Origin of the sequence: Flavisphingomonas formosensis (genome assembly GCF_009755815.1) — a bacterium.
Taxonomy (GTDB): domain Bacteria; phylum Pseudomonadota; class Alphaproteobacteria; order Sphingomonadales; family Sphingomonadaceae; genus Flavisphingomonas; species Flavisphingomonas formosensis.
Genome location: NZ_WRPK01000008.1, coordinates 57,058 through 114,384 on the forward strand (window position 1 = coordinate 57,058; position 57,327 = coordinate 114,384).

Here is a 57,327-nt window from a genome sequence, read left to right on the forward strand (position 1 = left end):
TGCCAGACACGCGCATCGAGACCGGCTTCTCCTTCGGGAACGCCGCGCGCACCGCATCGAATATCTCCAGCGGGAAGCGCATCCGATTTTCCAGCGAGCCGCCATAATCGTCGTCGCGCCGGTTGGAGAGCGGCGAGAGGAACTGATGCATCAGATAGCCGTGCGCGCCGTGGAGTTGCACCAGATCGAGGCCGAGATTGTCGGCGCGCAGGGCCGATGCGACGAAGGCATCCCGCACCCGCTCCAGCCCCGCCCGATCGAGTGCCATCGGGGCATTCTGCCCCTCGGCGAAGGCGATCGCGGATGGCGCCACGGTCTGCCAGCCATGGGCATGATCCGGCGCGATCTGCGCCCCGCCGTTCCACGGCAGATCGGTCGACGCCTTGCGGCCGGCATGGGCGAGCTGGATGCCGATCGGCATCTCGGACCAGCGGCGTATGCCCTCCAGCGTCCGGCGCATCGCCGCCTCGGTGGCATCGTTCCACAGGCCGACGTCGGCATAGCTGATCCGCCCTTCGGGCAGCACCGCCGTGGCCTCGATGGTCAGGAGCGACGCGCCCGAGAGGGCAAGCTGGCCGAGATGGATCAGGTGCCAGTCGGTCATCTGCCCTTCCTCGGCGGAATATTGACACATCGGCGCGATCACGATGCGGTTGGCAAGATCGAGGTTCCCGACGCGGATCGGCCGGAAAAGAGCAGGTTGCGTCACGAATGTCTCCCTGAAGCACAGCGGGCGAGGCGGACGGATGAAGTGCCACACATGGCGATCTGTGCCCGATCGGCAAGGGCCGATCGCGAACGCGGGTTGCATTTCGGATCAGGACGGTTGACGCGGCCGGAGTCGCTCCGGACAATCCGCGAAAATATGGGAGAGTGATGATGGACGACGCAGCCAAGAAGACGGCGCTCAGGATGATCCCCTACGGCCTTTACGTGCTCACCGCGCGCGAGGCCGACGGCACCGTGCATGCCGCTACGATCAACTGGGTCACGCAGACGTCCTTTTCGCCGCCGCTCGTCGCCATGGGCATCAAGGCCGATTCGGGTGTCTATGCCGCGTTGAAGGCCACGAAGAAGGCCGTCTTAAACATCCTCGGCAAGGGGCAGCAAGGGGCCGCCTTTGCCTTCTTCAAGCCGGCCACGCTCGAAGATGGCAAGCTTTCCGGCGAACCCGTGCATGATGGCGAGAACGGTGTCCCTGTGATAGCCAGCGCGCCCGCCGCTGTGGAATGCAGCCTGATCGAGATCGTCGAGCGCGGCGATCATCACGTCGCGATACTGGAAGTCACCGACGCCACCCTTTCCGCACCAATTGAGGGACGTCCGGATGCGGCCGTGCTGGAGATGAAGGACCTCGGCGAGAAAGTTTTCTACGGCGGCTGAGCACCGGCGGGCGGCCGCTATATGAGCCGACGCGATGGACCGTCCTTCAATGTGCCGTTTTGCCCGTTATCAGGCGGCGGCGGAAGAAGGCAGCCGGTCCGGCAGCAGGTCGGCTTCGCCAGCCAGCTGCAGCAATTCCGCCAGGTTACGTACCCCCAGCTTCCGCATGGCGCTGGCGCGATGCATCTCGACCGTGCGGATGCTGAGGCCAAGCGTACGCGCGACGAGCTTGTTGGAAAGCCCGCCGGCAATATGCTCGACGGTCTCCCGCTCACGCACGGACAGGCTGCCCACCCGTTCCTGCGCCTCACGCTTTCGGGCGACCAGCGGCAGGCTCCGGCCGAGCTGTTCGCACCCGGACCGGATCACGTCCAGCAACAGCCGGTCGGCGATCGGCTTTTCGAGGAAATCAAAGGCACCTGCTTTCAGCGCTGCGACGGCCATGCGGATCGTGCCCTCCGCGCTCATCAGGATCACGGGCATTTCCGGCCGCAATGCGGAGACCCGGCGCTGCACTTCGAGCCCGCCGAGCCCGGGCAGATCCACCTCCATCACTATGCAGCCGACAGGCAATTCGGCGAGATCGTCCAACAGGTCCTCGCCGCAGCTGAAGGGGTATGAATGCAGTCCCGCCTCGGTTATCAGCGCGCCCAGGGATCGGCGAACAGCCACATCCTCGTCGACGATATAGATCGTCCGCGCAGAATCCATCGGCCTTATCTCCCTCGATCCATCAAGCAGTGTCCATCGATACTCTACACGACGAGCCTCGTCGTGATTCTCCTGTCCTGTAACGCGACGGCCGCCCCCGCAAGACCCCGGCGCACGGAGCCGGACAAGATGTGTTGAACAGGCCGACCAGCCGTTTATGGTGATGGGCGATGGCGGATGGTGGGGAGTATCAGCCAAGTGCCTGCGTCCTGTTGGTTGTACGTCAGCCGCAGTCAAATTGAGGTGGCTGCCATTCCATCGGAAATCGAGCAGATCGTTTCGACATCGCGTGGACGCAATGCCACGCTGGACGTCACCGGGGCGCTCATCTTCGCCCGCGGCCGGTTCAGCCAGTATCTCGAAGGGCCGGAAACATCCGTTGCGGCGCTCCGCGCCAGCATCGAGCGCGACGACCGCCATACCGACATCGTGACCTTGCCAACGAAGCCGACCGCCGTGCGACTGTTCGAAGGCTGGTCGCTCGCCTATGCCGGCGAAGCCAGCTACATGTCGCGCGCGATGGAACGTACTCTCGTCGATGCGATCGAGGGCCCGGAACGCGATGTGCGCACGCTGATCAACATCATGGTCGGCATGACCGACGGGAGGACCCCCAAGGGGTAGGCCCCGACGGCTGGCTGGAAAAGCGCGAGACCGGCAACCCTGGAACGACTGCTCCTACAGGTAGACCCAGGGCCGCGCGGCCCTGTCGCGGGCGCGGAACGCAGCGATCTGGTCAGCGCGTTTGAAGGTCAGCTCGATCGCATCGAGCCCCTCGAACAGCATCTCCTTCGCCTCGCGCTCGATCGCGAAGGCCCAGTTGCGCCCGTCAGCGAGCGAAACGATCTGCGTGGCGAGATCGACGGTCACGACCTCCAGCCGCTCCGCCGCCTCGGCGAGCGCGGCCACCGCTTCGGCCGGCAGCTCGACCGGCACGATCCCGTTGCGCACGCAATTGCCGCGGAAGATCGGGTTGAAGCTCGGCGCGACGATCGCGCGGAAACCATATTCGGCGAGCGCCCAGGCGGCATGCTCGCGGCTCGATCCACAGCCGAAATTGGTGCCGCCGATCAGGATGGTCGCGTCGCGATACTCGGGCCGGTTCATCACGAAGGCGGGATCAGGCTCGCGCCCGCCGACCTCCGTGTAGCGCCAACCGGCGAACAACCCATCCGCCAGCCCCTTCTTGGAGACGGATTTCATCTCGCGCGAGGGGATGATGGCGTCGGTATCGATATTGTCCCGCACCAGCGGCAGGGCGTGCGCGGTGAGGCTGTGGAATGGCTGGCTGGTCATGCGATGGGGCTCAGCTTGCGCGGATCGGCGATCGCACCGGCGATGGCGGAGGCGGCCACGGTTTCGGGCGAGGCGAGATGCGAGCGCGTCTCGGGGCCCTGCCGGCTCTCGAAATTGCGGTTGGTGGAGGTGATCACCCGCTGGCGAAGCCCGAAGCTCTCGCCGCCGGCAAAGAAGCACATCGAGCAACCGGCCTCGCGCCATTCGAAGCCCGCGTCGCGGAAGATGCGGTCCAGCCCCTCGGCCTCGGCCTCCGCCTTGACGCGGGTAGATCCCGGCACGCAGATCGCCTTCACATGGCCCGCCACCTTGCGCCCCTCGAGGATCGCGGCGGCACGGCGCAGGTCCGACAGGCGGGAATTGGTGCAGGAACCGATGAACGCCGCGTCGATCGGCAGATCCTCCAGCGCCTGGCCTGCCGTCAGGCCCATATAGGCGAGCGCGCGTTCATGCGTCGCCTGCGTGTCGCGGCCACCTGCCGGATCATAGGCCGGCACGGTCTCGCCCAGCGGCACGGCATGCTGCGGACTGTTGCCCCAGGTCACCATCGGCGCGACGTCCGCGGCATCGACGATATGGTCGACGTCGAACACCGCATCCGCGTCCGAGTGCAGCGCCGCCCAGGAGGCGACGGCAGCGTCCCAATCGGCGCCCTTGGGTGCGAAGGCGCGGCCATTCAGATAGGCAAACACCGTCTCGTCGGGCGCGATGATCGCGGAAAAGGCGGAGAGCTCTGTCGCCATGTTGCACAAGGTCAGCCGCCCCTCGACATCGAGTGCGCGCACCGCCTCGCCGGCATATTCGAGCATATGGCCCACCGCCCCGGCCGCGCCGAAGCGGCCGAGCAGATGGAGGGCGAGGTCCTTCGCCGTCACGCCGGTGCCGAGCCGGCCGTTCACCGTGATCCGCATCGTCTTCGGCTTGCGCACGCGCAGCGTGGACGTGGCGAGCGCATGCTCGGCCTCGGTCGAGCCGATGCCCCAGGCCAGCGCCCCCAACGCGCCCTGAGTGCAGGTATGGCTGTCCGGGCAGACCAGCGTGACGCCGGGCAGCACGATCGCCTGCTCGGGCGAGATGACATGGACGATGCCCTGCCCCGGATCGCCGATGTCGAACAGGGTCAGCCCGGCCTCCAGCGCCGCCTTTCGCGTCGCGGTGATGAACTGGGTGCCGGTCGGCATGATCGTCCTGTCGCCGCGGCCGGGCAGCGTATCGACGATATGGTCCATGGTGACGAAGGTCTGCCGCGGCGCCATCACGCTGCGGCCGGCGTCGCGCAGGCTTTCGAGGGCGACGCTGCCGGTCCGCTCGTGCAGCATGATCCGGTCGATCAGCAGCAGGCCGGTGCCGCCGCCGAGATCGTCGATCGCATGCAGATCCCACAGCTTCTCGAACAGCGTGCGTCCCATTGTCAGGCGACGCCCCCGCTGGCACGCAGCGCGCTGATCTCTTCCGGCGCGTAACCGAGGCCCGCGAGCAGCGCGTCACTGTCGGCTCCGATCGCCGGAATGTCGCGTGTGAGGCCCAGCCGTTCGCCGTCGAACTCGATCGGCAGGCCCGGAAGGCGTGTGGCGCGCCCGTCCGGCAGGGTGAGGTCGACCAGGCCGCCGGCATTCAGATGCGGATCGTCGAACAACTCGTCCGGGCGGGTGATCGGCGCAAAGGGCAGGCCGATCGTCTCCAGCTTCTCGACCAGCGCGTCGCGGGTCATGCCGGCGAACAGCGCCCGGACCTGCGGCAGGATCGCGTCGCGCGCCAGCACGCGCTGGTTGTTCGCGCGATAATCCGGATTGTCGCCGAGCGCATCGAGGCCGAAGGCACGGCAGAAGGCGAGCCATTGGGAATCGCTCACCACGCCGACGAACAACTGCTCCTCGGGCTCGCTCGTCTCGAACACGTCGTAGATCGCCCAGGCCGAGATGCGCACCGGCATCGGCCGCGCGGCGGCGCCGGTCACGGCTTGCTGCGCCATATGCTGGCCGACGAGGAAGGCCGTGGTTTCATAGAGCGAGCAGCGCACCTCGCTGCCCTTGCCGGTGCGGTGCCGCTGCTCGACCGCGGCAAGGATGCCGATCACGCCGAACATGCCGCCGGTAATGTCGATCACCGACGCGCCGGCGCGCAGCGGCCGGCCGGGCGGGCCGGTCATATAGGCGAGGCCGCCCATCATCTGCGTGACCTCGTCGAGCGCGGTGCGCTTCTCATACGGCCCGGCGAGAAAGCCTTTGGCGGAACAGTAGATCAGCCGCGGATTGTCCTTCGACAGCTCTTCATAGGACAGGCCGAGCTTCGCCAGCGTGCCCGGACGGAAATTCTCGATCACGATGTCCGCCTCGGCGATCAGCCGGCGCGCGACGCCGAGCCCGTCCGGCTGCTTGAGATCCAGGCAGATGCTCTGCTTGTTGCGGTTGAACATCGGGAAATAGCCCGCGCCCGAGCCGAGCAAGGTTCGCGTATGATCGCCGCCTACCGGCTCGACCTTGATCACCTCCGCGCCGAGATCGCCCAATATGACTCCAACCGCCGGCCCCATGACCATGTGCGTGAATTCAACGACTTTCAGGCCCGCAAGCGGAAGGGCATCCTGGTTCATCACTATCCCGGCTAAAAATTGTCATGCCTTGAATGGCTTCACCGATTTGATATAGACCTATGACAAATAACGCAACCAGAGTCGAAAGGGTCGGAAGAGATCGTGGACGCCATGGACGGCATCGACATCCTCATCAGCGAGGTCGGCCCGCGTGACGGGCTGCAGAGCATTGACGCCATCATGCCGCTGGAGGCGAAGAAGGCGTGGATCAGCGCGGAGGCGGCAGCCGGCGTGCGCGAGATCGAGGTGGGAAGCTTCGTTCCCGCCAAGCTGCTGCCCCAGCTCGCCGATACACGCGAGGTGGTCGCGCATGCCTTGACGATTCCGGGGCTCACCGTCGCCGTGCTGGTGCCCAATGCCCGCGGTGCCGAGGCGGCGCTGGAGGCGGGTGCGCACAAGCTGACCCTACCGCTCTCGGTATCGGAGACGCATTCGCTGCGCAACCTGCGCCGTACGCATGAACAGGTGCTGGAGGAAGCACGCGCCATCGCGGCCATGATCGCCGCACAGCCGCCCGAGAAACGCCCGCATTTCGAAGGCAGCCTTTCCACCGCCTTCGGCTGCACGCTGGAAGGCGCGATCCCCGACGCGCAGATCGCACGCCTGGCCGAAAGGCTGATGGCTGCGGGCTGCGACGAGGTGGGCCTCTCCGACACCACCGGCTATGCCGATCCGGCAGCGGTGAAGCACCTCATCAACCTCGTCCGCGATACGGTGGGCGAAAAGACGCTGACCGGCATCCACTTGCACAACACGCGCGGCCTCGGCCTCGCCAACGCGCTGGCCGCGATCGAATGCGGGCTCACCACGCTGGACAGCTCGCTCGGCGGTCTCGGCGGTTGCCCCTTCGCGCCCGGCGCCTCGGGCAACATCGTGACCGAGGATCTCGTCTTCATGCTGGAGGCGATGGGGCTGCGCACCGGCATCGACATCGACAGGCTGGTCGCAACACGGGAGATCCTGGCCGCGGCGGTGCCGAACGAGCCGCTCTATGGTTTCATACCAGATGCGGGTCTCCCGCTCGGTTTCAACGCGGCCGCACGTCGGCCTGTCAAGGAGGTAGCATGACGATCATCGGAACGAAGATGGTGCGCGAGGACAAGACCGCGCGTCAGCTCTTCGAGGAGGTCATGGCCAATCCTGCGCGCAAGAAGTTCGGCTTCGGCGAGAAGCTCGCCATCATGAACGTCGATTTCCAGCAGGCCTATACGCGGATCGACATGTTCAAGACGGCATATGAGACCGATCCGAAGCAGATCGACTATGTGAACACCATCTCGCGCCTTGCCCGTGCGAAGGGCATGCCAGTAATCTGGTCGCGCGTCGGCTATAAGGACGATGCGGGCGATGCCGGCGTCTGGGGCACGCGCACCGATACCGAGGATTCGCTCCAGAACATCAAATATGGCAGCGAGCGCCACGCCTATGATCCGCGCTGCGAGATCGATCCCAACGATCTTCAGTACACCAAGCGCATGCCGTCGGCCTTCTTCGAGACGCCGCTCAATTCCTATCTGCGCTGGCACAAGGTCGATACGGTGATCGTCACCGGCGGCAGCACCTCGGGCTGCGTGCGCGCGACGGCGGTGGACGCCCTCGCCTATGGCTTCCGCTCGATCGTCCCGATCGAGACCTGCGCGGACAAGCATGAGAGCTATCATTTCGCCAATCTGACCGATCTTCAGCTCAAATATGCCGATGTCGAGCCGGTGCAGACGGTCATCGACTGGCTGGAGGCACGCTGATGCGCGAAGGCGAAGGCGATCCTGGCCTCTACGATTTCCGTCCCTATCGGGACCGTGCGAAGATCGCCTGGCCCGAGGGCAAAACGGTTGCCGTCTGGGTGTCGCCCAACATCGAATTTTACGAGCTCGATCCGCCCGCCAACCCGCAGCGCAAGAGCTGGACGAAGCCGCACCCCGATGTCGTCGGCTATGCGCATCGCGATTATGGCAATCGCGTCGGTCATCAGCGGCTCGTCGACGTCATGGAGACGCATGGCTTCAAGGGTTCGGTCTCGCTCTCCATCGCGATGTGCCAGCATCATCCCGAGATCGTCGAACAGGTGAACGCGCTGGGATGGGAATTCTTCAGCCATGGCGCCTACAACACCCGCTATTCCTACGGGATGGACGAAGCGCAGGAACGTGCGCTGATCGAGGATTCGATCCGCACCGTGCGCGAGGCGACAGGCCAGTCGATCAAGGGCTGGCTCGCCCCCGCCCTCACCCATACGCCGCGCACGCTCGATCTGATCGCCGAATATGGGCTGACCTATACTTGCGATCTCTATCATGACGATCAGCCGGGGCCGGTGCATGTGCAGTCCGGCCGGCTCATCTCCATGCCCTACAGCCTGGAGGTGAACGATCATTATGGCTTCTCGGTCTATAATATGAGCCCGCGCGAATATGCCGAGACGCTGATCCGCCAATATGAGCGGCTGGCCGCCGAGGGCGAGACCTCGGGCACGGTGATGTGCATTCCGCTCCACGCCTATCTGGTCGGCCAGCCGCACCGCATCGGCCCCTTCGCCGAGGTGCTGCGCCACATCGCCGCCGACGGCCGCGCCTGGATCACCCGCTCGGGCGACATCGCGGACCATTTCCTTGCCCATGACTATGACGCAGCGACGGCCGACGCCGCCCGCTACGCGACGGAGGCGCGCTGATGGCGCTCGATCCCTGCTATCTCGAATATCCCAAGCGCCGCCACGGCATGGACCATGATTTCTATCCCTGGTCCAACCTGTTCGAGCGCAAGCCCATCGCTTGGCCGGACGGCAAGAGCGTGGCAGTGTGGATCCTGGTCAACCTCGAATGGTTCCCGATCGTGCCGGAAGACAAGCCGTTCCGCGCGCCGGGCCATATGGTCACCCCCTATCCCGACTATCGCCATTATACGGCACGGGACTATGGCACGCGGATCGGCTTCTACCGACTGCTCGACGCCTTCGCGAAGGTCGGTGCCAAGGTCTCGGTCGCCGCGAACGCCGCGATCGCCGAGCGTTATCCGTCGGTGATCGCCGACATCGTCGCGGCAGGTCATGAGATCGTCGCCCATTCCACCGACATGAACGGCACGATCGCAACCGGCATCGGCGAGGAGGCGGAGCGCGCTCTGATCCTGCGCTCGCTCGACACGCTGGAGCGCGTCGCCGGCACGCGCCCGCGCGGCTGGCACTCGATCGCCCGCTCGCAATCCTTCGACACGCCGCGCCTGCTGGTCGAGGCGGGCGTCGACTATATGTGCGACTGGGTGAATGACGAGCTGCCCTATCGCTTCACGACCAGCGCGGGCAGCCTGATCAACCTTCCGCTCAACCATGAGCTGTCGGACCGCCAGATCCTGGTCAACCAGCAGCATTCGGTCGACAGCTATGTCGAGCAGATGACCGACGCCTACACGCTGCTGGAGGCCGAAAGCACCCGCTTCGGCGGTCGCATGCTGCCGCTCAACGTCACGCCCTATATCATGGGCCTGCCCTACCGCATCGACGCCTTCGAACGCCTCCTCGCCGACCTCGCCGCCCGCCCGGGCACCTGGTTCGCGCGCGGCGACTCGATCGTGGATGCGGCTGGAGTGTGATCCTTCATCCTACCGCTACGGGCTACGGTATTCACGCAGCCCAGATATGGGTTCCTTCCTCGTCATGCTGAAACGAGTCAGCATGGCGAGGAAAATCGTCAGCCACCCTCCACGTGAATCGAACAGCCTTACGAGGGAGGGTAATGTTAACACCGCTCCCGGCAGTCGATCCGCGTCGAGCGCCGCCGCTCACACCCCCAGCTTGCGCAACGCGATCGGCCGCCGCGGGATCGTCACCGTCTTCTGCCGCGTGTAGAAGGCTTCGCAGGCCGCACCGCCATCGGCACCGACGCCCGAATCCTTATAGCCTCCGAACGGCGCGCGCAGCTCGCGCATCATCGGCGTGTTGCACCAGACGATGCCCGCTTCGATCCGCTCCTGCGCCTCCATGATCCGCGCGATATTCTGCGACCAGACATAGGAGACCAGACCGAAGCGGCTGGCATTGGCGATGCGATACGCCTCTTCGTCCGTATCGAACACCATCAGCGCCGCGAACGGGCCGAAAATCTCCTCCTGGCACACGCGCCGGTCGTTCGAATCCGCGCGCACGATGGTAGGTTCGACATAGCAGCCGCGATCGAATTGCGGTGCGCGCCGGCCGCCGGTCAGCAAGGTCTCGCCCTCGGCGCCGGCGCCGGGCACGAAGCTCAGCACATGCTGCATGTGGCGCTGCGAGACGAGCGGCCCGATCTCGGTCGCAGCGTCCAGCGGATCGCCGATGCGGATCTTCCTGGCGCGCTCGACGAACGCTTCGATGAAACGATCGGCGATGCCGCGCTGCACGAGGATGCGCGAGCCGGCGAGGCATTGCTGGCCGTTATTGGTGAAGATGCCGAGCAGGGCGCCGTCCACCGCCTGCTCGAAATCGGCGTCGTCGAAGATGATGTTGGCCGATTTGCCGCCCAGCTCGACCGTCGCCGGTTTCAGCAGCTCGCCGGCGGTGCGCATGATCACCCGTCCGGTCGGCGTGCCGCCGGTAAAGGTGACGACATCCACGCCCGGATTGCGGATCAGCCGGTCGCCGGTGCTGGCGCCGCGGCCGTTGACCAGGTTGACGACGCCTTCGGGCAGCCCTGCCTCGCCCAGGATCGAGACGAGCTTGCTGATGCCGAGCGGCGCCTGTTCGGAAGGCTTCAGCACGCAGCTGTTGCCGAAGGCGATCGACGAGGCGATCTTCATCGATCCCAGCGCCAGCGGCGAGTTCCACGGGCTGATCAGCGCGGCGACGCCGACGGGCTCGCGTCGCACGAAGGTGAGATAATCCGGGTTCTGCTCGTAGAGGGCGCCGACGCTCTGGCCGATATAGTCGGCGAAGAAGCGGAAATTGTCGGCGGCGCGCAGGATCGAGCGGTTGCGGATCTGCGCGCGCGGAATGCCGGTATTGGCGCATTCGATGTCGGCCAGCATGTCCGCGGCCGCATCGATCAGGTCCGCGCAGCGGCGCAGCACCGCCTGCCGCTTCTCCACCGCCATGGCGCGCCACGCGCCCTCGTCGAAGCTACGCCGGGCGGCCGCGACGGCGCGGTCGACGGTGGCGTCGTCGGCCTCGGGCAGCTCGACGATCAGCGTGTCGTCGGCAGGATTGACGACGGGGATCGGCGCCTCGCCTGCGCTGATCGTTTCCCCGTCGATCAGGGCGGTGATGATGTCGGTCATGGCTGTCTCTTTCGGCTGTCGGATTCACACATTGGGTGACGGCTCATTTCCTTCGTCATCCCGGACTTGATCCGGGATCCATTCGCCGCAGCGCCGGGCATCGATGCGCAACGCTGCGGCCAATGGATCCTGACTTCCGTCAGGATGACGAAGAAGAAAAATACGGCGATGTGCGAATGTCTGAGCTCCTTGGAAGGGATGCGGTTGCGGCGCGGCAGCGGTCGCGCCAGGCTTTGGCTGCTTCGGAAGCAGAATCGAGCAGGTCGCCGAGGCCGAGGCGATCGTAGATCGTCGCGGCGAGGCAGAGGTTGGAAGACAGGATGGTGAGCCCCTCCGGGGCGTCGGCGATCAACGGCAGCGAAGGCATGCCGGTGCCGGTCAGCAGCACCGCATCCACCTTGGCAGGATCGATCCGCGCGATTGCCGGGGCCGCATCGGCGCTGCCCAGCGCGTAGATGCCCCGCGTGTCCGCATCGGGCGCGAGGCTTCCCGCGCTGTCGACGCTGACCAGTTCGTAGCCGAGCGCCTGCCAATAGCGCACCGCTGCCTGGGCCAGCCCTGCCGGATAGGGCGAGACGAGCGCGATGCGCTGCGCGCCGATCCGCATCAGGGTACAGGCGATGGCATCGGCCGCGGTGACGATCGGATAGCCAAAGCGATCCTCGCAATAGGCCAGTACCGCGCGCTCGTCGGCAGGATCGACGACATAGGACGAGGCGGTGCAGCCGAAGCCGAATATGTCGGGCCGAAACGTGTCGAACGCGGCGAGATGGTCAACCAGACGCAGCAGATAGTCACGCAGCCGATCGGCGGGTACCCCGGCCTGGCTGGTCAGCCGGGTCACGGTGACGCTCGCGGTGGGGGGCGTCAGGATAGCGAACTCGGTCTCGACGGTAGGATTGGCCTGCGGCGTGCCGATGCCGATCCGCCCGCCGCGCCCATAGTCGTACGAACCGCCCATCAATCGATCACCGCAGCCCGGCGGAGCCCTGCGATCATCGAGCTGCGCAGCAGATGCTCGCGCGCGGCGACGGGATCACCCGCCGTCTTCTGCAGTGCCGTCAGCATCTCGCGCCTTTTGTCGCCATCCCGCTCCTGCATGCGCGCGCGGTTGCGGTCGGCCTGCGCCAGCACCTCCTGCTCCGCGATCGGCTTGCGGCGGCGGGTATAGCGGTCGAGCAGATCGATCGGCGCGCCTTTCCAGATCTCGGACAGCGTCGCCACCAGTTCAAACGCGTCGTGCACGCCGCCGTTCATGCCCATGCCGCCCGAGGGCGAGTTCACATGCGCCGCGTCGCCCGCCAGCACGATGCGGCCCTTCCGATAATCGTCGGCGATGCGCATGTGGATACGATAGGGCCGTGTCTCCAGCACCTCGTGCCCGGCGTCGCTCGGCGCGATCTCCTGCAGCTTGCGCGCGATGCTCTCGGGGCGCAGCCCATCCTCCACGGTCTCGTCATGATCGGGATAGAGGCTGCAGCGCCAGAGATTGGGCAGCCGCAGCAGGCTGAACGTGCCGCCCTCCTTCCAGACATAATTGACGTTGGAGAGACCCGGCAGATGTTCGTGAAAGGGAAAGAGCGTCGTCGCGAGGATCGTCGTCTCGGGGTAGGTCTTGCCTTCGAAGGCGATGCCCGCATCCTGCCGCACCACGCTGCGCGATCCGTCCGCGCCGATCAGATAGCGTCCGGTGAAGCTCTGCGGATCGGCGTCCGCCGGCGCGTCGACCGGTCGCGCGACGACGGTGACGCCCTCCTCGTCCTGCGACACCGCATCCACCCGGATGCCGAGCAGCACGCGCCCACGCCCTTCCGCCTGCAGCCGTTCCAGGAGCAGGGCGCACAGCTTCGACTGTTCGCACTGCAATCGGAAGGGGTGGCGTGTGTCGGCAGCGATCGCCGTAAGATCGAATTCCGCCTTCTCGCCTGTCTCGTGCAACCGGATCTGCCAGGTCGGGCTGCGCAGCCCCTGCGCCACCAGCGGTTCGGCCAGCCCCAGCGTGTCGAGCAGGTCGAGCGTCGGGGGATGAAAGGTCGAGGCGCGCAGATCGGAGGCGAGCACCGGCTCCGCAGCGATCAAGGTGAAGGGAATGCCGCGCGTGCCGAGCAGATAGGCTGCGGTCAGCCCCACCGGCCCTGCGCCCACCACGATCACCCCGTCGTCCATCGCCCATTCCGCCCGCTGGTTTATTTGTATTACTTCTAATAGTAATATGTCCCGCGCAAGCGATTTTTCGGGCCGCCTGCAGGCTGTGTAATTTTTCGCGGCAACGCGCGGATCGCATTGAAGGCTGCCTTACGGAGTGATACGCTCCGATTCGGAACAGTGTTCTATATTTTAGAACGCTGTGCGCCGCGACAGGCTGGAGGCCCCAGATGGCACAAATGGACTTGGCAAATTCGACGATCGCCGACATCGAGACGGTGACCCAGCCGACGCATGACGAAATCGCGCGCCAGCGCTTTTGCAGCGTGCTGCGCCGTCACGCCATCCAGGATTTCGCCACTGCCGTGGAGGCGGACTATCGCGAGCGCGTCGCCCCCAAGGCGGGCGCCCCCGCCACCAGATGGCGCGAGATCGACAAGGCGATGGAGCGGGAGAACAGCTACCGCTTCTACAGCACGCTGCGCTACAATGCGCAGGAAATGTGCTTCCTTTCGGTCCAGCCGGAAGTCGAGCGCGCCCTGCCCGATCTGATTGCCGTCGCCCGCGACGCTGCCGAGCGCAATCCTGCCGGCGGCTCGCTGCGCCTCGATCCGGCGCTCGCCGTGCCGGCCTATGTCACCAATCTCGACGTCCATCTGACGCCGGGCTGCTTCCACAGCGAATTCACAGAGGACGACGTGGCGCAGGGTGCGGTCGTCAGCCTAGGTTCGCGCGTCTTCACTGCCCAGCAGAGCCATCGCAGCTGGGGCGGCGTGGCGCGCGTGATCAGCCGCTGGATCAAGGCTGCCTATCCCGATTTCACGCCCACGCGCATGCTCGACATCGGCACCACTTCGGGCAAGAACCTCATCCCCTATGTCGAGGCCTTTCCGGGCGTCGAGGCGCATGGCATCGACGTCGGCGCGCCGCTGCTGCGCTACGGCCATGCGGTGGCCGAGCATGCCGGTGTCCCCGTCCACTACAGCCAGCAGAATGCCGAGCACACCGATTTCCCAGACGGCCATTTCGACCTGATCGTCTCGAGCTTCTTCTTCCATGAGATCCCAGTCTGGGCGACGAAGAAGGTGCTCGCCGAATGCCAGCGCCTGCTCAAGCCGGGCGGTCTGATGGTGCATCAGGAGTTGCCCGCGCATGACCTGGTCGACGCGTGGGAAAATTATTTCTGGAATTGGGACACGCGCAACAACAACGAGCCGGCCTACACCGCCTTCCGCGATCAGGATCCGATCGCGCTGATGGCCGATGCCGGCTTCGATCCGGCTGCAAGCTTCGCGCATATCCTACCCGATATCGGCGCCTATCCGGATCGCACCGCCGCTTTCGCCTGGGACGAGCCGGGCCGGCCGCGCCACGGCAAGGGCGGCTGGTATGTATTCGGCAGCCGCAAGCCGGCCTGACGACGATCGCGGGGCAGCGCATCACAGACAATCGGGGCCGCCGGCCGGGACCAACCCGGCCGACTGAAGGACGACACGCGTGATATTGGAAAAGAATAGCGCCGCCTACCGCTGGTATGTCGTGCTGCTGCTGCTCTTGATATTCATCCTATCCTATTTCGACCGCTACATTCTCAGCCTGCTGGTCGAGCCGATCAAGAAGGCACTGGAGCTCAACGACTTCCAGATCGGCCTGCTGCTCGGCCCAGCCTTCTCGACCTTCCACGTACTCGTCGCGATCCCGCTCGGCTGGTATGCGGACCGCACCAACCGCAAATATCTGCTGCTCGCAGGCATCGTCATCTGGTGCACCATGACGGCGAGCAGCGGCCTGGTCGCCACCTTTCTGCCGCTCTTCCTGATGCGCCTCGGCCTGGGGCTCGGCGAGGCGGTGGTGAGCCCCTGCTCGGTCTCGATGATCAGCGACTATTTCAGCCGCAAAGAGCGATCGCGCGCGATCAGCGTCTATATGGCGGGCCCCTATCTCGGCGCCGGCCTCGCCTTCCTCGCCGGCGGCTTCATCGTCAGCCATCTCGAAACGCTCGGCCATGTGTCTTGGCCGATCTTCGGCACGCTCGCGCCCTGGCAGGCGGCCTTCGTGCTGGTCGGCATCCCGGGCTTCGTCTTCGCCGGCCTGATGCTGTCGGTGCGCGAACCCGAACGGCAGGAGCGCATCTCGAAAGGCACCAGCGCCACCCTCGCCTTCCGCTACATCTGGAAGCGCTGGCGCGGCTTCGGCTCGCTGTTCGTCGGCTCGACCAGCAATCTCGCGCTGAGCGCGCTCACCTTGTGGAACGTGCCGCTGTTTTCGCGGGTCTATGGCTGGAGCGTCGCCGAGACCGGTTTCGTCACCGGCCTCTTCTATTTCACCGCCGGCCCGATCGGCACTGCCGTCGCGGTCTGGGCGACCAGGTATTTCGAGGCGGGTCGCACGGACGGCTCGATGCGCGTGCTGCTGCTCGGCCTGATCATCTGCGTGCCGTTCAGCGCCTTCTATCCGGTGATGCCGACGGCGGAACTGGCGGTCGCGCTGATGTTCGTCGCTTTCATCGGCAAATCGGTGGCGACCGCTGCCGGCCCGGCCGCGATGGCGCTCATCACCCCGGGCGAAATCCGCACCCAGTCGATGGCGATCTTCAACACCGTCATCTCGCTGATCGGTCCGCTGATCGGCCCGCCGCTGATCGGCTGGGCCACCGACGCGCTCGGCGATCCAAAGAAAATCAACGTCGTCCTGTGCGGTTACGTATTGTTGATCGGCTTGCCCTCGATCGTGATAGTGTCACTCGGATTGAAATATTATCGTGCGGCGGTGAAAGATCTGGAAGAAGCGCTGCAGGCCGTGCCGGCACAGCATTGAATGACGCCGCACTCCGCTTGTTACGGGATGGCGGCCGGATCGGGGACGGAATGGACAAGACGATCGTCAAGGGCATGTCGGTGCTCGAAACGCTGGTGGCCTCTCCGGAGCCGCTCGGCGTGTCCGAGCTCGCCCGGCTCGTAGGCCTGACGAAGAGCAATATTCACCGCTATCTGCAGACGTTCGTGGCGCTCGGCTATGTGTCGGCCAGCAACGGCCGCTACGCCGCGACGCTCAAGATCTGGCAGCAGGGCGCTCAGGTGATCGAGCGGCTGGATCTGCGCCGTACGATCCGGCCGATCATGGAGCGACTGGCGCGGGCCACGCTGGAGACGGTGCATCTCGCGCTTTGCGAAGGCGCCAACGTCATCTATGTCGAGAAGGCCGAGGGCGTGCATTCGGTGCGCGCCTTTTCCGAGATCGGCGAGCGCGCGCCCGCTCATTGCTCGGCCACCGGCAAGGTCTTCCTCGCCTATCATCCGACCGCGCTGCAGGAAACGCTGGCGCGTCCGCTGCGCTACTATACGCCCCACACCATCACCGACGCCGACGCACTCGTCGCCGCCACTGAGGAGGTCCGCGCTTCCGGCATCGCGATCAACCGCGGCGAATGGGAGGTTACCGTCGGCGGCGTCGCCGCGCCCGTCTGGGGGCCGGACGATCAGATCATCGCCGCGATGGGCCTCACCCTGCCGCTCATCCGCTACACCGAGGAAAACAGCGCCACGCTGATCGCACAGGTCCGCGCCGCCGCCGCCGAAGCCTCCCGCGCGCTCGGCGCCTCGCCCCAGCAGATCGGCGCCGGCAAGTCCCGCCTGGTGGCGTAAGCGATTCAATCCTCTCCCGCTTCCGGGAGAGAGCCTCAGATCAGCGCTTTCCCGTTGCTTCTCTCACGAAGTCCGCCGCGATGTCGGACCAGCGCGCCGGTTCGACGATCAGCATGTGCGCCGACCCGTCCGAGAATTTCCGGTAGCGGAAATTGGGCTTCATCTGCCCGGTGCGGATGTCGATCGGATTGAGCGCGTCGGCGCCGTCGGACAGCACCAGCACCGGCACCTCGATGAGTTTGAGGTCCGATGCCATGTCATTGTCGAAGACGGCGGCATGCGCGACATCCGCGGCACCGGCCAGGAACAGGTTCAAAGTCGACCAGTTGATCGTCACCAGATTGCGCGGAGAGACGCCCTGCGCGCGGAACAGCTTGGCATAATAGGCGCTGAGATGGCTGCCGTCGGGCTTCAACGTCATGTCGGCTTCCGGCAGAGCCTTGCGCTGCGCCCGCTCGGCTTCGTTATAATTCGGCGCGCCGTGCAGGATCACGCCCTCCACCCGCTCGGGATGATGCGCGGCGAGCGCAGCCGCGATCGACGCACCGGTATGATGGCCAGCGACGACGACCTTGCGAATCTTCAGATAATCCAGCACCGGCACGATATTCTCGGCATATTGCTGGATCGTCGGCGCTCCGTCCGGCGCATCCGACATGCCGTAGCCGGGCGTGTCGATCGCCAGGGTACGGATGCCGCGTGCGGCGAGACAAGGCTGGATATCCGCGAACTCGACCAGCGACCAGGGCGTCTGGTGAAGCAGCAGCAGCACCGGCCCCGTCGCCGGCCCCATCATGCGGTAATGGACCTGTCCCATCGGCGATGGCGCATAGCCTTTGCCGCCTTTGAGCACGCTGAGGCCATCCCAATGCGAATCGGTCTCGGCGGGCGGTGCGCAGCGCGCGGCCCGTTGGGCCGGCGGCGACGCGCCCGCATCGTTCGCAAAGGCGAGAGCGGGGAGGACCATATGATTGACCAATGCCGCGCCTAGACATGCTCCGACGACCCATCTTCGCATGTCGCGCCTCATACGTTCTGAATAATAGAACATCGTTCCATAATTGAGTGTGTCGCCGTGTATCCGGACTGTCAACGCGCTCTCGCATCCTGGCCATCCTGCGAAGCCGGTTTTGCTGCACCGCAGGCAAATCGCAGCCGCATGGGCATTCCGCCTTGACGGCTAGTCGGCACCCAGTTTAGCCTCAAGATATAGAACATCGTTCCGTATTTTAGAACACAATCCTTCGGAGTCGCAAACATGTGGGATGTGGTCGTTGTCGGCGGTGGATCGTCGGGATTGCCGGCGGCCATTTTCGCGGCCGAACGCGGCGGGCGCGTGCTCTTGCTCGATCACGCAGCGCAGCTGGGCGGCACGCTCTGGGTCGCGACAGGCCAGATGAGCGCAGCCGGCACCCGGCTGCAGCGCGAAAAGGGGATCGAGGACAGCGCCGACGCCCATTTCGAAGACGTGCTGCGGATCAGCCGCGGCACGATCAACCCGGAACTGGCCCGCCTTGCGGTGGACAACGCCGCCGCCACCTTCGATTGGCTGATGGAACGCGGTTTCGAGCCGATGCCCGATCATCCCGTCGCCGGTTACGGCCACGAGCCCTACCTCGAGAAACGTTATTACTGGGGCGCCAAGGGCGGCATCAGCGTGAAGGACGTGCTGGTCCCGATCGTCGAGGAGCTGGAGCGGCGCGGCGCGATCGACGTGCGGCTCCAGCATGAGGTGATCGCGATCGATACGGACGAGAAGGGCCGCGTCACCGGCGTCGTGGCTCGTGATCAGGAGAACCAGGAGCATCGCTTCGCCGGTGGCAGCGTCGTGCTGAGCTGTGGCGGCTATGCGGCCGATCCTGCCCTGTTCGCCGAACTCAGCGGCTATCCGCTCTACAATGCCGCTCCCTATCCCTTCTCGCGCGGCGCCGGGCTCAAGCTGGGCCAGTCGGTCGGCGGCTACCTGCGAGGCTTCGAGAATGTCTTCAACAACTTCGGGACGCTATACAATAGCGATATCTTCCCCGCCCGTACCGTCGCACCGGTCGAAACCTTCCCGGAACGGCGCGAACCCTGGGAAATCTACGTCAACGCCGAAGGAAATCGTTTCATCCGCGAGGATATTCGCAGCGTCGATGCCCGCGAGATGGCACTGATGGACCAGCCCGATCGTCGTTACTGGATCGTCTTCGACCAATATGTGCTCGATCATGCGCCGCCGATCGTCGTCGGATGGACGCGCGAAGACATGGTGAAAGCCTTCGCCGAGGATGGTCCTGCCTTCTCCAGCGCGCCGGATCTGGCGACGCTCGCCGAACGGGCAGGTATCGATGCGAACGGACTTTCCCGTGCGGTCGCCGGCTATAATTACGGCGTGCTGACCGGCAACGACTTCTTCGGCCGCATCCATCGCCCGGTCGCGCTCGAAAGCGGCCCCTTCTACGCGATCCGCATGCAGGGCAGCTCCATCTCGGGCGCGGTGGGGCTCGCGGTCGACGACGCCCTGCGCGTGATCCGCAAGGACGGCAGCGTGATCGAGAATCTCTATGCAATCGGCGAGCTGCTCGGCTCCGGCCAGACAATGGGCAAGGCCGCATGCGGCGGCATGATGGTGACGCCTGCGATGAGCTTTGGCCGCCTGCTCGGCCGGACCCTGCCGATCGCGGCCCGTTGATGCTGCCTTCCGTCAACCTGCTGCCCGGCGAACGCCGCGGCTATGTGGATGGCCCTTGCGGTCAGGTCCATTATCGCGAGCAGGGCGCGGGCATCCCGATCGTCCTCATTCATCAGGCCCCCTGGGGATCGATCCAGTATCGCCGCGCGATCCCGGTGCTGGCCGCCGCGGGCTACCGCGTCGTGGCGCCCGACCTGCCCGGCCACGGAATGTCCGACCCGCCGGCCGAAGCGGCGAGCATCGAACTCTATGCCGATACCGTCGCGGCCGTGATCGCGGCGCTCGATCTCGGCCCGGCCGCGCTGGTCGGCCATCATGGCGGCTGCCTTGTCGGCGCGCGCCTCGCGGCCACTCGTCCCGAGCTGGCCCGCGCGCTCGTCACCGACAACATGCCCTATTACACCGCCGCGCAGCGCGCCGAGCGCTCCGGGACGCTGAGCGACGTGCAGCAGATCAAGCCTGACGGCAGCCATTTCACCGACCGCTGGGCGGTGGTGCGGCGGATCGCCGACCCCGCGTGGAGCGACGAGACGGTCCATGTCGGCATCGTCGCCTATTTCGCCAACGGCCCCTGGAAGGAAGACGGTCACCGCGCCGCACCTGCTTATGACCTCGAGTCCGATATCGACGCAATCGCCTGCCCGACGCTGGTGATCTCCAGCCATCAGGACCGGCTGTTCCCGATGGGCCGCCAGCTCGTCGAACGCCGGCCGGGCTGGTCCTATGCCGAATATCCCGGCGGCGCCGGCATGGTGTTCGAACGCGTGCGGGAATGGGCTGCGCCGATCCTCGCCTTCCTGGCCCGGCAAGCCAGCTGACATCCGCCGGAAAGGGCAGACATATCATGACGCTTACCATCTATGGACGACCGGGGTCGCGGGCTCGTCGTCCGCTCTGGGTCGCGCGCGAGCTCGGCCTCGAGGTTCAGAATATCGAGCCGGCGCCGGGCGAGACCAAGCAGCCCGCCTATCTGGCGATCAATCCCAACGGCAAGGTTCCGGCGTTGATCGAGGATGGCTTCACCCTCTTCGAATCTTTCGCGCAGAGCCTCTATCTCGCCAAGAAATATGGCACCGGCCGCCTCTACCCCGAGACGATCGAGGGCGAAGCGCTCGTCTGGCAGTGGACGCTCTGGGGTCTCAACGAGCTGGAGCGGCTGCTGACCGTCTGTCTCTTCGATCGGGTGATCAAACCCGAGGCCGAACGCGACACCGCCGCCGCCGACAAGGCCGAGCAGGACTTGCAGGCACCACTCGCCATCCTCGATCGCGCTCTCGCCGGGCGGGACTGGCTGGTCGGCGAGGGATTCACCGTGGCCGACATCAACGTCGCCGCGATCGTGGCGCTTGCGCGGCCGTGCAAAGTCGATCTCGGCGGCCATGCCAACGTCGCGGCCTGGTTGGAACGCGCCCTCGCGCGGCCGGCTTATGCCGGCTGATTGTTGCATCGGAAGCACAGCATCAGCGGGGCATCGCCGCAGCGATATTAGCGCGTGACAGCGCCCGCTTTATGTCATACACATATAACAAATAATAATCGGAATTCGCAGGGCCTCCGGCGACTCGCGCGCCGGAGATGGGCGGGGCTTTGCCCGGACGCACGGGGCGGCACCGAGTGGGCAGGACACTAGTCAGGGAGCGTGTCTTAGAGACACCAGATCGAAAGGTAAGATCCGGATGAACATGATAAGGTTGGGGGCGGTCGCGGGACTTAGCCTTTATGCGATGGCGGTGGCCACTCAAGCCTATGCCCAGGATACGGCGGATACCGGCGGCGGGATCGGCGACATCGTCGTCACCGCGCAGCGCCGCGAGCAGAAGCTGCAGGACGTTCCGATCGCGGTCAGCGCCTTCACCAGCCAGGAGCTGCAGACGCGCCAGATCACGCGAACCGTCGACCTGCTGGCCTATGTGCCCAACCTGATCGGCCACAACAACACGTCGATCGGCACGGCGAACACCTATTCGCTGCGCGGCCTGAACAACAATGAGACCATCTCGACCTTCGACCTGCCGGTCGGCACCTATGTCGACGACGTCTACATGTCCCGCCAGAGCGCCAACAACTTCTCGCTTTTCGACGTCGAGCGGATCGAGGTGCTGCGCGGTCCGCAGGGCACGCTGTTCGGCCGCAACACCACCGGCGGCGCGATCAACGTCATCATGAAGAAGCCGGCACGCGATTTCGGCGGCTTCGCCGAGGTCGGCTATGGTCGCTTCGACCGCAAGCAGGCCCGCGCCGCTGTCGATATCCCGATCATCAAGGACAAGCTGCTGAGCAAGTGGCAGGGCTATTATATCCATGATGACGGCTACGCGCACAATCTGACGACCGGCGAGAAACTGAACTACGAGCATAGCTACGGTTTCCGCGGCGCCCTACGCTTCCTCGGCTCGGACAGCACGACCTGGGACGTCACCGCCGACTATAACCATCAGAGCTACGCCAACTTCCCGAACTTCTACGATCCGGACAGCAAGGATCGTGTCACCTACACCCGCCTGCGCACGGACCAGACGGTCTCGCAGGTGTTCGGCGGCAAGAGCTATCTCTCGCCCGGCCTTGCGGACCTGAAGCTCGGCAACACCGTGAATAGCTGGTCGGTCACGTCCAACCTGCAGATCCAGGCCAAAGACAATCTGACGATCAACATCATCAGCGGCTACCGCCACATCTACAACTATTACATGACCGACAGCGCGGCGAGCCTCAACAGCGCGACGACCCAATATGATTATCCGGCCGATATTGTGAACCCGGTAATGGGTAGCACCTCGGTTCTCGCCAATAAATATTGGGGCGGCCAGTTCAGCCAGGAGATCAAGGCGACCGGTACAGCCTTCGATGGCAAGCTCACCTATGTCGGCGGTCTCTATTATATTCGCGAAGACAATAAGACGAGCTTCGCCAACGTCCTTATCAGCCCAACCGGTGTTGGTACGCTCTCAGCGGATCGCACTATGTACAACAACACCGATGCGATCGCTGGATACTTTCAAGGCGACTATAAGATCGTTCCCGGCTTGACCTTCACCGCCGGTATCCGCTGGACGGGTGAGTTCAAGGACATCCACTTCACACCGAATGCCAGCCCGCTACCGCCGAGCGGCGTCAACCTTCCGTTCGATACACTCGACGTCATCGCGAAGGGCAATCCAGTAAAGCAGAACGCCAAGGTCTGGACGCCGCGTTTCGCGATCGACTACAAGATCAATCGTGACGTCTCGATCTTCGCCTCGGCGACCAAGGGTTTCAAGTCAGGCGGTTGGGTGTCGCGTGCCTATAACGCGGCCTCGATGTTCGCGTTCAAGCGCGAGACGATCTGGTCGTTCGAAGGCGGTCTCCGCTCCGAATGGTTCGACCGCAAGGTCCGCCTGAACCTCACCGGCTTCTACTTCAACGACATGGACAACCAGCTGCCAGCGGGCAGGGACAATCCGCTGGTGCCCGGCCAGATCATCTACACCACGCAGAACTTCGCGGATCTGCGTAACTACGGCCTCGAAACCGAGCTGACGATCGCGCCGACCCGCGGCCTCAACATCTTCTGGTCGTCGGGCCTCCAGCACGCCCGCTTCAAGAACCTCAATCAGTCTGTCGTCGATCAAATGCGGAACTGCCAGCAAGCCATCGCTGCCGGTAGCGCGAGCGCCAAGGCTACTTATTGCAACCAGGGCATCGTGACGGCGACGGGGCAGCTCGCAAAACCGAGCCGCGCACCCGACTTCACCTCGACGCTGGGCATCAACTACACCGCCGAGTTCGGCGACTATGCCGTGATCCCGTCGGTGAGCTGGAACTACACCTCGTCGAGCTGGCCGTCCGCCCAGAACGACGTCCGCGGCTATCAGAAGGCGCACAGCCTGTTCAACGCGGGCATCTCGCTCAAGAACAAGGTCATGGGCTGGACGCTCTCGGCGGACTGCACCAACTGCTTCGACAAGCGCTACGTCGCCTCCTTCCTCATCTTCCCGTATCTCAACGAGCCGGGTCGGTGGACGGTTCGGGCCCGTTACGACTTCTGATTTGCAAGTCCCCTCCGGCGGGGAGCAGAAATGCTCCCCGCCTTTTTCTGTTTCAGGAAGATATGACGATGGCCGAGCGTCCCGCCCCCGATCAGGTCAAGCTGCCGCGCACGGCCAAGGGCCAGCGCCCGCATTTCTTCGACGATCCCGCCATCGATCAGATGATGACCTTCTTCCTCGAGCTGATGACCGAGGTCGCCGTGCTGCGTGAGCGCACCGACACGATCGAACGCCTTCTCGATACCAAGGGCGCCATCTCTCGCGCCGATATCGAGGCCTATCGCGCCGACGCCGCGGTGGAGGCCGAGCGCCTTGCCTGGCGCAACGCCTATTTCCAGCGGGTCATGCGGATGCATGCGCCGGACTGAGGCATGACCGCCTACCCGCATCTCTTCTCCCCCACCACGATCGGCCGGCGGACGCTCCGCAATCGGATCGTCCATGCCTCCATGTCGACACATTATGCCGTGGGCGGGCGCGTCACCCCCCGGCTGATCGACTATTATGTCAACCGCGCGCGCGGCGGCGCCTCGCTGCTCGTCACCGAGCCGATGGCGATGCTGCACTGGCAGACGCTTCCCACCCGCCCGGCCGTGCTGAGCGACGTCAATGAGGGCGAGCTCGCCCGCTGGGCCGATGCCGTCGGCGGCGCGGGCGGCCTGATGCTCGGCCAGATCCAGGACAATGGCCGCGGCTTCCGTTCCGGCTTCCGCAATCCGGGCGCTTTCGGCCCTTCGGCCCTGCCCGACGATCTGAGCTGGACGGTTCCCCACGCCCTTTCGATCGACGCGATCCGGCGGATGATCGAGGAATTCGTGCAGTCGTCGCAGCGCATCCAGCGCGCAGGCTTTGCCGGCGTCGAGATATCGGCCGGTCATGGCCATCTCTTCCACCAGTTCCTCGCGCCCCGTTCCAATGTGCGCGAAGACGGCTATGGCGGCGATACTGCCGGCCGAACGCGCTTGCTGATCGAGCTGATCGCCGCCTTGCGGGCCGGCTGCGGCACCGACTTCATCATCGGCATCAAGCTGCCCGCGGAAGACGGCATGGATCGCGGCATCGACCTCGCCGAGGCTGCGCGGATCACCGAGCAGGTCCACGCCACCGGCGCGATCGACTATCTCACTTATTGCTGGGGCGCGCATGGCGACACGCTCTACGAGCATCTGCCCGATCTGCACGGCCCCCGTATGCCCTATGTGGACCGCATCGCGACGCTCGGCAAACACGCCCCCGGCGTGCCGCTCGGCGCGCTCGGCCTGATCACCGATCCCAATGAGGGCGAACGGATCATCCGCGATGGCCTTGCCGATCTCGTCATGCTCGGCCGGCCGCTGGTCACCGATCCGGCCTGGGGCCTCAAGGCCAAGCAGGGCCGCGAGGCGCAGATCCGCTATTGCGTGTCGTGCAACACCTGCTGGCACATGATCAACATCGGCCGCGGCCTCCATTGCGACAACAACCCCCGCGTCGGCGCGCCCGACGAGGCCGACTGGCGGCCCGAGCCGGCAGCGCAGCCGAAGCATGTCGTCGTGGTCGGCGCGGGCATCGCCGGCATGGAGGCCGCCTGGGTCGCCGCCGCGCGCGGCCATCGGGTGACGGTCTTCTCCGCGTCGGACGAGGCCGGCGGCAAGACGCGTCTCCACGCGCTGCTGCCGGGTGGCGAGAATCTCAGCAGCATCTACGATTATCAACGCCTCGCCGCCGAGCGCGCCGGCACCGTCTTCCGCTGGGGCGAGCGCGCGAGCGCGGACGCAATCCTGGCGCTCGCGCCCGATCATGTCGTCCTCGCCACCGGATCGACGCCCGCCTGGCCGGCCTATCTACCCGCGGACTATCGCGGCGAAGGCTTCTTCCCCGATCTGCGCGAGGCGATGGCCGATCTTACCCGGCGCACCAGCCGGCAGCAGGGCACCGCGGTGATCCACGACGCCGATCACGGCGCCTTCACCTACGCCGCCGCCGAGCTGCTGCGGGCCCGCTTCGACCGGGTCGTTATCCTTACCGAGCGCGAGCGCATCGCCAGCGACGAGGCGATGGTGACGCGCCAGGGCGTCTATGCCCGCCTCTATCGCAAGGGCATCGAGATCGTAACCTCGGTGCGTCCGCTCGCCAGTTCCCGCTTCGAGGAAGGCGAGGTCGCCTACGCCAATGTCTTCAGCGGCGGCGAAACCGTCATTACGGACGTCGCCCTCTTAACCTACGCCACCGCGCGCATCCCCGACGACCAATTGGCCGAACCGCTGCGCGCGGCCGGTATCGACGTGCGGCTGATCGGCGATGCCTGGGCGCCGCGCACCGTGCTGGCGGCGACGTCCGACGGCTATCGCGTCGGCATGGAATTTTGACGATTTTCGGAAGGAGAGTGCGCATGTATCCCGATCTCGACGGAAAGGTCGCCGTCGTCACCGGCGCCGGCCGCCACGGCGGCCTCGGTGCCGCGATCGCCCGCAAGCTGGTCGAGGACGGCGTTCACGTCGTGCTCCATGACATCGGTGCGACCAAAGGCGCGATGGCTCCCGAACATGGCGTCGGACAACTTTCGGAACTGGAGCAGATCGCCGAGGAGCTGAGCACGATCCACCCGAACATCGCGACCTTCACCGCCGACATGCGCGTCGAAGCCGAGGTGGAGGCGCTGATCGGCCATGCCGTCCAGTGTTTCGGCAAGCTCGACATACTGATCAACAATGCCGGTGTCGGCTATCTCTTCGGTCCCTTCGTCGAGCAGACGCAGGAGCAGTGGGACACGGTGCTCAACGTCAATCTGCGCGGCGCCTTCTTCGCGATGAAGCACGCCATCCGCCAGATGCTGATCCAAGACGAGATCCCGGATTGGGGGCGCGGCCGCGTCGTTTCGATCGGCAGCCGCGGCTCCAAGTCGGGCTCCGCCCTCACCTCTTCCTACATCGCCTCCAAGCACGGCATCGTCGGGCTGACCCGCTCCGTGGCGATCGAGATGGGCCCGCAGCAGATCACCGTGAACGCGGTCTGCCCGAACCACGTCACCACCGGCCTCGGTTCCTGGCAAAACGAATATATGGCGAAGATGCGCGGACAGACGATCGACGAATATCTCGCGGCGATGCGCGGCCGCATCCCGCTCGGCCGCGTCGGCACGCCCGAGGACACCGCCAATGCCTGCGCGTTCCTCTGCTCTGGTCAGGCCCGCTACATCACCGGCGAGGCGATGAACGTCTCAGGCGGCGAGGAAATGCACTGAGGGCCGGTTCCTCGTATAGCTCTTCCCAGTCCGCCATCCCGATTTTCGCCGGGACGGCGGACTGGGCGACTTGATCTACGCCAGCGCCGCCAGCCCCGCCTCGGCGATCGCCACATCCTGTTCCGCCGAGCCACCGGAAATGCCAATCCCGCCGATGCACGCGCCGTCGTGGCGCACCGGCAGCCCGCCCGGCATCGGCAGATAGTCAGTCAGCCGCAGCAGCTCCGGCTCGTCCTTGAGGCGCGCGGTCAGGGCGCCGCTCGGCGCACGCATCAGGGCCGCGGTGCGCGCCTTCGCCATGGCGACCGTTGGCGTCATCACCCCGGCCCCGTCACCGCGCTCCACGCGAAAGACATGACCGCCATCGTCGACGATTGCGATCGTCGCGGCGACGCCGATCTCCCGCGCCTTGGCGCGTGCGGCGGCCATGATTTCGTCCAGTTCGGCAGGCCCCAGTATCGCTTTGGTCTTCATTGGCACTTTTCCTCAGGGTTCGGGAGTGGTTAAGGGTTAATCACTGCGTATCGATATTGGTGTGGGGAACAGTCTTGGCAAAACGTAACGACGACGTCGCTCCGGTCGATCGGCTGCAGGCGGTTCCGCTGTACCATCAGATCTTCATGCAACTGCGCGAGGAAATCATCAGCGGCGCGCGCGGCTTCGGCTCGCGCATGCCGACCGAGGAGGAGCTTTCCGAAAGCTTCGGCGTCTCGCGCATCACTGCGCGGCGCGCGCTCGCCGAGCTCGCCGACACCAATCTCGTCGCCCGCAAGCGCCGCGTCGGCACGCACGTCATCTATCAGACGCCCGCCAAGCCGATCGAGGGCAGTATCGAGCAGGCGATCGAATCGCTGATCACTTATGGCCGCAAGACCCAGGTGAAGCTGCTGGAGCTCGAAACCATTCCCGCCCGCCTTCCGATTACCGACGCGCTGCAGCTGCCGATCGGCACGCCGGTGCTGCGCGTCGCGCGCGTCCGCTGGCTCGACGATCTCCCGCTCAGCTATCTCGTCAGCTATGTGCCGGCGGATCTCGCCGAGGCGATGAACCGCACCTCGCTCAAATCGACGCCGATGCTCAGCCTGCTGGAACAGGCCGGCGTGAAGATCGGCGCCGCGACACAGACCATTTCCGCCTCGCTGGCCGATGCCACCCTCGCCCATCTGCTGGAAGTCGACATCGGCTCGCCGATCCTGCGCGTCAACCGCACCGTGATGGATACCGACAAGCGGCCGGTGCAGCATGTGCTCGCCCAGTTCCGGCCCGATCGCTACCAGATCAAGCTCGATCTCCATTCGGCGAAAGCCTGAGCGGGGCCTTGCATACATCCACGTCATGCCAGCGAAAGCTGGCATCGCTTTCAAAAAGCACGCGGCTCGTGGCGGAGAGTGATCCCAGCTTTCGCTGGGATGACGCATTTCGAGAGCGCACTCCCGTTGCGCGACGCCCCGTGATGGCGAGGTCGGCGAAATGCGCGGATTTACCGTGAAACGGGTCATGAGCAGCCTTCTGCCACAGATTGCCAATTTGATATAGATATAAGGGTAATTGCTGCTAATCTGCCTGCATGACAGGGCATTGCAGATGAACGACTGGACTTCCCACGGCGATCCCCGCCTTACCCGTTTCCGCTTCGCGACGATCGGTGCCCCCGATATCGGCGTGATCGAGGAGCATTATGGCCAATGGCTCGGCTATCGCGTGCGCGAGCGGGGCACGGTGGCCGCCGATCTCGCTGCCAGCTGGGGTACGCCGGCCGCAGCGGGCCGCCCCTATATCGTGATGAGCACCGACGGCGCGCATGACGATTATGTCCGCGCCGTGCAGACCAGCGCCATTCCCGGCTATCGCCCGCTCACCACTTTCGGCTGGGCCGCATTCGAGATCATCGTCGACGACGTCCACGCCGTCCACGCACGCCTGAAGCAGTCGGCCTTCACCATCCTCGCCGAGCCCAAGCCGCTACAGTTCATGCCCTCGATCGTGGCGATGCAGGCGGCGGGGCCGGCCGGCGAATGCCTCTATTTCACAATGGAGAGCGGAGATCGCGAAACCTCGATCCTTCCGCGCCCGCGCTCCTTCGTCGACCGTCCGTTCATCCTCGTCGTCGCGGGCAGCGATTTCGATCGGCTGCGCAACTGGTATTGCGACACGTTCGACCTGAAGCGCCGGCCGCTGCGCGACAGCAAGATCCAGCTCGTCCAGGATGCGCTCGGCCTCGATCATGACCATGTCATCCGCATGACCACCGCAGGCCTGCGCGAGCATGGCTATCTGTTCGAATTCGACGAATACCCGTCCGGCCCCGGCTATCTCGCCGCCCCCCGCCCCCGCGCCGCGGGCGAGTTGCCGCCGGGCTGCGCGATGGCGAGCATCGCCACCACCGCGCTCGACAGCATCGCGGACCAGGCGATAACGCCGCCCGTCCCGCGCGAGGGAATAGGCTATGATGGCCGCCGCGCCTGCACCGTGATCGGCCCGGCTGGCGAGTTGGTCGAGTTCATTGAGGAGACCGAATGATGAGGGTTCGCGACGTCCAGCATCCGATGCTCCCGCAGGCGACCGAGGAGGAGCTGAGCCGGCAGCGCGCCGTCGTTTCGCTGCGCAAGCTGCTCAACGCGCGGGTGCGCAGCCAGAATGTCCGCCGCTTTCATGAGGAAGGCGCCGCCGCCTTCGCCGAGCGCAATAGCCGCCAACCGCAATCGCCCGACGATATCCAGGCCGCCCTGTTTGAATCGATGGGCTATCGCATGTGGAGCGCCGCCAACCGCTCCGCCCAGGAGATGATCTGGATGTCGGTGGGCGAACCGATCTTCCGCGATCGCGATCGCATGCAGGCCGCCGCCCGCGCGCTGGCCGAGGCGCCGGACCGGAAAGGCTCGCTCCACCTCGACCCCGACTATGATCCCTCCCCCGAGATTGCCGGCACCGACGTGCATCTCCAGCCCGGCGGCTATGGCCGCGACGACGGTCCGGACGATATCGTCGCCGGCGCCTTCTACGAAACCGGCGGCAACGTCTTCTCCTTCGGCCAGGGCGCGGGCAAGGGCGATAGCAAGGCGGGCGTGATCTTCCGCCTGCTCGACGAGGAATTCCCCGATTTCGTGCCGGGCCGCATCCTCGATCTCGGCTGCTCGGCCGGCGCCGCCTCCTGCGCCTATGCCGATCGCTACCCCGAGGCCGAGGTGCATGCGCTCGATATCGGCGCGGGCATGCTGCGCTACGCCCATGCCCGTGCCGAGGCGCTCGGGGTTGCCGTCCATTTCCACCAGATGGACGCGGCCGACCTGCGCTTTCCGGAGGCGAGCTTCGATCTCATCGTCTCGCACAACATGCTGCACGAGATCGGCGCCGAGAAGCGCCGCCGCGCCATGGCGGAGGCGCTGCGCGTGGTGCGCCCCGGCGGGCTCGTCATCTTCCAGGACGTCGATACCCGCTTCGCGCCGACCGAGGTGCACAGGGTGGAGAAGAACTGGGATACCGCCTTCAACGGCGAGATCTTCTGGCAGGTCTATAACGAAGCGGATCTGGTGGCCGATATGCGCGCGGCCGGCTTCGCCGAAACCGGCCTCAGGGAGCACAACGTCTCCGCGGTCAGCAATATCAACCGCTGGTATGTGATCAGCGGGCGCAAGCCGGTGGATGGAACCCCGACCGCATGACGAGCAGGATCGACGCGATCGCCGCGGTCATCCAGAGCGGCCGCGGCACCCGCGCCTACAGCCTCGACAATCGCGAGGCCGAGCAGGTGCTTTCCATCGCCCTCGCCCTGCTGGTCGAGCTCGCCGCCTCCAACGATCGCATCGATCGGCTGGAACGCGAGATCGCAACGCTGAAGGGCCAATCGCTCGACGCGTTACGCGAGGCACCGTTGGATGCGGACGCGCAGAAGGAACGCCAGGAGGCGCTCGAAGCGATGCAGCTACGCGTCCTGCGCATCCTGATGGATCCGCGCGACGGGGGTTGATCATCCCACAAGCGCCCTTCCCTGCAAGAGGGATCGGATTCGTACGTTTCGAGATGACCCTTTGCCCGTTGCCCCCGCGAAGGCGGGGGCGACGGGATGATCGTGCGTATGTTTAATGCTGCCAGGGCACGGACAATTGCGGATGGCTAGAATGTCTGAACAACTGAGATTTCCGCGCCTCACCCCTTCGGCCGACGGATCGCGCGCACCTTCCCGCTGCCCCCGCCGCCACAGAAGAAACGCTCGCCGCCATCCGACTCCAGCCCGGAGACGAAGGTCCCGGCCGGCATCTCCAGCCGCTCGAGCACCGCGCCCGATTGCGGATCGATGCGGCGCACGTCGCTCGTCTCGTCCTCCCAGGTGCCGTGCCACAGTTCGCCGTCCACCCAGGTGACGCCGGTCACAAAACGATCGGATTCGATCGTTCGCAGGATCGCGCCCGTTTCCGGATCGATCTGGTGGATCTTGCGGCCGCGATGCTGGCCGACCCACAGCGTGCCCTCCGCCCAGGCAAGGCCGGAATCGCCGCCGCCGCCCGGCGCCGGAATGGTGGCGACCACCTCGCCCGTCTTGGGATCGACCTTCTGGATGCGCGCCTCGGCGATCTGGAAGAGATAGTGGCCGTCAAATGCGGTTCCGGCATCCGCCGGCAGCGCGATCGATCCGACCAGCGCACCGCTCTCCGGATCCAGCGCATTCAGCCCGTCACCGCCCGCGAACCAGACTCGTTCGCCATCGAAGCTGACCCCGTGGACGCCCTCGACTCCGGCGAAAGGGCCATATTCGCGGAGGATTTCGGCGGACGCACGCTTCATGCGCCGGGTTTAGCGCGATGGCATCGGCACCGGGAGTAACAAGCTTGTCGGGAAACCCGATACGCCGGACGCGATCCAGCGGCAGGCACGGCCTCTGCCGAAGGATTCCGCCTTGCCCGCCTCCGCCAGCCCGTCCAGCGCGCGCTGCACGGTGCGCTGGCTGACCCCAAGCGCCAGCGCCAGGGCCGAGCTCGGCCAGGCTTCGCCATCGGCGAGCAACGCCAGCACCTCCGGATGATCGCCCTCGACGGGCGGCGCCAGGACGACCGGCTTGCGGCCGCGCCGCGGCATCAGCAGGAAACCCCGCGCCGTCGCGGTGATGCCCGCCAGCGGCCGCATCATCTTGCGCAGCCGGCCGATTTCCACGCGCAGCCGCGCGCGATGCGACTCGTCCGCCTCACGCGCCGAGAAGGCACGGGCCAGCAGCGTCTCGCGCGAAACGTCGCGCGGCCAGGCCTCGGCCAGCGCCCGCACCAGCGCAAACAGCTTCGGCCGGCTCGTGAAGGACAGCGTCGCCACGCCGGTCCGCGCGACGCTGCGGCATGCATCGACGACGAGCGCCTCGCCCGCGAGCAGCGTCTCAACCTCGTCCAGCCGCAAGATGCGATCGGCGCCGCGCGCGATCAACCGGGCCGCCGGCCCCTCCAGTGCCCGGATGGCGACCGCGACCTCGGCGACCAGCGCCGGGATGCCGGCGTCCTGCGCATGCCGCTCCGCGCGGACAAGCGCCCCGCGCGCGGCCTCGGCTCGGATGCGCCGCGCAGCGATGCCAGCCTCGACCAACGCCTGCGCCGCCTGCGACGCCGGTGGCAATCGTGCGGGATCGATCGCCGCCAGCGCCCGTTCGGCCTCGTCGAGGCGCCCAATCAGCAACAGGCGCCGGGCTTCGAGATAGTGGGCATGCGCGGCATTCACCCGATCGCCATGCGCCTCAAGCGTGGTCCGCGCGGCCTCCAGCCGCCGATCGGGCCATGCCAGATCGCGCGAGACGAACGCGATCTCGGCCTCCGCGACGACACAGCGCGCCTGGGCGACGCTTTCCCGCGGCCCGAAGCCATGCGCAGCACGGCGCAGCAGTTCCCGGGCGCGATCGAAATCGCCGAGCTGCGCCATGGTGATGCCGCGCAACGCCAGCGCGGGTGGATCTTCGCGCAGCGCGATCCGGCCGAGCGCGCCGAGCGGATCGCCCCTGGCGAGCGCCCGCGCCGCGGCGGTGATCAGCGAGTCCATCGAAATCCCGTCACACTTGTCACTCCCGCCCGCCGCCTGCGCGCGCCACCATCCTCGCCATGCCCATAGCGGCAGCAACGGCCCAATCGACCGGGAACCACAGAATGACGACGCACATTGCCTCGCACAAGGCGGCCCCGCCACCCGTCCGGCCTCTCGGTCCGGCGGACTGGCTTGGCTTCGCGGCCACACCGGTCTTCACCGCGCTGGCCGCGGTGTCGGCGGCGGAAGTGCCGCGGATCATGCTTTGCTCGGCGCTGCCCGGCCTGCTGCCGATCGACGGCATGACGCTCATGTATCTGCTGATGAGCCTCTTCCACGCCGGTCCCTGGCTGCGTCTCGCCGCTCTGTGGCCGTCCAGCAGCCGGAAATCGCAGCCGCTCCAACTGAAAACCCAGAAAAGGATCTACCGATGAACGCGACCATCCCCCTTTCGTCCGAACATCGCATCGTCTCCCGCGAAGAGTGGCTCACCGCCCGCAAGAACTTGCTGGCGAAAGAACGGTCGATGACCCATGCGCTCGACGATCTGCGCGAGGAGCGGCGGCGCCTCCCCTGGGTGAAGATCGACAAAGACTATGTCTTCGAAGGGCCAGGCGGTCCGCGTCCGCTCGCCGATCTGTTCGGCGGCCGCAGCCAGCTCGCCATCTATCATTTCATGCTGACGCCGGGATCGGACGGCATCTGCCGGGGCTGTTCCTTCATCGCCGACGGCATCGATGCGGCGCGCCAGCATTTCGAGCATGCCGATCTCGCCTTCGCCGCCATCTCCCGCGCACCGATCGGCCGGATCGAGGCGGTGCGTCGGCGCATGGGCTGGAGCTTCCCCTGGCTCTCCTCGCACGACAGCGACTTCAACTTCGATTTCGGTGTCTCCTTCACCCCCGAGCAATTGGAAGACGGCACCGCCATCTACAATTACGGCACCGTCATCCGGAAGAGCGAGGATATGTTTGGCACGAGTATCTTCGTGAGAGATGGCAGGGGTGACGTTTTCCACAGCTATTCGACCTATCATCGCGGCAACGAAATGCTGATGGGCGCCTTCATGTGGCTCGATCTCGTCCCCAAGGGCCGCAACGAACCCGATGGCACGATGAACTGGGTCAAGCTCCACGACGAATATTGAGCTGGTGCCATCCTGAACCTTTTCCCGCTTGCGGGAGAGGGTTCAAGACAGCGAGATCACCGCCCTTCCCCACGGCCCCAGCGCCAGATCCCGGCCGGCTTCCTCATATCCGCCGGCCACCGTCTCGCCGATCCGCCCACGCAGCCCCCCCGGCGCCCATGTCGCCGGCTCCGCGGAGAGATTGAACAGACAGAGCAACGCCTCCCCCTCGCTTTCGCGCAGCCAAGCGAGGATCGGTCCTTCCGCCTTCAGGAAGCGGATCGAGCCCGTCGCCAGCGCCGGATACGCCTTGCGCAGCCCGATCGCCGCGCGATAGGCTGCAAGCACCGAATGGGGATCGGCCGCCTGCACGTCCGCCGCCGCGCGCCGATGCGCCTGCGGGACAGGCAGCCAGGGCGTGCCGGTGGTGAAGCCGCCATTGTCCGCCGCCGCTTCCCACACCATCGGCGTGCGGCAGCCGTCGCGCCCCTTGAAAGCGGGCCAGAAGCGGATGCCATAGGGATCGCGCAGATCCTCGAAGCGCAGCTCCGCCTCGGTCAGCCCCAGTTCCTCGCCCTGATAGAGGCAGATGGTGCCACGCAGGGCGACGAGCAGCAGGATGGCGAGCTTCGCCACCTCGTTCGGATCCTCTCCCGCCGGCGTCCAGCGCGACACATGGCGCACCACGTCGTGGTTGGAGAGCGCCCAGCAAACCCATCCCTCGCGCGCCGCCTTCTCGAACCGGCCGACGATCGCGCGGAAATAATCGGGGGTGAATTCCGTGCCGAACAGATCGAACGTATAGCAGAGATGCAGCCGGTCGCCGCCCTTGGTGTAGAGGCCGACGGTGTCCGGCGAGCGCGCGCCGTCCCCCACCTCGCCCATCGCCACACGGCCGGAAAATTCGTCCAGCAACGCGCGGATCCGTTTCAGGAAGGCGATGTTGCCGCGCTGCGTCTTGTCGTAGCGGTGCTCCTGGAAGCCATAGGGATTGGTTTCCTGCACATCCGGCGCCGCGCCGCGAAAGGCGGGCGGATTGTCGCGGAGCCTGGCGTCGTGGAGATAATGGTTGCAGGCGTCGAGCCGAAAACCGTCCACGCCGCGATCCAGCCAGAAACGCATCGTGTCGATCAACGCCGCCTGCACCGCCGGCTCGTGAAAATTGAGGTCCGGCTGGCTGGTGAGGAAGCTATGCATATAATATTGCATGCGTACCCCGTCCCATTCCCACGCGGGACCGCCGAACACCGAGAGCCAGTTGTTGGGCGCCGTGCCGTCCGGCTTCGCTTCGGCCCAGACATACCAGTCGGCCTTGTCGTTGGTGCGGCTCGCGCGGCTCTCGACGAACCAGCCATGCTTGTCCGACGTGTGGGAGAGCACCTGGTCGATGATGATCTTCAGCCCCAGCCGATGCGCCTCGGCAAGCAGCGCGTCGAAATCGGCGAGCGTGCCGAACAGCGGATCGACGTCGCGATAGTCGGACACGTCATAACCCATGTCCGCCATCGGCGACTTGAAGAAGGGCGCGATCCACACCGCATCCACGCCGAGCGAAGCGATATGCGCCAGCCGCCGGGTGATGCCGGGCAGATCCCCCACCCCGTCGCCGTCGCTATCCTGGAAGGAACGCGGATAGACCTGATACACCACCGCGCCGCGCCACCAGTCCGTGCTGCTCATATCCGCGCCCTCCGGATCACCGTCGCCCCTGCGAAGGCACTACGGCGTTCACGCATCGGTTTGGTCGCCTTTCTTCTCCGCGTCATGCCAGCGGAAGCTGGCATCACTCGCAACCGGCAGTCGGCGTGACTGTCGAGAGAGACCCCAGTGTTCGCTGGGGTGACGAAGAAGGAAAGCGCCGAATCAACATGTGTGAAGGCCATAGTACGAAGGCAGGGCAACAAAGAGAGAGCCACCCCTCCCGTCACGACGGCACGAACGCCACGCTGCGCGCCGCCACCTCGCATGGCGGATCGACGAAGCGCACCGCGTCTCCGCTGCGGTTGATCAGCACGGCGATCCCGCTCGCGAGCTTCATCGCCAGCGCGCCCGTGTCCGGCGCCTCCCAGTCGCCTTCGTCGAAACGCCGGCCGTCCGGCGCCAGCCAGGTGACGTCTGCGTCGCTCAGCAGCCGCGGATCGGCGAGCGCCGGATGTGCCGCGCGCAGGGCCGCCAGCTGCGCGACATGATCCTCCAGCGCGACGTCGCGTCCTGCCCAGTCGAGCCAGCCGATCGCGTTATCCTGCGCATAGGCGTTGTTATTGCCCTGCTGGGTGCGGCCGAATTCGTCGCCCGCGGTCAGCATGATGGTGCCGCGCGAGGCGAACAGGGTCGCCAGCAGCGCCCGCACGTCGCGCGCCCGTTCCGCGCGCACCGCCGGATCGTCGCTCGGACCCTCGACGCCATTGTTCCAGGAGAAGTTGGCGTCGTGGCCGTCGCGATTGCCCTCGCCATTCGCCTCATTATGCTTTGCCGCATAGGCGACGCTGTCGGCGAGGCTGAAGCCGTCATGCGCGGCGAGGAAGTTCACGCTGCGGGTGCGCGGCGCGGAAAAGATGTCGGAGGAACCGGCGAGCCGCGTCGCCAGCGCGCCGACGGCATGGGCATCGCCCCGCCAGAAGCGGCGCACGTCGTCGCGATAGCGGTCGTTCCATTCCAGGAAGCCTTCCGGAAACTGGCCGAGACGATAGCCGCCCGGCCCCACGTCCCAGGGCTCCGCGATCATCACCCTGTCGGCCAGCACGGAATCACCGGCGAAGGCGGTGAACAAGGGCGCATGCGGATCGAAGCCGTTCGGCCCGCGCCCCAGCACCGGCGCCAGATCGAAGCGGAAACCGTCCACGCCCGCATTGCGGACGAAGTGCCGCAGCGTATCGAGGATCAGCCGCTGCATCGGTGCCCGCTCGCAGGCGAGCGTATTGCCGCAGCCGGTATCGTTGACGAGCTGGCCGCCCTCCATGCGGAAATAGCTGGCGCCGTCGATCCCGCGCAGTGACAGGGTCGGGCCTAGGGCGTCGCTTTCCCCGGTATGGTTGAAGACCATGTCCAGGATCACGCCTATGCCGGCGGCGTGCAGCGCCTCCACGGTATCGCGCAGCTCGCCAAAGCCGCCGGGTGCCAGCCTGGGATCCAGGGCCATGAAACTGACCGGGTTATAACCCCAAGCGTTGCTGAGACCGAGCGGCGGCAAATGCCGCTCGTCGATCCAGGCGACCACCGGCATCAGTTCCACCGCGCCGACACCGATCTTCTTCAGATGCGCGATCACCGCCGGATGGGCGAGCGCCGCGATCGTGCCCCGCTGCAGCGGCGGCACCTCGGGATGCTGCCGGGTGAAGCCACGCACCGAGACTTCATAGATGAGCCCCCCCGGCGCAAAGCGCGGCGATGCCGGAAAGGGCGGCTCCGGCAAGGTGGTGACGATCGCCTTGGGCATCAGCGCGGCCGTATCCACGCCGCGCTCGGCAAGCCGGGGATCATAATGATAGGGGCGGTCGATCTCGATCGCCCAGGGATCCATCAGCAGCTTGCAGGGATCGAACCAGTGGCCCGCCGCAGGATCGAATGCACCGCCGACACGATAGCCGTAGCGCGCGCCAGGCTTCACCGTCTCTACGAACACATGATGCCAGCCGCCCTGCGCGGCATTCAGCCGCTCGCTCTGCATCTCGCCGCCATCCTCGTCGAACAGGACGACGTCCACTGTTTCGGCATGGGCCGACCAGAGGGTGAAATGCGTGCCGTCCTCTGTCGCGTGGGCGCCGGGCGGGAATTCGGGCTCCATCAGGTCACCACGTCCGGCTCGGTGCGGCCGGTATGACGGGCGATCCCGGCCACCGCCTCGGCCGCCGCGATCAGCGGCGCGAGCCCGATCGGTGTCTCCTGCGCCAGATCTCCGGTTGGCGGCTCGTAGCGCTCGATATAGACGCGCAGCGTCGCGCCGGACGTGCCGGTGCCGGACAGGCGGAAAACGATGCGCGATCCCCCTTCGAAGCCGATGCGCACGCCCTGCTTCGTCGCGGTCGATCCGTCGACCGGATCGGTGTAGGCGAAGTCGTCCGCGCTGACGACGGCAAGGCCCGCGACCGTGCTGCCCGGCAGGCTGCCCAGCCCGGCGCGCAGTTCCGCCATCAGTGCATCCGCCGCCGCGCTGTCCACGCCCTCATAATCGTGCCGGGCATAATAGTTGCGTCCGTAGCGCGCCCAGTGTGCCGTCGCGATCTCGGCGACGCTCTCGCGCCGCGCGGCGAGGATGTTGAGCCAGAGCAGCACTGCCCACAGCCCATCCTTCTCGCGCACATGATCGGAGCCGGTCCCTGCGCTCTCCTCGCCGCAGATGGTGGCGAGCCCGGCATCGAGCAGCGTGCCGAAGAATTTCCACCCCGTCGGCGTCTCGTAGAGCGGGATGCCGAGCGCGTCCGCCACCCGGTCCGCCGCGCCGCTGGTCGGCATCGAGCGCGCGATCCCCTTCAGCCCCTTGGCATAGCCTGGCGCGAGATGCGCATTGGCGGCCAGCATCGCCAGCGAATCCGACGGCGTGATGAAGATACCCTTGCCGATGATCAGGTTGCGATCCCCGTCGCCGTCCGATGCCGCGCCGAAATCCGGCGCATCGGGCGCCATCAGCCGATCGTACAGGTCCTTGGCGTGGACGAGGTTGGGATCAGGATGATGGCCGCCGAAATCGGGGAGCGGCGTCGCATGGAGCACCGCCGCCTCGCCCGCGCCGAGCCGGCGGCCGATGATCTCGGCCGCGTAGGGGCCGGTCACCGCGCTCATCGCGTCGAAAAGCACGCGAAAGCCCGATCCGATCAGCGTACGGATCGCATCGAAATCGAACAGCGTCTCCATCAGCGCGGCATAGTCGGCGACCGAATCGATCACCTGAACGGTCATGCCTCCCAGCGCCGTCTCGCCGATCGTATCGATATCGACGTCCGCCGCCTCGATCGTAAGATAGCGGTCGATCGTCATGGAGCGCGCAAAGATGGCATCGGTCACCTTCTCGGGTGCCGGCCCGCCATTGCCGATATTATATTTGATCCCGAAATCCTCGTGCGGCCCCCCGGGATTGTGGCTGGCCGAAAGGATGATGCCGCCGAACGCGCCATAGCGGCGGATGACATTGCTGGCCGCTGGGGTCGAGAGGATGCCGCCCTGACCCACCAGCACGCGCCCGAAGCCGTTCGCCGCCGCCATGCGCAGCACGATCTGCACGACCTCGCGATTGTAGAAGCGCCCGTCGCCGCCGAGCACCAGCGTCTGTCCAGCAAAACCCTCGAGCGAGTCGAAGATCGACTGGACGAAATTCTCGACATAGTTGGGCTGCTGGAAATGCGGCACCTTCTTGCGCAGTCCGGACGTGCCGGGCTTCTGATCGTCATAGGGCGTGGTCGCGACGGTCACGGTCATTCTGGCGCCGGTCCTTCTGTGAGCGAACGATAGAGGGCGGCATAGCGCTCCGCGCTGCGGCCCCAGGAGAAATCAGCCTTCATTCCCGCCCGCTGGATCGCCGCCCAGCGGCCGGGCTCGCGATGGAGAGTAACGGCGCGGCGCAGCGCGGCGCGCAGGCTGTCGCCGCGCCCCGCCTCGAAGACCAGGCCAGTCGCCACCTCGGCGGAGAGCGCCGCTTCATTCGCGTCGATCACCGTGTCTCCCAATCCCCCCGTGCGGGCCACCACCGGAACGCAGCCATAGCGCAGACCGTAGAGCTGCGTCAGCCCGCATGGTTCGAAGCGCGACGGGATCACGATGGCATCGGCGCCCGCCTGCAGCAGGTGCGAGACCGACTCGTCATAGCCGATCATCACGCCCACCCGCCCCTGGTGCCGCGCCGCGGCGGCGAGCAGCGTGCCCTCGATCCCCTGGTCGCCCGTGCCGATCAGCGCCAGCCGCCCGCCCATGGCGACCAGATCGTCGACCACGTCGGCAAGGATATCCATGCCCTTCTGCCAGGTCAGCCGGCTCACCACGCAGAAGATCGGGCTCTCGTCGCTCGCCAGTGCGAAGCGCTTCTCGACCGCGCGCCGGTTGCGCTTGCGCGCGGCGAGCGATCGCATGCCGTAGCGCGCCGGGATCAAGGCATCGCCGCTCGGATCCCATTCCCGCATGTCGATCCCGTTCAATATGCCGTGCAGCCGCGCCCGCCGCGCGCTCAGCAGCCCGTCGAGGCCCATGCCCTGCGCCGGCGTCAGTATTTCCTCGGCATAGGCGGGGCTTACCGTCGTGATCGCGTCGGCATATTGCAGCCCCGCCTTGAGATAGCCGACACCACCATAATATTCGACGCCGTCGACGGCGAAGGCCGAGGCCGGCAGGCCGAGCGCGGGGAAGATGCCGCTGTCGAAGCGCCCCTGGAAGGCGAGATTATGGATGGTGAGCACCGCCGGCACGGCATGGGCTGCGCCATGGCGCATATAGGCGAGCGTCATTGCCGCCTGCCAGTCATGGGCATGGACCAGTGCGGGGGCGAAACCCTTGATCGCGCCCCCTGCAAGATCCGCTGCGACCGCCGAAAGCGCGGCGAAACGACGCCAATTGTCCTGCCAGTCGCGCCCGCCCGCATCCGCATAGGCGCCGCCGTCGCGTGCGAAATGATGCGGCGCGTCGAGCACCAGCAGCCGCTGTCCGTCGATCATCGCGCGCACCACCCGAGCCGGGCCGCCGAACAGGTCGGGATAGCGCGCGAGCGCGCGCGGCCGCTCCACCGCGCGCATCACAGCAGGGTAGCCGGGCAGCAGCGTCGTCACGTGCACGCCATGCTCCGCCAGAGCGGCGGGCAGCGCGCCGACGACGTCGGCAAGCCCGCCCGTCTTGACGAGCGGATACATCTCCGAAGCGACCGCGAGCACGTCCATCGGTAATCAGTCCCTGAGGAGGTCGATCATCGGTTGGGTGATGAGCACGACGCCCTTATCGGACCGTCTGAAGCGCTGCGCGTCCAGTTCTGGATATTCACCGACGATCAGTCCCGGCGGGATCTTCACGCCCGCATCCACCACCACCCGGTGCAGCCGGGCACCCCGCCCGATCTCGCAATCGGGCATCACCACCGCCTCGGTGATCGAGGAATAGCTGTGCGCACGCACGCCGGTGAAGATCAGGCTGCGGTGCAGCGAGGATCCGGAGATGATCGTGCCACCGGCGACCAGCGAGGAAATGGCCGCGCCGCGGCGGCCCTCATAATCGTGGACGAACTTGGCAGGCGGCGTCACCTCCGAATAGGTCCAGAGTGGCCAGCTGCGATCGTAGATGTCGAGATGCGGCACCACGTCGGTCAAGTCGATATTGGCTTCCCAATAGGCATCGATCGTGCCGACGTCACGCCAATAGGACTCCTTCTCCTGCTCTCCCCTTACGCAGCTTTCGGTGAAGCGGTGCGCCACCGCCTTGCCATGCTTGACGATATGGGGAATCAGGTCGCCGCCGAAATCATGGTTGGAATCCTCGTTGGCCGCATCCTCGCGCAACAGATCCGCAAGGAAACGTGTCCGGAACACATAGATGCCCATCGATGCCAAGGCGAAATCGGGCTTGTCCGGCATGCCGGGCGGATCGGCCGGCTTCTCGATGAAGGCGATGATCTGGTCCTTGGCATCGACGTGCATCACGCCGAAACCGCTCGCCTCGGTGCGCGCCACTTCCAGGCAGCCGACGGTGACGTCCGCGCCGGATTCGACATGCTGGCGGAGCATCAGCTCATAATCCATCTTGTAGACGTGATCGCCCGCCAGGATCACGATATATTCCGGTGCATAGGCCTCGATGATGTCGAGATTCTGGAACACCGCATCGGCCGTCCCGAGATACCATTGAGACTCAGAGACGCGCTGGCTGGCCGGCAGGATATCGAAGCTCTCGTTGCGCTCCGGCCGGAAGAAGTTCCAGCCGCGCTGCAGATGCCGGATCAGCGAATGCGCCTTATACTGGGTGGCGACGCCGATGCGGCGAATGCCCGAATTCAGGGCGTTGGACAGCGCGAAATCGATGATCCGCGCCTTGCCGCCGAAATAGACCGCGGGTTTCGCGCGCACGTCGGTCAACTCGAACAGGCGGCTGCCGCGTCCGCCCGCCAGCACATAGGCCATGGCATCGCGGGCGATCGGCGCCGTTCGTCTCTTGTCGATCATATGCGCTCTTCTCCGCTCCGCGTACGCCATGAAACTGACACTCCGCATCGCCGCAATCGACGATCCGCGAAATACGCCGATCCGGGCCGAACGGCGATACCCCTCATGGCTGATGCACCAGCAGGATCGCGGCCAGCGGCGGCACGGTGACGCTGGCCGCGCCATCCTCTCCGGCGATCACCACACCCTGGTTGCCTACGCCGCTGCCGCCATAATCCAGCGCATCGGAATTCACGATCTCACGCCAGCGGCCGCCGGCGGGCAGGGTGAGATCATAGCCATGGTGCACCTGCGGCGTGAAATTGGCGATCATGACGACCGGCGCCGCGTCCGGCGCGCGCCGGATCCAGGCGAAAATCGAATTGGCCTTGTCATCCACCACCAGCCATTCGAAGCCTTCCGGCTCGCAGTCGCGCGCATGCAGCGCCGGCAGCGCTCGATAGGCCAGGTTGAGATCGCGCACGATATTTTGCACGCCGGCATGCGGGGGCGCCTCCAGCAGCTCCCAGTCTAGCGCGCGGCTTTCGCTCCACTCACGGCGCTGGGCGAATTCCTGCCCCATGAACAGCAGCTTCTTGCCGGGATAGGCCCACATGAAGGTGTAGTAAGCGCGCAAGGTTGCGAATTTCTGCCAGTCGTCGCCCGCCATTTTGCCAATCAGCGCGCTTTTCCCATGAACCACCTCGTCATGGCTCAGCGGCAGCACGAAATTCTCGGCAAAGGCATAGATGAGGCCGAATGTGATCTCGTCATGATGATGCCTGCGATGCACTGGATCGCGCGCCAGATAGGCGAGCGTATCGTGCATGAACCCCATATTCCATTTGAACCCGAAACCGAGGCCGCCGGCATGCACGGGATGGGTCACGCCCGGCCAGGAGGTAGACTCCTCGGCGATCATCATCGCGCCGGCATGGGCGGCATAGACCTCGCGGTTCGTCCGCTGCAGGAAGCGTACCGCCTCCCAATTCTCGCGCCCGCCCTCATCGTTCGGAATCCACTGCCCCGGGCGCCGCGAATAATCGAGATAGAGCATCGAGGCGACGGCATCGACGCGCAGCCCGTCGAGATGATATTTCTCCATCCAGTACAGCGCATTGTTGACCAGGAAGGCCGAAACCTCGCGCCGCCCGAAATTATAGATTGCGGTGTTCCAGTCGGGGTGGAAACCCTTGCGCGGATCTTCATGCTCGTAGAGCGCGGTGCCGTCGAAGCGGGCAAGGCCGAAGGCGTCGGTCGGGAAATGCGCCGGCACCCAGTCCAGGATCACGCCAATGCCGGCGCGGTGGCAACCGTCGACGAAGCGCGCAAAGCCCTCGCCGTCGCCGAACCGCGCGCTCGGCGCGTAGAGGCCGGTGGTCTGATAACCCCAACTCGGATCATAGGGGTGCTCGCTGATCGGCAGCAGCTCGATATGGGTGAAACCCAGATCGGCGACATAGGGGATCAATGTTTCGCCCAGCGCGTCCCAGGTGAGGAAACCATCCCCCGCACCGCGCCGCCAGGAGCCGGCATGCACCTCATAGATCGAGATCGGTTGCCGGCGCGCGTCGGCCCCGGCCCAGAAGGCCCGGTGCGCGGCGTCCCCCCACTCGTGCGCGAGGGGCGGCGCGACGACCGAGGCGGTGGCCGGCCTCAGTTCCGCATGGAAAGCGAACGGATCGGCCTTGAGCGGCAGCAGCCGGCCGGATGCGCCGACGATCTCGAACTTGTAGGGCTGGCCCGGCTCGACGCCCGGCAGGAATATCTCCCAGATGCCGGCATCGCGGCGATGGCGCATCACGTGCAGCCGCCCGTCCCAGCCGTTGAAAGGACCCACTACAGACACCCGCCGCGCATTGGGCGCCCACACCGCGAAATGCGTGCCCTCGGCGCCCTCATGCTGCAGCGGATGCGCGCCCATCTTGTCGAACAGGCGCAGATGCGATCCCTCGCCGATATAATAATCGTCCATCGGCCCCAGCACCGGGCCGTAGCTATAGGCGTCCTCGACCCACCACGACGTTTCGCCGCGGCTCGCGCGGTAGCGCAGCGGGCGCGGCTGGCGGATCGTCAGCCGCCCCTCGAAAACGCCCTTGGGATGCACGCGGGCAAGCGTGCCCGCCTCCTCGCCCTCGAGGTCATAGGCGACGAGCGTTTCCGCGCCAGGCGCAAAGGCCCGCGCAACGAGGGTGTGTCCTTCGCGATGCACGCCCAACACCGCGAACGGATCGCCATGTTCGCCCGCGACGATCGCATCCGCCTCTCCGGGCTTCACCGCCCCGTCCTTTCACATTGCGCAACGACTATGGCAGAACGCCCCAGATGTCCCGCGCATATTCGCGGATGGTCCTATCGGAAGAGAACCACCCGACCCCCGCCGTGTTCCGAATGGTCTTGCCATACCATGTTGCTTCGTCCGCCCACAGCGTGTCGACCGCACGCTGGGCGCCATGATAGCTGTCAAAATCGGCCGCGACCATGAACCAGTCATGATCGTAGATGCCGCCGATCAGTTCGGCATAGCGATCCCGGTCGTCGGGCGAGAAGACGCCTGTCGCGATTGCCGACAGCGCCTGCCCGAGTTCGCGCGATCCCTCGATCACCTCGCGCGGATTATAACCATTAGCACGCCGCTCGGCGACTTCCTCCGCGGTAAGGCCGAAGATCATGATGTTTTCCGGGCCGACACGATCCTTGATCTCGATATTCGCGCCGTCGAGTGTGCCGATGGTCAGCGCGCCGTTGAGCGCCAGCTTCATGTTGCCGGTGCCTGACGCTTCCATGCCCGCGGTCGAAATCTGCTCGCTGAGATCGGCGGCGGGCATCATCACTTCAGCGAGGGAGACATTGTAGTTCGGCACGAAGGCGACCTTGAGCAGGCCCTGCACCGCCGGATCATGGTTGATCACGCGCGCCACGTCGTTGGCGAGCTTTATGATCAGCTTTGCGTTGTGGTAGCTGGGCGCCGCCTTGCCGCCGAACAGCTTCACGCGCGGCTGCCAGTCGCGCTCGGGGTGCGAGCGGATCTGGTCGTACAGCGCCACGGCCTCGACGATGTTGAGCAGTTGCCGCTTATATTCGTGGATGCGCTTGATCTGGATGTCGAACAGCGCCGACGGGTCCAGCCGCAGCCCCATCCTCTCGCGCAGCAAGGTGGAGAGCGCGGCCTTCTTGCTGCGCTTCACCGCCTTGAACTTCTCGCGGAACGCCGCGTCGTCGGCCAGCGGCGCCAGATCCGCCAGCGCTTCGGTATCGTCGAGGAAGCGATCACCGATCGCCTCCCGGATCAGTGCGGTAAGCTCCGGATTGCATTGCTGCAGCCACCGGCGCGGCGTGACGCCGTTGGTCTTGTTGTTGATCCGATCCGGGAACATGCGATGCAGGTCGCGGAACACCGTCTCCTTCATCAGCTCGGTATGCAGCGCCGCCACGCCGTTGACGCTATGCGAGCCGACGAAGGCGAGGTTGGCCATGCGCACCCGCCGCTCGCCGCTCTCGTCGATCAGCGAGATGGCGGAGATGGCGGCATCGTCAAGCTTCTTCTCGCGCCGAGCCTGGATCAGCAGCTTGGCGTTGATCGCGTAGACGAGCTGCATGTGCCGCGGCAGCAGCCGCTCGAACAGCGGGACGGGCCAGGTCTCGAGCGCCTCGGGCAGCAGCGTGTGGTTGGTGTAGCCGAAGGTCGGCTGCGTCACCGCCCAGGCCTCGTCGAACGTCAGATCGTGCTCGTCCATCAGCAGCCGCATCAGCTCGGCCACCGCCACCGCGGGATGGGTGTCGTTGAGCTGGATCGCAGCCTTTTCCGGCAGCGTCCGCACGTCGCCGAAATATTGGACGTGCCGGCGCACGATGTCCTGCAGCGAGGCAGAGGAGAAGAAATATTCCTGGCGCAGCCGGAGCTCCTGCCCGGCGATGTGGGAATCCGCCGGATAGAGCACCCGCGCCAGGCTGTCCGCCTTGTTGCTCTCGCGCAGTGCGCCGATATGGTCGCCGGCATTGAACGCATCGAGCAGGATCGGGTCGATCGGCACGGCGGTCCACAGCCGCAACGTGTTCACCCGCTCGCCCCGCCAGCCTACGACCGGCGTGTCATAGGCGGTGGCGATCACGCGCTCGCTCGGTTTCCAGGCCCGCGCATCGTCGCCGCTGCCGTCCGCCGAAGGAAGCTCCACCGTGCCGCCGAAGCCGACCTCGTAGCTGGCCTCGCGCCGTTCGAATTCCCAGGGGTTGCCGTGCGCGAGCCAGGTTTCCGGCAGCTCGACCTGCCAGCCGTCGTGGATCTCCTGGCGGAACATGCCGTTCACGTAGCGGATGCCGTAGCCATAGGCCGGCACGTCCACCGTCGCCATCGACTCCATGAAGCAGGCGGCGAGCCGGCCGAGACCGCCATTGCCGAGCGCGGCATCCGGCTCGAGCTCGCGGATCAGGTCCAGCTCGACTCCCAGCGAGGAGAGCGCGGAGCGCATCGAATCCATCAATCCCAGATTGGAGACCGCGTCGCGCATCAGCCGCCCGATAAGGAACTCGAGGCTGAGATAATAGACGCGCTTGCCGCCTACCTCATAGGTTTTCTGCGTCGCCTCTATCCAGCGATCGATGACGCGATCCCGGATGACGTTGATCACGGCGGCCAGCCAGTCGTGCGGCTTCGCAGCTGCAGCATTCTTGCCGATGCGGTAGGTCAGCCGCTCGACGATTTCTGCGGCGAGCACAGCGGGCTCGGTCGCACGAGGAGCAGGCTTCGGCAGCGGAGCGGTCGTCTTCATCGTCAAGCCCCCTCGGACAGGTCCGGTTCGCGCTGCATCGATCACACCACGTTCGCAGCCGCGGAATCAACCCTATTCATGAGCGACGAAAACTTCCTTAACCGCCGTCTCTATTTTGTCGCCTGTGCCTCCTCCCAGCCGCCGCCCAGAGCCTTGAACACGTCGACGCGCGCCTCGGCGAGCGCCTGGCCGGAGCTGGCCAGCGCCGCCCGCGAGTCGAGCAGTTCCCGCTGTGCGACGAGCAGATCCAGATAGGAGACCGATCCCGCCCGATACCGTATGTCGGCCAGGCGGTAGGCATTGTCCGCCCGCCTGCGTGCATCGGCCAGCGCCGCATCGCGCTGCTGCGCGGCGGCATAGGCGGACAGCGCCTGCTCGACCTCCTTCAACGCGGTCAGCACCACTCCGTCGAAGGCCGCGAGCGAGGCATCTCCTTGGAAGCGCGCTTGGCGCAACCGCGCCCGTGTCGCCGCGATATTTGGGAAGCTCCAGCTGACCAGCGGCCCGACCGAGAAGGTGAAGCTGTCATTGCCGCCTATCTGATCGTTGCGCAGGAAGTTCGCCGCCCCGCCGAGCGTGACGCGCGGGAACAGATCGGCGGTAGCGATGCCGATCCGGGCGGTATCCGCGGCCAGCATCCGTTCCGCCTCCCGTACATCCGGCCGGCGGCGCAGCAGCGCTGCACCGTCGCCGATTGGAATCGCGCGGCGCACCGCTGGCACACGGCTGCATGCCGCGGCTTCGGGCGGCACCTCGCTCGGCGTTGCCCCGATCAACGCCGCCAGCTCGAACAGCGCGGCGCGGCGCTGGCTCTCGAGCGGCGGGATCGCGGCGCGGGTCGTCTCCGCCAGGGTCGCCGCCCGCTCCACGTCCAGCCGACCTGCGGACCCCGCCTGTTGCTGCGCGGTGACTAGCTTCAGGCTTGCCTCGGCCGAGGCAAGCGATTCGCGCGCAACTGCCAGGGATTCGGCCAGGTTGCAGGCGTCGCCATAGGATCGCACGGTGTTCGCGACGACGGTGACGCGCACCCGGTCGCGCGCCGCCTCGACAGCCTGGGCATCCGCCCGCGCCGCCTGGATGGTGCGCGTCACCCGGCCGAACAGATCGACCTCCCAGGAAACCGAGAGGCCGGCGGTATAAGTCCATTGATCTTCGCCGGGCGTGTAGCTGCTGGTTGTCGCATCGCCATAGCTTGCGCCGCCGCTACTCTGTGTCGCCGGCAGCCGCGCTGCACGCGCCTCGCCAAGCGCCGCCCGCGCACGGCCGAGATTGGCGGCCGCGACGCGCAGGTCGGTGTTGGCCACGAGCGCGCGCTCGATCAATCCGTCGAGCACGGGATCGTCATAGAGCCGCCACCAGTCCGCCGGCACCGGCGCCTCCGGACTGGTCGCCGGCGCGCTGCTCACGAACGGCCCGGCCGCGGAGGCCCTGATTGCCGGCCGTTCGTAATTCGGGCCGACTGCGCAGCCCGCCATCGTCAGGGTAAGCAGGATCGAACCGACAATCCTCTTCATCCCGGACGTGATCCGGGATCCATTCGGCACAGCGTCGCGACTTGTCGGCACCGCTGCGGCGAAGGAATTCCGACCTTCGTCGGGATGGCGAACCACGGGATGAACCTGCCAGACAGACGTGTGAATCATCGTAACACCCTCACGCATGCGCGATCTCCGCGGTCGCCAGCTCCCGTTCGCGGGGCGTCTGCGCCTCGGGCCTGTGGTCACGCGCGATCAGGCTGTAGATGGTGGGCAGCACGAACAGCGTGAACAGCGTACCGACCAGCATGCCCATCACCACGACGATGCCGATCGCGAACCGGCTCGACGCGCCGGCGCCGGTCGCGAACAGCAGCGGCACGAGGCCCGCCACCATCGCCGCCGTGGTCATCAGCACGGGGCGCATGCGCACCGCGGCCGCGCGGCGGATCGCGGCGATCCGGTCCAGCCCCTCCTGCTTCTGGAGCTGGTTGGCAAAGGACACCATCAATATGCCATGCTTGGAGATCAGGCCGATCAGGGTGACGAGCCCGATCTGGGTATAGATGTTGAGCGTCGTGAAGCCGAGATAGAGCGGTACCAGAGCGCCGCATATCGCGAGCGGCACGGTGACGAGAATGACGATCGGATCACGGAAGCTCTCGAACTGGGCGGCCAGCACCAGGAAGATCACGATCAGCGCGAAACCGAAGGAGATGGTCAGCCGGTCGCCCTCCTTCACATATTGCCGGCTGTCGGACAGCCAGTCGACCGTCGTGCCGGCCGGCAGGGGCTGCCTCTTCAGGAAGTCCACCGCCTGCCCCATGGTGACGCCCGGCGCCAGCACCGCGGACAGCGTCGCCGCATTCATCTGGTTGAATTGCGGCAGTCGGTTTGCCTGCGGCTCCATCGCGACGCGCACGACGGTGGATAGCGGCACCAGCCGGCCGGACGCCGCCTTCACATAATAGCGCCCGAGATTATCCGGCGTCAGCCGCTGGCTCCGCGGCACCTGCGCGATCACGTCGTAGGAGCGGTCGTGATAGTTGAAGCGGTTGACGTAATTCTCGCCCACCAGCACCGCCAGCGTGTCCGCGATCGCCTCCATCGTCACGCCGAGCTGACCGGCCTTCGCCCGATCGATCGTCATCCGCGCCTCCGGGCTGTCGAAGGCGAGATCGCTGTCGACGAAGGCGAAGAGGCCACTGCCCCACGCTGCCCCCTTCAGCCGCTCCATCGTCTGATAGATGGCGGGGAACTCGTCGGACGAGCGGATCACCATCTGCACCGGCAGGCCGCCGCTCCCCGCCGGCAGCGGTGCCGGCTGGAAGGCAGTGGCGTAGATACCGGTGATGTCGCCGCCGCGCCGGTTCAGCTCGGCCTGTATCTCGTCGGCGCTCCGCTTGCGTTCGGACCATTCCTTGAGGATGATGCCGCCGAAACCGTTGTTCGGCCCATCGGTACCGTTGCTGGCCCAGCTGCTGCGATATTCGCCGAAGCTGCGGAACAGCTTTTCCACCTCGTGGCTGAACCGCGCCGTATAATCGACATTGGCATATTGCGGCCCCTTGGTCGCGACGAACACATAGCCCTGGTCCTCCTGCGGCGCGAGCTCGCGCTTGGCGCCGGAGAAGAGGATGACGATCGCGACCAGCACGACGCCGCCAAACAGCAGCACCGCAGGCCGAGCCGAGAGCGTGCGAGCGAGCAGTCGGCCATAGCCGTCGGTGATGCGCGCCATGCGATGCTCGATGGACCGGGCGAAGCGTCCTTTCGACAGCGTGGCGTTGAGCAGCCAGCTGCTCATCATCGGTGACAGGGTCAGCGCGATCACGCCCGAGACGATCACCGATCCCGCCAGTGTGAAGGCGAATTCGCGGAACAACGCGCCGGTGAGGCCGCCCATCAGGCCGATCGGCGTATAGACCGCGGCGAGCGTGATCGTCATCGCGATCACCGGCGACACGATCTCACGTGCGCCGACCAGCGCCGCCTGGATCGGGCTCAGCCCCTCCTCGATATGCCGGTGGATATTCTCCACCACCACGATCGCATCGTCGACGACCAGGCCGATCGCCAGCACCATGGCAAGCAGGGTGAGCAGGTTCAGCGAAAAGCCGAACGCCAGCATCAGCGCGGCGGTGCCGACCAGCGACAGCGGGATGGTGACGACCGGGATGATCACCGCGCGCAGTGACCCCAGGAACAGGAAGATGACGATGATGACGATTAGCATCGCCTCGACCAGCGTATGCAGAACCTCGTCGATCGAGGCGTTGACGAAATGCGCGACATCGAACTGGTTGAATACTTTCAGGCCCGGCGGCGCGACGCGCTGGATCCCGGGCAGCAGATCCTCCACCGCCTTCACGATCTCCAGCGGATTGCCGTCCGGCGTCGGCGCGATCGCGATGAAGAGGCCGCGATGGCCGTTCGCCATGGCGCCTGAATCGTAATTCTGCCCGCCGATCTCGATCGTCGCGATATCGCCCAGGCGCACCTGGCCCTCGGCGGGATCGTTCTTCACCACCATCTGGCGGAATTCGTCGACGCCGCGCAGATCGGTGGCGGCGGTGATGTTGATCGCGGTCTCCTGGCCCTTGAGCTGGCCGGGCGCGGATTGCACATTGTTTGCGCGTAGCGCCGCGGCGATGTCGCTCGCCGAAAGCCCCCGCGCGGCGAGCTTGGCCGGATCCACCCAGATGCGCATCGCCAGCGTCTGGCCGCCACTGATGTCCGCCGAGGCAACGCCGGGAACCGCGGTGATCAGCGGCTGCGCGACGCGCGTCGCGAAATCGGTAATCTGCGGCACGCTCAGCGTATCGCTGACGAAGGCGACATATTCGATGTCGGATGCGCCGTCGGTTATCTTGGTGATCACCGGATCGGTCGCGCCGGCCGGCAGGCGGTATTTCACCTGCTGCACCTTGGCTAGGATCTCGGTCATCGACCGGTCTGCATTGGCGTTGAGCACCAGCTTCGCCTTGATCTGGCTCTTGCCCTGGCTCGACGTCGAGGTGAGATATTCGATGCCGTTGGCTGTCGCGATCGCCTGCGCGATCGGCGTCGTGACGAAGCCCTGCATCACATTCTGGGTGGCACCCGGATAGCTGGTGTTCACGACGATCGTCGCGCTTTGCATGTTCGGATATTGCCGCACCTTGAGGCTGAACAGCGCGCTGCCGCCGACCAGCAAGATGAGCAGGCTGACCACGATCGCCAGGATCGGACGGCGAATGAACAGATCGGTGAGGCGCATCGCTCAGCGTCCTCCCGCCGCGCCCGTGGGCGCGATGCGCACCGTGGCGCCCGGCTGCACGCGCAGCTGCCCTTCGGTGACGACGACATCGCCCGGCTTGAGCCCGCTGGTGACGATCACGCTGTCGCCGATCCGCCGGCCGGTGGTCACCGCCACCGGCTCGGCCTTGCCGCCGTCGCCATTACGACCACCGCGCACCGCGATCACGCTGTCGCCGGACGCGGAGGTGACGATCGCCGTGGTGGGCACGATCAGCATGCCCCGCTCCACCGGCAGCGCCAACGCCGCCGTCACCGCCATGCCGGGCCGCAGCGCATGGTCCGCATTGGCGAGCTCGGCCTGGACGGAGACGTTGCGCGTATCCGCGCCGATCTGCGGCTCGACCGCATTGACGCGCGCGGTGAACACGCGGCCCGGCCAGGCATCGGCGGTGACGCTGACCGTGCCTCCCGGCCGGATCCGCGCCAGCTCCTGCTGCGGCAGGGTGAAATCCACATAGAGGCGGTCGAGGCTGGTCAAGCTCGCCACCACGTCGCCCGGATTGAGATATTGGCCGAGATTGACGCGCCGGATGCCGACCTCACCCGCAAAAGGCGCCACGATTCGCTTCTGCGCGATGCGCGCATCGAACTGGCGCACGGCGGCATGAGCCTGGTCGGCCTGCGCGCGGCGCTGCTCCAGCGTCTCGCGCGGCTCGGCCCCGGTCGGCGCGAGCTGTACGGACCGAGCGAGCTGGATGTCGGCGAAGCGCGCCTGCGCCCGCGCCGACGCACGATCGGCCCGTTCCGGCGCATCGTAGAGCTGGACGAGCGTGGTGCCCGCCGCGACGCTGCGCCCGGCTTCGAGATGCAGGCCGACGATCCGCCCGGCAACCTCGGGCGCCAGCATCACCTCGCGCACCGCGCGCAGCGATCCCACCGCCTCCAGCGCCGCCGGCGCGTCGCGCGGATCCACCCGGATCGCGCGCACCGTGACGGGCGGCGGAGCGCCCTGGGCCGACCCAGAACTGCGCGCCGCGCGCCACGCATAAAGGCCGCCGAACAGCAGCGCCGCAGCCAACAGCGCAAGGGCCATGGAGCGGCCCGAAGAACGAAAACCCGACATTATTCCTGCCTGCCTGCTAATTTTCGACTTTGAGTCGACATTATTGCGAATAATTATTAAGTTTGACGAGCTGGCGTCAAGCCTTTCTATCGCTTGACGATCGCGCCATCGGGATTGTGACAATGAACGGAGCCAGAAAGAGAAGACCTTCGCGCCTCGATCGGTTGCGCGCGCGTGTAGCCGGGGCGCCGCCGGGCCCGCGCCAGCCGGACCGGCGGCGCGCGGCGCTGATCGAGGCGGCCGGGGCGCTGTTCGTCGAAAAGGGCGTTGAAGCCACGACGGTGGAGGAGATCGCCGCCCGTGCCGGACTCGCCAAAGGCACCGTCTATCATTATTTCGCCACCAAGACGGAATTGCTCGACGCGCTGCGTGATCGCTTCGCCACTGATTTCCATAGCCGCCTGATCGATGCCGTCGCCACCTGCGATCCGGATGACTGGGCAGGCAAGCTGCGCGCCTGGCTGCGCGAGGCGGTAACCGCCTATTTCGACATGCACGCGCTTCACGACGTGGTCTTCCACGGCAGCGAACGGCCAGTACGCGAAGCAATGGGCGATATCGCGCTGGTCCAGCATCTCGCCCTCCTGCTGCGCGACGGCGATGCCGCCGGTGCCTGGCAGGTGCCTCGCCCGCGCGAAGTGGCGGTGATCCTCTTCCACGGCCTTCACGGTGCCGCCGACGAGGCGATGCTGGATGGTAGGCCCGCGGAAGACGTGCGCGCGCTGCTCGTGAGCCTCTACGAACGCATGATCGGCGTGCAGGGCTGACGGGACGTACCGGCAGCGGCGGCCGGCGGCGGAAACGGACACGCGAAGCTCCCTCTGTTCGAATCGGGAGCCCGGCTATAAAACCTCAACCATGGTTGAGGTAAAGCGGAAAAGACGCCCCGTCCCGATAACCCCGGAGACGATCGGCCGGGAACTCAGCGTGGGCGAGGTCGCGGCCCGCGCTGGCGTGCCGGTGTCGACGCTGCATTTCTACGAAGCCGAAGGGCTGCTCTGGAGTCGTCGGACCGCGGGCAATCAGCGCCGCTACGGCCGCGGCGTGCTGCGCGCGATCGCGATCATCAAGGTCGCCCAGCGCGCCGGCATCCCGCTCTCCACGATCCGCGAAAGGCTGGCGCCCTTCGCCGGTCTGCAGAAGGTCACGGCCGCGGACTGGGAACGGCTCTCCACCGAATGGCGCAACGATCTCGACGATCGCATCGCCCGCCTCACCCGGCTGCGCGACCAGATGAACAGTTGCATCGGCTGCGGCTGCCTCTCGATCGAGGACTGTCCGCTCCGCAACCCCGGCGACATGCTCGGCGACGCCGGCCCCGGCGCGCGGCTGCTCGATCCGGAGTGAGGCGCCGGATGTCCTGCTACAGTAGCAGCACCAGCGGCAGCACGGTTCCCGCCACCAGCATGATGATCCCGTTGCGCCGCACCGCACGGTTGGTGAGCGCGATGACGATGCCGATCGCCGTGGAAATGGTAAGCCCGAGCGACAGCAGCACGACGAAGATCTTGAGCGGCAGCGGCGAGAAGATGTGAGCCGGCGGCGGTGGCGCAGGCGGCGCGGGCCGGGCCTTCTCGGCCGCCGGCGGCGGTGCCTTGGGCGCATGCTTCACCGGCTCGGGCGTCGGCAGTTCCTGGTCCTTGTGGACCGCCGCCAGCCAGATCATCCAGTAAGGCGGCGTCGCCCCGCCCCAGCCGCTCTCCTGCTGCAGCCGAAAGGTCTGCAACGCCCCGCTCACCGAGAAGAGCAGGATGGCAGGCGCGAAGAACAGGCCCAGATAGAGGTGATACTGGCGCAGTCGCCGCATGGTCTGTGCTTTCATGGCCTCGGTTTAAGCCATGGGAGACGGCGGACAAGGTCCAAACCGTGCTGGAGGGCGGTACCAAGCAGATCCGCCTGGCATCCGCCCCAACATCACGCGTCAGGCGCCGACCTCCGCGAACATTCCATCCAGCAGATTGTTACGGATAAAGCTGCAATAGGTGTCCGATCGGCGGAAATCGCCATGTGCGTGCAGAGGATTTGCCTTGCACCCGCCACCGCACAGATAGCGGAAATCGCAGGATCCGCAGCGCTCGTTATTCTCTTCGACATCCATCGCCTGCGAAAATGTTCGGTTGGTGTCCGAAAAGAAGATCGTATCGATGTCGTCGGTGAAGATATTTCCCAGCTTGAATTCATTCTTGTGAAACAGGTGGCAGGGATAGACGTCGCCGCGATCGGAGATGCTGATGTTCGATATGCCGGCGTGGCATCCGAAGCTGCGAATGTTTCTGCTCAGATGCCGTGCGCCGCGCCCTTCGGTAGGATCAACCACCGACTCGTCTACGGCGATGAATTCGTCATTGCTGATCCTATCCTCCTTGTCTTGCCGGGCTCGACCCATCGGCATGGCAGGCGTGAACTTCAACCGCACCGTCTCGGGCAGCTTCTCGCGCAGACGACCGCTTTCCGCCATATTGTCGCGATGCAGCGTCATCTGGACATTGACGGCGAGGTCCGGCTGCCCGGCCAGCAGGCCGATCGCATCCAGCACCTGTTGATAATGCCCTTCGCCCCGGGTCCGGGCGTGGCTTTCCTCGCTCGCTCCGTCGAGGCTGATCTTCACATAGGAGAAGAGTCGTCCGATTTCCGCCGCATTGTCCGCATCGACGAACAGGCCATTGGTCAGCAGCTCGCACCGCATGCCGGCGCGATGACAATATCGCGCGACCTCGAAGAAATCCGGATGGATCATCGGTTCGCCGCCGGAAAAGGTAATCGTCGGACGCGCTGACAATATCGGTGCCGCACGCTCGAAGAAATCGATGAAGTCCTGGCCACCATGCTTTATCGCGATGCGTGGGGAAGATCCGCGATAGCAATAGGAGCATTCGAGATTGCACTTGTTCGTCATGTGCAGATAGACGGCACCGATCCGCCGCGACTGCCATTCGATCCGCTCCCATCGCCGGGAGGGTGGATGCTGCATAAACAGGCCGGCCGTGCTCGACTGGTCGAAGAAATCCATCACCGAATCCGGCGGCACGCCATTCTCGCCGCAGAGTTGCGCGATCTCGCCGAAGCTGCGGACACCGTCCATCAACTTCAGCGCGACGGCGCCGGTGGCGTTGGTATGCACCCAGGTCGGCGCGGTGGGGTTATAGGCGATGAACCGCTCCCCGCGCCGATAGACCCTGAGATGCGTCGGCGGCGGCGCGACGATGGCCTCAATGCCCACCGCCGCCGCCCCCGCACGACAGAGTTGCGCCGCACTTGCATTCGCAGGCCAGCAGATCGGACGTCGTAATGCCGTCGTCGAGGCCGGCCGTGACCGTTATCAGCGCGCCCTGCGGATCGAGCGTCACCGGCTCGCCCGAAGCGGACGCCAGCGCATCCAGGGCTTGCCTGAAGACGTTCGACGCGGGATCGGCGTCGCTGATCTCCATCTTCATCGGCTTGGCGCCGTTGTCGGCGAGGAACGTCTGGGCGCGCTTGTACCAGTCCCCTTGGGAATCTCGTGCGAGAATAAGATGCTTTGCCATGCCAATCTCCGTTACAGGGTCCAGTCCAGACCCTGACTGATGAACAAGCTCCATTCGCGCCACGATTGCTGTCGTGGACGAATACTGGATTGGCGACCTGCTATTATTTTATCGATCTCTTCGACCGACCTTCCTCATGAAACCGACGAGGATGATTCCTGTCAAGTGACGGCCGTCACACTCTGAATCCGATCACAGAGGAATTACTTATTAACTTTGATTAACATCGCCATCTTTATCCACCAATTCGCAGCCCGTCTTACATCGAGATCGTCCTGGCTCGAATTTTTTGGACAAAACCGACATCCGTGCGGAAAATGCTATGGCTCGTCGCTGCACGGCGCGGCCCGACGAGCGCGCCGCCACGACGTGCCGCCCCAAAAAACCGGCGAAGCGACTCCGCATCGTGGGGAATCATCCAACGAGGCGAAAGATCTGCAGCATCCGTCGTTCAGGGCACGACGATTGCGCGTGCGAGTCCGGAGACTTTCAACCCCGGCCTCATCATATTCTACAGCGGCTTGCCGCCCGCCTTCACCACCCGACCACCCTTCATCACGAAGCCGACACGTTCGAGCACGGTGACGTCCGCCAGCGGATCGCCGTCCACTGCGATGATGTCAGCATAACGGCCCGGCGCTACCGCACCGATATCCCCGCTCGCGCCGATCAGGTCGGCCGCATTGTGCGTTGCGGCCCAGATCGCATCCATCGGCGTCATGCCCGCGCGTACCATGATGGCGAATTCCTGCGCATTCTCGCCATGCGCTGAAAGGCCGAACGTATCGGTGCCGAAGGCGATCTTCACGCCCGCCTTGTAGGCGTCGTGGAGATTCTTCTGTAGCAACGGCCCGACCGTAAGGGCTTTCTCTGCGGTCGAGGGATTCAGCTGTTCGGGATGGCTCTTGGCACGCTCGTAGACCCGCTCGCCGACCAGCATCGTCGGCACCAGATAGGTGCCATGCGCCTTGAACAGCGCGTAGGAGCCTTGGTCGGCATAGGAACCATGTTCGATCGAATCCACGCC

At 65.8% G+C, this 57,327-nt stretch carries 50 protein-coding genes (2 of these 50 cut by a window edge); 24 read left to right on the forward strand and 26 right to left on the reverse strand.

Annotated elements, in window-relative coordinates:
• Positions 1–709: the 5' portion of an NADH:flavin oxidoreductase/NADH oxidase gene (locus GQY20_RS20775; RefSeq protein WP_157219075.1), read on the reverse strand. It extends 398 nt beyond the left edge of the window; only the first 709 of its 1,107 coding nucleotides appear in the window; it begins with the start codon at positions 707–709; its stop codon lies beyond the left edge, outside the window.
• A gap of 170 nt (positions 710–879) precedes the next feature.
• On the opposite strand from GQY20_RS20775, the gene GQY20_RS20780 reads away from it, so the two are divergent.
• Complete coding sequence (locus GQY20_RS20780; protein ID WP_157219315.1) at positions 880–1,383, forward strand: flavin reductase family protein; 504 nt, start codon at positions 880–882, stop codon at positions 1,381–1,383.
• 69 nt (positions 1,384–1,452) lie between these two features.
• On the opposite strand, the gene GQY20_RS20785 is transcribed toward GQY20_RS20780, so the two are convergent.
• Entirely contained in the window at positions 1,453–2,094 is a 642-nt protein-coding gene (locus GQY20_RS20785; protein WP_157219076.1) for a response regulator transcription factor, read from the reverse strand.
• A gap of 177 nt (positions 2,095–2,271) precedes the next feature.
• Between GQY20_RS20785 and GQY20_RS20790 the strand changes: the two genes are divergently transcribed.
• Positions 2,272–2,718 carry a BLUF domain-containing protein gene (locus GQY20_RS20790; protein WP_269769768.1) on the forward strand — a complete coding sequence of 149 codons (447 nt, stop codon included), beginning with the start codon at positions 2,272–2,274 and terminating at the stop codon, positions 2,716–2,718.
• Between the two features lie 54 nt (positions 2,719–2,772).
• On the opposite strand, the gene leuD is transcribed toward GQY20_RS20790, so the two are convergent.
• Genes leuD through GQY20_RS20805 form a run of 3 tightly spaced genes read right to left on the reverse strand, consistent with a single transcriptional unit; the run spans position 2,773 to position 5,983 of the window.
• Positions 2,773–3,390 carry a 3-isopropylmalate dehydratase small subunit gene (leuD, locus tag GQY20_RS20795; RefSeq protein WP_157219078.1) on the reverse strand — a complete coding sequence of 206 codons (618 nt, stop codon included), beginning with the start codon at positions 3,388–3,390 and terminating at the stop codon, positions 2,773–2,775.
• A complete protein-coding gene (locus GQY20_RS20800) occupies positions 3,387–4,805 on the reverse strand; it encodes a 3-isopropylmalate dehydratase large subunit (protein WP_198351116.1) in 1,419 nt (472 codons plus the stop codon). Before GQY20_RS20800 ends, leuD begins: the two co-directional genes overlap by 4 nt.
• Entirely contained in the window at positions 4,802–5,983 is a 1,182-nt protein-coding gene (locus GQY20_RS20805) for a CaiB/BaiF CoA transferase family protein (protein ID WP_157219080.1), read from the reverse strand. Before GQY20_RS20805 ends, GQY20_RS20800 begins: the two co-directional genes overlap by 4 nt.
• Positions 5,984–6,094: 111 nt before the next feature.
• Here GQY20_RS20805 and GQY20_RS20810 point away from each other — a divergent pair, with 111 nt between their 5' ends.
• From GQY20_RS20810 to GQY20_RS20825, 4 genes are read left to right on the forward strand one after another with little or no spacing between them, the layout of a single operon-like run.
• The gene (locus GQY20_RS20810) at positions 6,095–7,051 is read left to right on the forward strand and encodes a hydroxymethylglutaryl-CoA lyase (RefSeq protein WP_157219316.1); all 957 of its coding nucleotides are present in this window, start codon (positions 6,095–6,097) and stop codon (positions 7,049–7,051) included.
• The gene (locus GQY20_RS20815) at positions 7,048–7,728 is read left to right on the forward strand and encodes an isochorismatase family protein (protein ID WP_157219081.1); all 681 of its coding nucleotides are present in this window, start codon (positions 7,048–7,050) and stop codon (positions 7,726–7,728) included. The genes GQY20_RS20810 and GQY20_RS20815 overlap by 4 nt, the downstream gene beginning before the upstream one ends.
• Positions 7,728–8,654: a polysaccharide deacetylase family protein gene (locus tag GQY20_RS20820; protein WP_157219082.1), complete on the forward strand. Its 927-nt coding sequence runs from the start codon at positions 7,728–7,730 to the stop codon at positions 8,652–8,654. The genes GQY20_RS20815 and GQY20_RS20820 overlap by 1 nt, the downstream gene beginning before the upstream one ends.
• Positions 8,654–9,571: a polysaccharide deacetylase family protein gene (locus GQY20_RS20825; RefSeq protein WP_157219083.1), complete on the forward strand. Its 918-nt coding sequence runs from the start codon at positions 8,654–8,656 to the stop codon at positions 9,569–9,571. Before GQY20_RS20820 ends, GQY20_RS20825 begins: the two co-directional genes overlap by 1 nt.
• A 189-nt stretch (positions 9,572–9,760) precedes the next feature.
• Here the strand turns inward: GQY20_RS20825 and GQY20_RS20830 are convergent, their stop codons facing one another.
• The 3 genes from GQY20_RS20830 to GQY20_RS20840 all read right to left on the reverse strand — a co-directional run bounded on the left by GQY20_RS20830 (position 9,761) and on the right by GQY20_RS20840 (position 13,396).
• Positions 9,761–11,230 carry an aldehyde dehydrogenase gene (locus GQY20_RS20830; protein ID WP_157219084.1) on the reverse strand — a complete coding sequence of 490 codons (1,470 nt, stop codon included), beginning with the start codon at positions 11,228–11,230 and terminating at the stop codon, positions 9,761–9,763.
• A gap of 139 nt (positions 11,231–11,369) precedes the next feature.
• On the reverse strand, positions 11,370–12,191 hold the full coding sequence (locus GQY20_RS20835; protein ID WP_157219085.1) for a maleate cis-trans isomerase family protein: 822 nt from the start codon (positions 12,189–12,191) through the stop codon (positions 11,370–11,372).
• Positions 12,191–13,396: an FAD-dependent oxidoreductase gene (locus tag GQY20_RS20840; protein ID WP_157219086.1), complete on the reverse strand. Its 1,206-nt coding sequence runs from the start codon at positions 13,394–13,396 to the stop codon at positions 12,191–12,193. The genes GQY20_RS20835 and GQY20_RS20840 overlap by 1 nt, the downstream gene beginning before the upstream one ends.
• A gap of 209 nt (positions 13,397–13,605) precedes the next feature.
• Between GQY20_RS20840 and GQY20_RS20845 the strand changes: the two genes are divergently transcribed.
• From GQY20_RS20845 to GQY20_RS20855, 3 genes are all read left to right on the forward strand, one after another.
• Complete coding sequence (locus GQY20_RS20845; protein ID WP_157219087.1) at positions 13,606–14,793, forward strand: class I SAM-dependent methyltransferase; 1,188 nt, start codon at positions 13,606–13,608, stop codon at positions 14,791–14,793.
• Positions 14,794–14,872: 79 nt separating this feature from the next.
• Entirely contained in the window at positions 14,873–16,192 is a 1,320-nt protein-coding gene (locus GQY20_RS20850) for an MFS transporter (protein WP_157219088.1), read from the forward strand.
• A 50-nt stretch (positions 16,193–16,242) separates the two neighbouring features.
• On the forward strand, positions 16,243–17,019 hold the full coding sequence (locus GQY20_RS20855; protein WP_157219089.1) for an IclR family transcriptional regulator: 777 nt from the start codon (positions 16,243–16,245) through the stop codon (positions 17,017–17,019).
• A 40-nt stretch (positions 17,020–17,059) separates the two neighbouring features.
• On the opposite strand, the gene GQY20_RS20860 is transcribed toward GQY20_RS20855, so the two are convergent.
• Positions 17,060–18,037, reverse strand: a complete 978-nt coding sequence (locus GQY20_RS20860) for an alpha/beta fold hydrolase (protein WP_198351094.1) — start codon at positions 18,035–18,037, stop codon at positions 17,060–17,062.
• Positions 18,038–18,277: 240 nt separating this feature from the next.
• On the opposite strand from GQY20_RS20860, the gene GQY20_RS20865 reads away from it, so the two are divergent.
• The 7 genes from GQY20_RS20865 to GQY20_RS20895 all read left to right on the forward strand — a co-directional run bounded on the left by GQY20_RS20865 (position 18,278) and on the right by GQY20_RS20895 (position 26,941).
• Positions 18,278–19,693 carry an FAD-dependent oxidoreductase gene (locus GQY20_RS20865; protein WP_157219091.1) on the forward strand — a complete coding sequence of 472 codons (1,416 nt, stop codon included), beginning with the start codon at positions 18,278–18,280 and terminating at the stop codon, positions 19,691–19,693.
• Positions 19,693–20,511, forward strand: a complete 819-nt coding sequence (locus GQY20_RS20870) for an alpha/beta fold hydrolase (RefSeq protein WP_157219092.1) — start codon at positions 19,693–19,695, stop codon at positions 20,509–20,511. The genes GQY20_RS20865 and GQY20_RS20870 overlap by 1 nt, the downstream gene beginning before the upstream one ends.
• A 26-nt stretch (positions 20,512–20,537) precedes the next feature.
• A complete protein-coding gene (locus tag GQY20_RS20875) occupies positions 20,538–21,131 on the forward strand; it encodes a glutathione S-transferase family protein (RefSeq protein WP_198351095.1) in 594 nt (197 codons plus the stop codon).
• A 244-nt stretch (positions 21,132–21,375) separates the two neighbouring features.
• Positions 21,376–23,718, forward strand: a complete 2,343-nt coding sequence (locus tag GQY20_RS20880; protein ID WP_198351096.1) for a TonB-dependent receptor — start codon at positions 21,376–21,378, stop codon at positions 23,716–23,718.
• Between the two features lie 68 nt (positions 23,719–23,786).
• Positions 23,787–24,086 (forward strand): hypothetical protein, encoded by a 300-nt coding sequence (locus GQY20_RS20885; RefSeq protein ID WP_157219095.1) that lies wholly within the window; start codon positions 23,787–23,789, stop codon positions 24,084–24,086.
• 3 nt (positions 24,087–24,089) lie between these two features.
• Entirely contained in the window at positions 24,090–26,066 is a 1,977-nt protein-coding gene (locus GQY20_RS20890) for an oxidoreductase (RefSeq protein ID WP_157219096.1), read from the forward strand.
• 23 nt (positions 26,067–26,089) lie between these two features.
• Complete coding sequence (locus tag GQY20_RS20895; protein WP_157219097.1) at positions 26,090–26,941, forward strand: SDR family NAD(P)-dependent oxidoreductase; 852 nt, start codon at positions 26,090–26,092, stop codon at positions 26,939–26,941.
• Positions 26,942–27,016: 75 nt separating this feature from the next.
• Here GQY20_RS20895 and GQY20_RS20900 read toward each other — a convergent pair whose 3' ends face one another.
• Complete coding sequence (locus GQY20_RS20900; protein WP_157219098.1) at positions 27,017–27,415, reverse strand: GlcG/HbpS family heme-binding protein; 399 nt, start codon at positions 27,413–27,415, stop codon at positions 27,017–27,019.
• Positions 27,416–27,489: 74 nt separating this feature from the next.
• On the opposite strand from GQY20_RS20900, the gene GQY20_RS20905 reads away from it, so the two are divergent.
• From GQY20_RS20905 to GQY20_RS20920, 4 genes are all read left to right on the forward strand, one after another.
• Positions 27,490–28,251 (forward strand): GntR family transcriptional regulator, encoded by a 762-nt coding sequence (locus tag GQY20_RS20905; RefSeq protein WP_157219099.1) that lies wholly within the window; start codon positions 27,490–27,492, stop codon positions 28,249–28,251.
• Between the two features lie 274 nt (positions 28,252–28,525).
• Positions 28,526–29,461, forward strand: coding sequence for a hypothetical protein (locus GQY20_RS20910; protein WP_157219100.1), 936 nt, complete (start codon positions 28,526–28,528; stop codon positions 29,459–29,461).
• Positions 29,458–30,603 carry a class I SAM-dependent methyltransferase gene (locus GQY20_RS20915; protein ID WP_157219101.1) on the forward strand — a complete coding sequence of 382 codons (1,146 nt, stop codon included), beginning with the start codon at positions 29,458–29,460 and terminating at the stop codon, positions 30,601–30,603. The genes GQY20_RS20910 and GQY20_RS20915 overlap by 4 nt, the downstream gene beginning before the upstream one ends.
• Positions 30,600–30,908, forward strand: a complete 309-nt coding sequence (locus tag GQY20_RS20920) for a hypothetical protein (protein WP_157219102.1) — start codon at positions 30,600–30,602, stop codon at positions 30,906–30,908. The genes GQY20_RS20915 and GQY20_RS20920 overlap by 4 nt, the downstream gene beginning before the upstream one ends.
• A gap of 179 nt (positions 30,909–31,087) precedes the next feature.
• Here the strand turns inward: GQY20_RS20920 and GQY20_RS20925 are convergent, their stop codons facing one another.
• The gene (locus tag GQY20_RS20925) at positions 31,088–31,723 is read right to left on the reverse strand and encodes a Vgb family protein (protein ID WP_157219103.1); all 636 of its coding nucleotides are present in this window, start codon (positions 31,721–31,723) and stop codon (positions 31,088–31,090) included.
• Positions 31,724–31,732: 9 nt separating this feature from the next.
• The gene (locus GQY20_RS20930; RefSeq protein ID WP_157219104.1) at positions 31,733–32,953 is read right to left on the reverse strand and encodes a helix-turn-helix domain-containing protein; all 1,221 of its coding nucleotides are present in this window, start codon (positions 32,951–32,953) and stop codon (positions 31,733–31,735) included.
• A gap of 104 nt (positions 32,954–33,057) precedes the next feature.
• Between GQY20_RS20930 and GQY20_RS20935 the strand changes: the two genes are divergently transcribed.
• Both GQY20_RS20935 and GQY20_RS20940 read left to right on the forward strand, forming a co-directional pair.
• Positions 33,058–33,369: a hypothetical protein gene (locus tag GQY20_RS20935; protein ID WP_157219105.1), complete on the forward strand. Its 312-nt coding sequence runs from the start codon at positions 33,058–33,060 to the stop codon at positions 33,367–33,369.
• Entirely contained in the window at positions 33,366–34,082 is a 717-nt protein-coding gene (locus GQY20_RS20940; RefSeq protein WP_157219106.1) for a DUF899 domain-containing protein, read from the forward strand. Before GQY20_RS20935 ends, GQY20_RS20940 begins: the two co-directional genes overlap by 4 nt.
• A 42-nt stretch (positions 34,083–34,124) precedes the next feature.
• Here GQY20_RS20940 and GQY20_RS20945 read toward each other — a convergent pair whose 3' ends face one another.
• The 10 genes from GQY20_RS20945 to GQY20_RS20990 form a co-directional block, all read right to left on the reverse strand.
• Positions 34,125–35,741: an alpha-glucosidase family protein gene (locus GQY20_RS20945; protein WP_157219107.1), complete on the reverse strand. Its 1,617-nt coding sequence runs from the start codon at positions 35,739–35,741 to the stop codon at positions 34,125–34,127.
• Between the two features lie 244 nt (positions 35,742–35,985).
• Complete coding sequence (gene glgX / locus GQY20_RS20950) at positions 35,986–37,845, reverse strand: glycogen debranching protein GlgX (RefSeq protein WP_157219108.1); 1,860 nt, start codon at positions 37,843–37,845, stop codon at positions 35,986–35,988.
• Complete coding sequence (locus tag GQY20_RS20955; protein ID WP_157219109.1) at positions 37,845–39,473, reverse strand: alpha-D-glucose phosphate-specific phosphoglucomutase; 1,629 nt, start codon at positions 39,471–39,473, stop codon at positions 37,845–37,847. The genes glgX and GQY20_RS20955 overlap by 1 nt, the downstream gene beginning before the upstream one ends.
• Complete coding sequence (glgA, locus tag GQY20_RS20960; protein WP_157219110.1) at positions 39,470–40,918, reverse strand: glycogen synthase GlgA; 1,449 nt, start codon at positions 40,916–40,918, stop codon at positions 39,470–39,472. The genes GQY20_RS20955 and glgA overlap by 4 nt, the downstream gene beginning before the upstream one ends.
• Positions 40,919–40,924: 6 nt before the next feature.
• On the reverse strand, positions 40,925–42,190 hold the full coding sequence (glgC, locus tag GQY20_RS20965; protein WP_157219111.1) for a glucose-1-phosphate adenylyltransferase: 1,266 nt from the start codon (positions 42,188–42,190) through the stop codon (positions 40,925–40,927).
• A gap of 103 nt (positions 42,191–42,293) precedes the next feature.
• Complete coding sequence (gene glgB, locus GQY20_RS20970; RefSeq protein WP_157219112.1) at positions 42,294–44,447, reverse strand: 1,4-alpha-glucan branching protein GlgB; 2,154 nt, start codon at positions 44,445–44,447, stop codon at positions 42,294–42,296.
• Positions 44,448–44,475: 28 nt separating this feature from the next.
• Positions 44,476–46,938, reverse strand: a complete 2,463-nt coding sequence (locus GQY20_RS20975; RefSeq protein ID WP_157219113.1) for a glycogen/starch/alpha-glucan phosphorylase — start codon at positions 46,936–46,938, stop codon at positions 44,476–44,478.
• Positions 46,939–47,048: 110 nt separating this feature from the next.
• Positions 47,049–48,452, reverse strand: a complete 1,404-nt coding sequence (locus GQY20_RS20980) for an efflux transporter outer membrane subunit (protein ID WP_157219114.1) — start codon at positions 48,450–48,452, stop codon at positions 47,049–47,051.
• A gap of 139 nt (positions 48,453–48,591) precedes the next feature.
• The gene (locus tag GQY20_RS20985; protein ID WP_157219115.1) at positions 48,592–51,672 is read right to left on the reverse strand and encodes an efflux RND transporter permease subunit; all 3,081 of its coding nucleotides are present in this window, start codon (positions 51,670–51,672) and stop codon (positions 48,592–48,594) included.
• 3 nt (positions 51,673–51,675) lie between these two features.
• The gene (locus tag GQY20_RS20990) at positions 51,676–52,746 is read right to left on the reverse strand and encodes an efflux RND transporter periplasmic adaptor subunit (protein WP_157219116.1); all 1,071 of its coding nucleotides are present in this window, start codon (positions 52,744–52,746) and stop codon (positions 51,676–51,678) included.
• A 152-nt stretch (positions 52,747–52,898) separates the two neighbouring features.
• Here GQY20_RS20990 and GQY20_RS20995 point away from each other — a divergent pair, with 152 nt between their 5' ends.
• Positions 52,899–53,543 carry a TetR/AcrR family transcriptional regulator gene (locus tag GQY20_RS20995; RefSeq protein ID WP_157219117.1) on the forward strand — a complete coding sequence of 215 codons (645 nt, stop codon included), beginning with the start codon at positions 52,899–52,901 and terminating at the stop codon, positions 53,541–53,543.
• A gap of 160 nt (positions 53,544–53,703) precedes the next feature.
• Positions 53,704–54,123, forward strand: coding sequence for a redox-sensitive transcriptional activator SoxR (soxR, locus tag GQY20_RS21000; RefSeq protein ID WP_456298468.1), 420 nt, complete (start codon positions 53,704–53,706; stop codon positions 54,121–54,123).
• Between the two features lie 16 nt (positions 54,124–54,139).
• Here soxR and GQY20_RS21005 read toward each other — a convergent pair whose 3' ends face one another.
• From GQY20_RS21005 to GQY20_RS21020, 4 genes are all read right to left on the reverse strand, one after another.
• Positions 54,140–54,598, reverse strand: coding sequence for a hypothetical protein (locus tag GQY20_RS21005; RefSeq protein ID WP_198351097.1), 459 nt, complete (start codon positions 54,596–54,598; stop codon positions 54,140–54,142).
• 99 nt (positions 54,599–54,697) lie between these two features.
• Entirely contained in the window at positions 54,698–55,996 is a 1,299-nt protein-coding gene (locus GQY20_RS21010) for a radical SAM/SPASM domain-containing protein (protein WP_157219119.1), read from the reverse strand.
• The gene (locus GQY20_RS21015; protein ID WP_157219120.1) at positions 55,986–56,300 is read right to left on the reverse strand and encodes a hypothetical protein; all 315 of its coding nucleotides are present in this window, start codon (positions 56,298–56,300) and stop codon (positions 55,986–55,988) included. Before GQY20_RS21015 ends, GQY20_RS21010 begins: the two co-directional genes overlap by 11 nt.
• 511 nt (positions 56,301–56,811) lie before the next feature.
• On the reverse strand, positions 56,812–57,327 hold the final stretch of the coding sequence (locus GQY20_RS21020) for a metal-dependent hydrolase family protein (RefSeq protein WP_157219121.1). It continues 795 nt past the right edge of the window; only the last 516 of its 1,311 coding nucleotides appear in the window; its start codon lies beyond the right edge, outside the window; its stop codon occupies positions 56,812–56,814.

Excerpts from the sequence above, each read along its gene's own strand:
- GQY20_RS21005 (WP_198351097.1), bottom strand. The coding sequence starts at position 54,598 with ATGAAAGCACAGACCATGCGGCGACTGCGCCAGTATCACCTCTATCTG.
- GQY20_RS20805 (WP_157219080.1), bottom strand. The coding sequence starts at position 5,983 with ATGAACCAGGATGCCCTTCCGCTTGCGGGCCTGAAAGTCGTTGAATTC.
- GQY20_RS20875 (WP_198351095.1), top strand. The coding sequence starts at position 20,538 with ATGACGCTTACCATCTATGGACGACCGGGGTCGCGGGCTCGTCGTCCG.
- GQY20_RS20830 (WP_157219084.1), bottom strand. The coding sequence starts at position 11,230 with ATGACCGACATCATCACCGCCCTGATCGACGGGGAAACGATCAGCGCA.
- GQY20_RS20825 (WP_157219083.1), top strand. The coding sequence starts at position 8,654 with ATGGCGCTCGATCCCTGCTATCTCGAATATCCCAAGCGCCGCCACGGC.
- GQY20_RS20870 (WP_157219092.1), top strand. The coding sequence starts at position 19,693 with ATGCTGCCTTCCGTCAACCTGCTGCCCGGCGAACGCCGCGGCTATGTG.
- GQY20_RS20860 (WP_198351094.1), bottom strand. The coding sequence starts at position 18,037 with ATGCGAAGATGGGTCGTCGGAGCATGTCTAGGCGCGGCATTGGTCAAT.
- GQY20_RS20900 (WP_157219098.1), bottom strand. The coding sequence starts at position 27,415 with ATGAAGACCAAAGCGATACTGGGGCCTGCCGAACTGGACGAAATCATG.
- GQY20_RS20945 (WP_157219107.1), bottom strand. The coding sequence starts at position 35,741 with ATGAGCAGCACGGACTGGTGGCGCGGCGCGGTGGTGTATCAGGTCTAT.
- GQY20_RS20940 (WP_157219106.1), top strand. The coding sequence starts at position 33,366 with ATGAACGCGACCATCCCCCTTTCGTCCGAACATCGCATCGTCTCCCGC.
- GQY20_RS20840 (WP_157219086.1), bottom strand. The coding sequence starts at position 13,396 with ATGGACGACGGGGTGATCGTGGTGGGCGCAGGGCCGGTGGGGCTGACC.
- GQY20_RS20820 (WP_157219082.1), top strand. The coding sequence starts at position 7,728 with ATGCGCGAAGGCGAAGGCGATCCTGGCCTCTACGATTTCCGTCCCTAT.
- glgA (WP_157219110.1), bottom strand. The coding sequence starts at position 40,918 with ATGGACGTGCTCGCGGTCGCTTCGGAGATGTATCCGCTCGTCAAGACG.
- GQY20_RS20935 (WP_157219105.1), top strand. The coding sequence starts at position 33,058 with ATGACGACGCACATTGCCTCGCACAAGGCGGCCCCGCCACCCGTCCGG.
- GQY20_RS20845 (WP_157219087.1), top strand. The coding sequence starts at position 13,606 with ATGGCACAAATGGACTTGGCAAATTCGACGATCGCCGACATCGAGACG.
- GQY20_RS20815 (WP_157219081.1), top strand. The coding sequence starts at position 7,048 with ATGACGATCATCGGAACGAAGATGGTGCGCGAGGACAAGACCGCGCGT.
- GQY20_RS20910 (WP_157219100.1), top strand. The coding sequence starts at position 28,526 with ATGAACGACTGGACTTCCCACGGCGATCCCCGCCTTACCCGTTTCCGC.
- GQY20_RS20780 (WP_157219315.1), top strand. The coding sequence starts at position 880 with ATGGACGACGCAGCCAAGAAGACGGCGCTCAGGATGATCCCCTACGGC.
- GQY20_RS20930 (WP_157219104.1), bottom strand. The coding sequence starts at position 32,953 with ATGGACTCGCTGATCACCGCCGCGGCGCGGGCGCTCGCCAGGGGCGAT.
- GQY20_RS20995 (WP_157219117.1), top strand. The coding sequence starts at position 52,899 with ATGAACGGAGCCAGAAAGAGAAGACCTTCGCGCCTCGATCGGTTGCGC.
- GQY20_RS20855 (WP_157219089.1), top strand. The coding sequence starts at position 16,243 with ATGGACAAGACGATCGTCAAGGGCATGTCGGTGCTCGAAACGCTGGTG.
- GQY20_RS20785 (WP_157219076.1), bottom strand. The coding sequence starts at position 2,094 with ATGGATTCTGCGCGGACGATCTATATCGTCGACGAGGATGTGGCTGTT.
- glgC (WP_157219111.1), bottom strand. The coding sequence starts at position 42,190 with ATGATCGACAAGAGACGAACGGCGCCGATCGCCCGCGATGCCATGGCC.
- glgX (WP_157219108.1), bottom strand. The coding sequence starts at position 37,845 with ATGGAGCCCGAATTCCCGCCCGGCGCCCACGCGACAGAGGACGGCACG.
- GQY20_RS20835 (WP_157219085.1), bottom strand. The coding sequence starts at position 12,191 with ATGGGCGGTTCGTACGACTATGGGCGCGGCGGGCGGATCGGCATCGGC.
- GQY20_RS20890 (WP_157219096.1), top strand. The coding sequence starts at position 24,090 with ATGACCGCCTACCCGCATCTCTTCTCCCCCACCACGATCGGCCGGCGG.
- GQY20_RS20915 (WP_157219101.1), top strand. The coding sequence starts at position 29,458 with ATGATGAGGGTTCGCGACGTCCAGCATCCGATGCTCCCGCAGGCGACC.
- GQY20_RS20880 (WP_198351096.1), top strand. The coding sequence starts at position 21,376 with ATGATAAGGTTGGGGGCGGTCGCGGGACTTAGCCTTTATGCGATGGCG.
- GQY20_RS20790 (WP_269769768.1), top strand. The coding sequence starts at position 2,272 with ATGGTGGGGAGTATCAGCCAAGTGCCTGCGTCCTGTTGGTTGTACGTC.
- GQY20_RS20810 (WP_157219316.1), top strand. The coding sequence starts at position 6,095 with ATGGACGGCATCGACATCCTCATCAGCGAGGTCGGCCCGCGTGACGGG.
- leuD (WP_157219078.1), bottom strand. The coding sequence starts at position 3,390 with ATGACCAGCCAGCCATTCCACAGCCTCACCGCGCACGCCCTGCCGCTG.
- GQY20_RS20990 (WP_157219116.1), bottom strand. The coding sequence starts at position 52,746 with ATGGCCCTTGCGCTGTTGGCTGCGGCGCTGCTGTTCGGCGGCCTTTAT.
- GQY20_RS21015 (WP_157219120.1), bottom strand. The coding sequence starts at position 56,300 with ATGGCAAAGCATCTTATTCTCGCACGAGATTCCCAAGGGGACTGGTAC.
- GQY20_RS20955 (WP_157219109.1), bottom strand. The coding sequence starts at position 39,473 with ATGACCGTGACCGTCGCGACCACGCCCTATGACGATCAGAAGCCCGGC.
- GQY20_RS20895 (WP_157219097.1), top strand. The coding sequence starts at position 26,090 with ATGTATCCCGATCTCGACGGAAAGGTCGCCGTCGTCACCGGCGCCGGC.
- GQY20_RS20980 (WP_157219114.1), bottom strand. The coding sequence starts at position 48,452 with ATGAAGAGGATTGTCGGTTCGATCCTGCTTACCCTGACGATGGCGGGC.
- GQY20_RS20985 (WP_157219115.1), bottom strand. The coding sequence starts at position 51,672 with ATGCGCCTCACCGATCTGTTCATTCGCCGTCCGATCCTGGCGATCGTG.
- GQY20_RS20920 (WP_157219102.1), top strand. The coding sequence starts at position 30,600 with ATGACGAGCAGGATCGACGCGATCGCCGCGGTCATCCAGAGCGGCCGC.
- GQY20_RS20865 (WP_157219091.1), top strand. The coding sequence starts at position 18,278 with ATGTGGGATGTGGTCGTTGTCGGCGGTGGATCGTCGGGATTGCCGGCG.
- GQY20_RS20925 (WP_157219103.1), bottom strand. The coding sequence starts at position 31,723 with ATGAAGCGTGCGTCCGCCGAAATCCTCCGCGAATATGGCCCTTTCGCC.
- GQY20_RS20885 (WP_157219095.1), top strand. The coding sequence starts at position 23,787 with ATGGCCGAGCGTCCCGCCCCCGATCAGGTCAAGCTGCCGCGCACGGCC.
- GQY20_RS20975 (WP_157219113.1), bottom strand. The coding sequence starts at position 46,938 with ATGAAGACGACCGCTCCGCTGCCGAAGCCTGCTCCTCGTGCGACCGAG.